Source organism: Pseudomonas lini (assembly GCF_964063345.1).
Lineage (GTDB): Bacteria > Pseudomonadota > Gammaproteobacteria > Pseudomonadales > Pseudomonadaceae > Aquipseudomonas > Aquipseudomonas lini_B.
In genome coordinates this window covers 1,831,658-1,888,624 of record NZ_OZ061318.1, presented here as the reverse complement: position 1 = coordinate 1,888,624, position 56,967 = coordinate 1,831,658, and the positions used below count along the sequence as shown (strand labels likewise).

At 59.9% G+C, this 56,967-nt stretch carries 49 protein-coding genes and 1 pseudogene (1 of these 50 running past the window's edge); 26 read left to right on the top strand and 24 right to left on the bottom strand.

Translation table 11 applies throughout. The features are described 5' to 3' along the window. Positions 1-60: 60 nt before the first annotated feature. Positions 61-2,112, bottom strand: a complete 2,052-nt coding sequence (gene metG, locus AB3226_RS08470) for a methionine--tRNA ligase (protein ID WP_367372749.1) — start codon at positions 2,110-2,112, stop codon at positions 61-63. A 367-nt stretch (positions 2,113-2,479) separates the two neighbouring features. On the opposite strand from metG, the gene apbC reads away from it, so the two are divergent. Next, positions 2,480-3,574, top strand: coding sequence for an iron-sulfur cluster carrier protein ApbC (gene apbC / locus AB3226_RS08465; RefSeq protein ID WP_019581546.1), 1,095 nt, complete (start codon positions 2,480-2,482; stop codon positions 3,572-3,574). A 191-nt stretch (positions 3,575-3,765) separates the two neighbouring features. On the opposite strand, the gene AB3226_RS08460 is transcribed toward apbC, so the two are convergent. Continuing rightward, positions 3,766-4,524, bottom strand: coding sequence for an SDR family oxidoreductase (locus AB3226_RS08460; RefSeq protein WP_367372748.1), 759 nt, complete (start codon positions 4,522-4,524; stop codon positions 3,766-3,768). A gap of 165 nt (positions 4,525-4,689) precedes the next feature. Here AB3226_RS08460 and AB3226_RS08455 point away from each other — a divergent pair, with 165 nt between their 5' ends. The 4 genes from AB3226_RS08455 (at position 4,690) to groL (ending at position 8,198) form a co-directional block, all read left to right on the top strand. Continuing rightward, on the top strand, positions 4,690-5,421 hold the full coding sequence (locus AB3226_RS08455) for a HugZ family protein (RefSeq protein ID WP_367372747.1): 732 nt from the start codon (positions 4,690-4,692) through the stop codon (positions 5,419-5,421). A 66-nt stretch (positions 5,422-5,487) separates the two neighbouring features. Next, a complete protein-coding gene (locus tag AB3226_RS08450; protein WP_367372746.1) occupies positions 5,488-5,964 on the top strand; it encodes an FxsA family protein in 477 nt (158 codons plus the stop codon). A 247-nt stretch (positions 5,965-6,211) separates the two neighbouring features. Continuing rightward, positions 6,212-6,505, top strand: a complete 294-nt coding sequence (locus AB3226_RS08445; protein ID WP_007898444.1) for a co-chaperone GroES — start codon at positions 6,212-6,214, stop codon at positions 6,503-6,505. 49 nt (positions 6,506-6,554) lie between these two features. Beyond that, positions 6,555-8,198 carry a chaperonin GroEL gene (gene groL / locus AB3226_RS08440; RefSeq protein WP_367372745.1) on the top strand — a complete coding sequence of 548 codons (1,644 nt, stop codon included), beginning with the start codon at positions 6,555-6,557 and terminating at the stop codon, positions 8,196-8,198. Between the two features lie 173 nt (positions 8,199-8,371). On the opposite strand, the gene AB3226_RS08435 is transcribed toward groL, so the two are convergent. Beyond that, positions 8,372-9,115: a phosphatase PAP2 family protein gene (locus AB3226_RS08435; RefSeq protein WP_367372744.1), complete on the bottom strand. Its 744-nt coding sequence runs from the start codon at positions 9,113-9,115 to the stop codon at positions 8,372-8,374. A 214-nt stretch (positions 9,116-9,329) separates the two neighbouring features. Between AB3226_RS08435 and colR the strand changes: the two genes are divergently transcribed. From colR to AB3226_RS08420, 3 genes are all read left to right on the top strand, one after another. Next, positions 9,330-10,013, top strand: coding sequence for a two-component system response regulator ColR (colR, locus tag AB3226_RS08430; RefSeq protein ID WP_123358022.1), 684 nt, complete (start codon positions 9,330-9,332; stop codon positions 10,011-10,013). Continuing rightward, on the top strand, positions 10,003-11,283 hold the full coding sequence (locus AB3226_RS08425) for a sensor histidine kinase (protein WP_367372743.1): 1,281 nt from the start codon (positions 10,003-10,005) through the stop codon (positions 11,281-11,283). Before colR ends, AB3226_RS08425 begins: the two co-directional genes overlap by 11 nt. 365 nt (positions 11,284-11,648) lie before the next feature. Beyond that, positions 11,649-11,876, top strand: a complete 228-nt coding sequence (locus AB3226_RS08420; protein ID WP_367372742.1) for a hypothetical protein — start codon at positions 11,649-11,651, stop codon at positions 11,874-11,876. Between the two features lie 205 nt (positions 11,877-12,081). On the opposite strand, the gene AB3226_RS08415 is transcribed toward AB3226_RS08420, so the two are convergent. The 7 genes from AB3226_RS08415 to AB3226_RS08385 all read right to left on the bottom strand — a co-directional run bounded on the left by AB3226_RS08415 (position 12,082) and on the right by AB3226_RS08385 (position 24,027). Continuing rightward, positions 12,082-15,108 (bottom strand): multidrug efflux RND transporter permease subunit, encoded by a 3,027-nt coding sequence (locus AB3226_RS08415; RefSeq protein ID WP_367372741.1) that lies wholly within the window; start codon positions 15,106-15,108, stop codon positions 12,082-12,084. Positions 15,109-15,121: 13 nt separating this feature from the next. After that, complete coding sequence (locus tag AB3226_RS08410) at positions 15,122-16,270, bottom strand: efflux RND transporter periplasmic adaptor subunit (RefSeq protein WP_367372740.1); 1,149 nt, start codon at positions 16,268-16,270, stop codon at positions 15,122-15,124. A 238-nt stretch (positions 16,271-16,508) separates the two neighbouring features. Next, complete coding sequence (locus tag AB3226_RS08405; RefSeq protein ID WP_367372739.1) at positions 16,509-17,606, bottom strand: DUF1513 domain-containing protein; 1,098 nt, start codon at positions 17,604-17,606, stop codon at positions 16,509-16,511. Between the two features lie 14 nt (positions 17,607-17,620). Continuing rightward, positions 17,621-18,685 carry an imelysin family protein gene (locus tag AB3226_RS08400; RefSeq protein WP_367372738.1) on the bottom strand — a complete coding sequence of 355 codons (1,065 nt, stop codon included), beginning with the start codon at positions 18,683-18,685 and terminating at the stop codon, positions 17,621-17,623. 27 nt (positions 18,686-18,712) lie between these two features. Next, positions 18,713-20,140, bottom strand: coding sequence for a di-heme oxidoredictase family protein (locus AB3226_RS08395; RefSeq protein WP_367372737.1), 1,428 nt, complete (start codon positions 20,138-20,140; stop codon positions 18,713-18,715). Positions 20,141-20,324: 184 nt separating this feature from the next. Next, the gene (locus tag AB3226_RS08390) at positions 20,325-21,668 is read right to left on the bottom strand and encodes an imelysin family protein (RefSeq protein WP_367372736.1); all 1,344 of its coding nucleotides are present in this window, start codon (positions 21,666-21,668) and stop codon (positions 20,325-20,327) included. 310 nt (positions 21,669-21,978) lie between these two features. After that, positions 21,979-24,027, bottom strand: coding sequence for a putative bifunctional diguanylate cyclase/phosphodiesterase (locus AB3226_RS08385; protein ID WP_367372735.1), 2,049 nt, complete (start codon positions 24,025-24,027; stop codon positions 21,979-21,981). A gap of 625 nt (positions 24,028-24,652) precedes the next feature. Between AB3226_RS08385 and AB3226_RS08380 the strand changes: the two genes are divergently transcribed. Beyond that, positions 24,653-25,021, top strand: coding sequence for a DUF6124 family protein (locus tag AB3226_RS08380; RefSeq protein ID WP_367372734.1), 369 nt, complete (start codon positions 24,653-24,655; stop codon positions 25,019-25,021). A 272-nt stretch (positions 25,022-25,293) separates the two neighbouring features. Here the strand turns inward: AB3226_RS08380 and AB3226_RS08375 are convergent, their stop codons facing one another. The 3 genes from AB3226_RS08375 to AB3226_RS08365 all read right to left on the bottom strand — a co-directional run bounded on the left by AB3226_RS08375 (position 25,294) and on the right by AB3226_RS08365 (position 27,076). Next, a complete protein-coding gene (locus AB3226_RS08375) occupies positions 25,294-25,890 on the bottom strand; it encodes a superoxide dismutase (protein ID WP_007898423.1) in 597 nt (198 codons plus the stop codon). Positions 25,891-26,069: 179 nt separating this feature from the next. Continuing rightward, complete coding sequence (locus AB3226_RS08370) at positions 26,070-26,669, bottom strand: LysE/ArgO family amino acid transporter (RefSeq protein ID WP_367372733.1); 600 nt, start codon at positions 26,667-26,669, stop codon at positions 26,070-26,072. 5 nt (positions 26,670-26,674) lie between these two features. Next, the gene (locus AB3226_RS08365) at positions 26,675-27,076 is read right to left on the bottom strand and encodes an ACT domain-containing protein (RefSeq protein ID WP_367372732.1); all 402 of its coding nucleotides are present in this window, start codon (positions 27,074-27,076) and stop codon (positions 26,675-26,677) included. A gap of 96 nt (positions 27,077-27,172) precedes the next feature. Between AB3226_RS08365 and AB3226_RS08360 the strand changes: the two genes are divergently transcribed. From AB3226_RS08360 to AB3226_RS08345, 4 genes and pseudogenes are all read left to right on the top strand, one after another. Continuing rightward, entirely contained in the window at positions 27,173-28,066 is an 894-nt protein-coding gene (locus AB3226_RS08360) for a LysR family transcriptional regulator ArgP (protein ID WP_305446693.1), read from the top strand. Between the two features lie 61 nt (positions 28,067-28,127). Then, entirely contained in the window at positions 28,128-29,120 is a 993-nt protein-coding gene (locus AB3226_RS08355) for an NAD-dependent epimerase/dehydratase family protein (protein ID WP_367372731.1), read from the top strand. 116 nt (positions 29,121-29,236) lie between these two features. Further along, positions 29,237-30,103 (top strand): ATPase, encoded by an 867-nt coding sequence (locus AB3226_RS08350; RefSeq protein WP_367372730.1) that lies wholly within the window; start codon positions 29,237-29,239, stop codon positions 30,101-30,103. 294 nt (positions 30,104-30,397) lie between these two features. Beyond that, positions 30,398-31,246: pseudogene (locus tag AB3226_RS08345) on the top strand (cache domain-containing protein). Positions 31,247-31,374: 128 nt separating this feature from the next. Here the strand turns inward: AB3226_RS08345 and AB3226_RS08340 are convergent. Both AB3226_RS08340 and pobA read right to left on the bottom strand, forming a co-directional pair. Further along, positions 31,375-32,892 (bottom strand): MDR family MFS transporter, encoded by a 1,518-nt coding sequence (locus AB3226_RS08340; protein ID WP_367372729.1) that lies wholly within the window; start codon positions 32,890-32,892, stop codon positions 31,375-31,377. Positions 32,893-32,970: 78 nt separating this feature from the next. Further along, the gene (pobA, locus tag AB3226_RS08335; protein WP_367375771.1) at positions 32,971-34,155 is read right to left on the bottom strand and encodes a 4-hydroxybenzoate 3-monooxygenase; all 1,185 of its coding nucleotides are present in this window, start codon (positions 34,153-34,155) and stop codon (positions 32,971-32,973) included. A gap of 188 nt (positions 34,156-34,343) precedes the next feature. Between pobA and AB3226_RS08330 the strand changes: the two genes are divergently transcribed. After that, entirely contained in the window at positions 34,344-35,255 is a 912-nt protein-coding gene (locus AB3226_RS08330) for a helix-turn-helix domain-containing protein (RefSeq protein WP_367372728.1), read from the top strand. A 165-nt stretch (positions 35,256-35,420) separates the two neighbouring features. Here AB3226_RS08330 and AB3226_RS08325 read toward each other — a convergent pair whose 3' ends face one another. Together AB3226_RS08325 and AB3226_RS08320 are read right to left on the bottom strand one after the other, a co-directional pair. Further along, positions 35,421-35,597: a hypothetical protein gene (locus tag AB3226_RS08325; protein WP_367372727.1), complete on the bottom strand. Its 177-nt coding sequence runs from the start codon at positions 35,595-35,597 to the stop codon at positions 35,421-35,423. Between the two features lie 232 nt (positions 35,598-35,829). Continuing rightward, positions 35,830-36,735 carry a LysR family transcriptional regulator gene (locus AB3226_RS08320; RefSeq protein ID WP_367372726.1) on the bottom strand — a complete coding sequence of 302 codons (906 nt, stop codon included), beginning with the start codon at positions 36,733-36,735 and terminating at the stop codon, positions 35,830-35,832. Positions 36,736-36,849: 114 nt separating this feature from the next. Between AB3226_RS08320 and AB3226_RS08315 the strand changes: the two genes are divergently transcribed. After that, positions 36,850-37,731, top strand: coding sequence for an MBL fold metallo-hydrolase (locus AB3226_RS08315; protein ID WP_367372725.1), 882 nt, complete (start codon positions 36,850-36,852; stop codon positions 37,729-37,731). 223 nt (positions 37,732-37,954) lie between these two features. Then, the gene (locus tag AB3226_RS08310) at positions 37,955-38,569 is read left to right on the top strand and encodes an NAD(P)-dependent oxidoreductase (RefSeq protein WP_367372724.1); all 615 of its coding nucleotides are present in this window, start codon (positions 37,955-37,957) and stop codon (positions 38,567-38,569) included. Between the two features lie 242 nt (positions 38,570-38,811). On the opposite strand, the gene AB3226_RS08305 is transcribed toward AB3226_RS08310, so the two are convergent. Further along, positions 38,812-39,693 carry a LysR substrate-binding domain-containing protein gene (locus tag AB3226_RS08305; protein ID WP_367372723.1) on the bottom strand — a complete coding sequence of 294 codons (882 nt, stop codon included), beginning with the start codon at positions 39,691-39,693 and terminating at the stop codon, positions 38,812-38,814. A 159-nt stretch (positions 39,694-39,852) separates the two neighbouring features. Between AB3226_RS08305 and AB3226_RS08300 the strand changes: the two genes are divergently transcribed. The 6 genes from AB3226_RS08300 (at position 39,853) to AB3226_RS08275 (ending at position 47,279) form a co-directional block, all read left to right on the top strand. Then, entirely contained in the window at positions 39,853-41,490 is a 1,638-nt protein-coding gene (locus AB3226_RS08300; protein WP_367372722.1) for a 5-guanidino-2-oxopentanoate decarboxylase, read from the top strand. Continuing rightward, positions 41,487-42,935 (top strand): aldehyde dehydrogenase family protein, encoded by a 1,449-nt coding sequence (locus AB3226_RS08295; protein ID WP_367372721.1) that lies wholly within the window; start codon positions 41,487-41,489, stop codon positions 42,933-42,935. The genes AB3226_RS08300 and AB3226_RS08295 overlap by 4 nt, the downstream gene beginning before the upstream one ends. Positions 42,936-43,153: 218 nt before the next feature. Further along, a complete protein-coding gene (locus tag AB3226_RS08290; RefSeq protein ID WP_367372720.1) occupies positions 43,154-44,257 on the top strand; it encodes an ABC transporter substrate-binding protein in 1,104 nt (367 codons plus the stop codon). A 194-nt stretch (positions 44,258-44,451) separates the two neighbouring features. Further along, on the top strand, positions 44,452-45,360 hold the full coding sequence (locus AB3226_RS08285) for an ABC transporter permease (RefSeq protein ID WP_052967302.1): 909 nt from the start codon (positions 44,452-44,454) through the stop codon (positions 45,358-45,360). After that, the gene (locus tag AB3226_RS08280; RefSeq protein WP_367372719.1) at positions 45,357-46,205 is read left to right on the top strand and encodes an ABC transporter permease; all 849 of its coding nucleotides are present in this window, start codon (positions 45,357-45,359) and stop codon (positions 46,203-46,205) included. Before AB3226_RS08285 ends, AB3226_RS08280 begins: the two co-directional genes overlap by 4 nt. Positions 46,206-46,223: 18 nt before the next feature. Next, positions 46,224-47,279 (top strand): ABC transporter ATP-binding protein, encoded by a 1,056-nt coding sequence (locus AB3226_RS08275; protein WP_052967300.1) that lies wholly within the window; start codon positions 46,224-46,226, stop codon positions 47,277-47,279. A gap of 184 nt (positions 47,280-47,463) precedes the next feature. Here AB3226_RS08275 and AB3226_RS08270 read toward each other — a convergent pair whose 3' ends face one another. Continuing rightward, positions 47,464-48,393, bottom strand: coding sequence for an AraC family transcriptional regulator N-terminal domain-containing protein (locus AB3226_RS08270; protein WP_367372718.1), 930 nt, complete (start codon positions 48,391-48,393; stop codon positions 47,464-47,466). A 424-nt stretch (positions 48,394-48,817) separates the two neighbouring features. Between AB3226_RS08270 and AB3226_RS08265 the strand changes: the two genes are divergently transcribed. Then, the gene (locus AB3226_RS08265) at positions 48,818-49,171 is read left to right on the top strand and encodes a putative quinol monooxygenase (protein WP_367372717.1); all 354 of its coding nucleotides are present in this window, start codon (positions 48,818-48,820) and stop codon (positions 49,169-49,171) included. Positions 49,172-49,212: 41 nt separating this feature from the next. Then, positions 49,213-49,443: a hypothetical protein gene (locus AB3226_RS08260; protein ID WP_123357993.1), complete on the top strand. Its 231-nt coding sequence runs from the start codon at positions 49,213-49,215 to the stop codon at positions 49,441-49,443. On the opposite strand, the gene AB3226_RS08255 is transcribed toward AB3226_RS08260, so the two are convergent. After that, a complete protein-coding gene (locus AB3226_RS08255) occupies positions 49,444-50,073 on the bottom strand; it encodes a flavin reductase family protein (protein ID WP_038981917.1) in 630 nt (209 codons plus the stop codon). It abuts the gene before it with no gap. Between the two features lie 452 nt (positions 50,074-50,525). Here AB3226_RS08255 and AB3226_RS08250 point away from each other — a divergent pair, with 452 nt between their 5' ends. Both AB3226_RS08250 and AB3226_RS08245 read left to right on the top strand, forming a co-directional pair. After that, positions 50,526-50,822, top strand: coding sequence for a transposase (locus AB3226_RS08250; RefSeq protein ID WP_367372298.1), 297 nt, complete (start codon positions 50,526-50,528; stop codon positions 50,820-50,822). Between the two features lie 20 nt (positions 50,823-50,842). Beyond that, the gene (locus tag AB3226_RS08245; RefSeq protein ID WP_367372716.1) at positions 50,843-51,652 is read left to right on the top strand and encodes an IS3 family transposase; all 810 of its coding nucleotides are present in this window, start codon (positions 50,843-50,845) and stop codon (positions 51,650-51,652) included. A gap of 84 nt (positions 51,653-51,736) precedes the next feature. Here the strand turns inward: AB3226_RS08245 and AB3226_RS08240 are convergent, their stop codons facing one another. The 4 genes from AB3226_RS08240 to AB3226_RS08225 form a co-directional block, all read right to left on the bottom strand. Then, complete coding sequence (locus AB3226_RS08240) at positions 51,737-53,056, bottom strand: MFS transporter (RefSeq protein WP_367372715.1); 1,320 nt, start codon at positions 53,054-53,056, stop codon at positions 51,737-51,739. Between the two features lie 318 nt (positions 53,057-53,374). Then, entirely contained in the window at positions 53,375-54,709 is a 1,335-nt protein-coding gene (locus tag AB3226_RS08235; RefSeq protein ID WP_367372714.1) for a sigma-54-dependent transcriptional regulator, read from the bottom strand. Continuing rightward, positions 54,709-56,469 carry an ATP-binding protein gene (locus AB3226_RS08230; RefSeq protein ID WP_367372713.1) on the bottom strand — a complete coding sequence of 587 codons (1,761 nt, stop codon included), beginning with the start codon at positions 56,467-56,469 and terminating at the stop codon, positions 54,709-54,711. Before AB3226_RS08230 ends, AB3226_RS08235 begins: the two co-directional genes overlap by 1 nt. A gap of 94 nt (positions 56,470-56,563) precedes the next feature. Continuing rightward, positions 56,564-56,967, bottom strand: partial view of an RHS repeat-associated core domain-containing protein gene (locus AB3226_RS08225; protein ID WP_367372712.1) — the 3' end only. 2,317 nt of this gene lie beyond the right edge of the window; the window shows 404 of its 2,721 coding nt (coding positions 2,318-2,721); the start codon falls outside the window, past its right edge — the gene reads right to left on this strand; the stop codon is at positions 56,564-56,566.

Sequence of the window (56,967 nt, the reverse complement as noted above, 5' to 3'; positions counted from 1 at the left end):
AGACATGAAAATCCCACAGTCGCGCCGGGCACGACTGTGGGATCGGTTTACCGCAGGGCTTTACTTGATGCGTTGACCCGGCTTGGCGCCGCTGTCGGGGCTCAGCAGGTAGATTTCTTCACCGCCAGGGCCTGCCGCCATCACCATGCCTTCGGAAATCCCGAATTTCATTTTGCGGGGCTTGAGGTTGGCGATCATCATGGTCAGGCGACCGTTGAGCTTGGACGGGTCCGGGTAAGCGCTCTTGATCCCGGAGAACACGTTGCGTTGCTCGTCACCGATGTCCAGGGTCAGGCGCAGCAGCTTGTCGGCACCTTCCACAGCTTCGGCCTTGACGATCAGCGCCACGCGCAGGTCTACAGCGGCGAAGGTGTCGAACTCGATCTCTGGCGACAGCGGATCCTTGGCCAGTTCACCGTTGCCGGCGGTTGCCGCTTGGCCGGTGTCAGTTGCGCTGGCGGTCAGGTCTTCTTTCGAGGCGTCGGTCATGGCTTGTACTTTTACCGGGTCAATGCGGGTCATCAACGGCTTGAACTCGTTCAACTGATGATTGCTGAGCAAGGTGGCGTGGTCGTTCCAGGTCAGCGGTGCGACGTTCAGGAATGCCTCGGCATCGGCGGCCAGCAGCGGCAGTACCGGTTTGAGGAAAATCACCAGTTGGCGGAACAGGTTGATGCCCAAGGCGCAAATGGCCTGGACTTCATCCTGCTTGCCTTCCTGTTTGTTCAGCGACCACGGCGCCTTGTCGGCGATCCAGGCGTTGGCGCGGTCGGCCAGGCCCATGATTTCGCGCATGGCGCGGGCAAAGTCGCGAGCTTCATAGGCTTCGGCAATGCTTGGCGTTGCGGCCAGGAAGGCATCGGTCAGTTCCGGCGCGGCGTTGCCGGCTACCAGTACACCGGCGTTGCCTTTATGGATGAATCCGGCGCAACGGCTGGCGATGTTGACGACTTTGCCGACCAGGTCGGAGTTGACCTTCTGCACGAAGTCTTCGAGGTTCAGGTCCAGGTCGTCGACGCCACGGCTCAGCTTGGCGGCGTAGTAGTAGCGCAGGTATTCCGGCGACAGGTGATCCAGATAAGTCCGCGCCTTGACGAACGTGCCGCGGGACTTGGACATCTTCTGGCCGTTGACGGTCAGGTAGCCGTGTACGTTGATGCCGGTCGGTTTGCGGAACCCGGAGCCTTCAAGCATGGCTGGCCAGAACAGGGCGTGGAAGTTGACGATGTCCTTGCCGATGAAATGGTACAGCTCGGCGGTGGAATCCTTGCCCCAGAACGCGTCGAAGTCCAGTTCCGGACGGCGGGCGCAGAGGTTCTTGAAGCTGGCCATGTAGCCGATTGGTGCGTCCAGCCACACGTAGAAATATTTGCCTGGCTCGTCGGGAATCTCGAAGCCGAAGTACGGCGCATCGCGGGAAATGTCCCACTGTTGCAGGCCGGCGTCCAGCCATTCGGCGATCTTGTTGGCCACGGCTTCTTGCAACGTGCCGCTGCGGGTCCAGGCTTGCAGCATTTCCTGGAAGTCCGGCAGCTTGAAGAAAAAGTGCTGGGAATCCTTGAGCACCGGGGTGGCGCCGGAGATTGCCGACTTCGGATCTTTGAGGTCGGTCGGCGCGTAGGTCGCACCGCATTTCTCGCAGTTGTCGCCGTACTGGTCTTCGGTGCCGCATTTCGGGCAGGTGCCCTTGATGAAGCGGTCGGCCAGGAACATTTTCTTTTCCGGGTCGAAGTACTGAGTGATCGAGCGCGTGGCGATGTGCCCGGCGTCGCGCAGCTTCAGGTAGATCTGGCTCGACAGCTCACGATTTTCTTCTGAGTGAGTGGAGTGGAAGTTGTCGAAGTCCACCAGGAACTCGGCAAAGTCGGCGCTGTGTTCAGCCTGGACGTTGGCGATCAGTTGTTCCGGGGTGATGCCTTCCTTTTCCGCGCGCAGCATGATGGCCGAACCGTGGGCGTCGTCGGCGCAGACATAAATGCATTGGTTACCGCGATGCTTCTGGAAGCGCACCCACATATCGGTCTGGATGTATTCCAGCATATGGCCGAGGTGGATCGAACCATTGGCATAGGGCAGGGCGCTGGTGACGAGGATCTTGCGTGGCTCGGACATGGGGCTCGGCTACTTGATGAAACGGAGGTCGGCCACTATAAAGCGCTGGCGCATATTTTTCACCCTTCAGGCCTGTTTCCGGATGCATCGACTCTGAAAAAAGTGGTGATGAGTTTGCTGGGTGCAAGAGGGCTTTTGTGGCGAGGGAGCTTGCTCCCGCTGGGTGGCGAAGCCGCCCCAACCTCTGCAACCCGGTTCCGACAGAAAGAACGCATCAACGTGATTGCGGCTGCTGCGCAGCCGAGCGGGAGCAAGCTCCCTCGCCACAGGGATGTGTTTGCCACAAATCATCGTGGGGCATGCCGTCTATGATGTAGAACGGTTAGGATACCCGCCTGATTTTCCAGTCTTGCTATCGGAGTTGCCCATGAGCGCCGTCAATCGCGCAGCGGTGGAAGCCGTCCTTCGCCAATACACCGACCCTTACCTGAACCAAGACCCGGTCAGCGCCGGATGCGTGCGCAGCATCGATATCCAGGGTGATCGCGTCAGCGTCCAGCTGGAGCTGGGTTATGCCGCCGGTTTGTTCAAGAGCGGCTGGGCGCAATTGCTGCAACTGGCCATCGAAGGCCTGGACGGCGTGGTCACCGCGCGCGTCGAGATCACCAGCGTGATCGCCGCGCACAAGGCTCAGGCCCAGATTCCAGGCTTGGCCAACGTCAAGAACGTCGTGGCCGTGGCGTCCGGCAAGGGCGGTGTGGGCAAGTCCACCACGGCTGCCAACCTGGCCCTGGCGCTGGCCCGTGAAGGCGCCAAGGTCGGGATTCTCGACGCGGACATCTATGGCCCGAGTCAGGGCATCATGTTCGGCATCCCTGAAGGCACCCGACCACAGGTCAAGGATCAGAAGTGGTTCATTCCGATTGAGTCCCATGGCGTCGAAGTGATGTCCATGGCCTTCCTGACCGACGACAACACGCCGATGGTCTGGCGCGGGCCGATGGTGTCCGGCGCCCTGTTGCAACTGGTCACGCAAACAGCCTGGGGCGACCTGGATTATCTGGTTATCGACATGCCGCCAGGCACCGGCGATATCCAGTTGACCCTGGCGCAGAAAGTCCCGGTGGCCGGTGCGGTGATCGTGACCACCCCGCAGGATCTGGCATTGCTGGACGCGCGCAAGGGCGTGGAGATGTTCCGCAAGGTCAACATCCCGGTGCTGGGTGTGGTGGAAAACATGGCCGTGCACATCTGCTCCAACTGCGGGCATGCCGAGCATCTGTTCGGTGAGGGCGGCGGTGTGAAGCTGGCCAACCAGTACGGTGTCGAACTGTTGGCTTCATTGCCACTGTCGATGCTGATTCGCGAACAGGCCGATGGCGGCAAGCCAACGGTAATCGCCGAGCCGGACAGCCAGATTGCGATGGTTTACCAAGAGCTGGCCCGACATGTCGGCGCGCGGATTGTGTTGCAGGAAGCGGCAACGCCGGCGATGCCGAACATCACCGTCAGCGACGATTGATTGGGCAAGGGGCAAGCTTCGCTTTTGTGGCGAGGGAGCTTGCTCCCGCTGGGTGGCGAAGCCGCCCTAAAATAGCAACCGTGGTTTATCAGGTGAAACTCGGTTGACGGTTTTTACGACTGCTGCGCAGCCGAGCGGGAGCAAGCTCCCTCGCCACAGAGAACATGCTTGCCACAGGTTCGGTGCCAACCTTAAATCCGCAACCCGCCATCCAGCTCCAGAATCCGACCGGTGTAGTAGTCGTTCTCGAAAATGTAGGCCGCCGACTGGGCGATCTCTTCGGGTTTACCCATGCGCTTGAGCGGAATCCCGGAGGTCATTTTCTCCAGCGCTTCCGGCTTCATGCTCAGGGTCATCTCGGTTTCGATGAAGCCCGGTGCAATACCCGCCACGCGAATGCCGTAACGTGCCAGTTCCTTGGCCCAGGTCACGGTCGCCGCAGCGACACCGGCCTTGGCGGCGGAGTAGTTGGTCTGGCCAACGTTGCCAGCGCGCGAAATCGACGAGATATTGATGATCGCGCCGCTGTTATTCAGCTCCACCATTTTTGCCGCGACTTCACGGGTGCACAGGAACACACCGGTCAGATTGACGTCGATCACCGCCTGCCATTGGGCCAGGCTCATCTTGGTCATTTCGCCGTCCTTGACCTTCAGCAGCAGGCCGTCGCGCAGAATGCCGGCGTTGTTGATCAGGCCATGGATCGCACCGAAATCGTCAGCCACCTGGGCGGCCATGTGGGTCACTTGCTCTTCATCGGCGACGTTGCACAGGTAGGCGCGGGCCTCGACACCCTTGGCTTTGCACGCCGCGACGGTGGCGTCGAGTTTTTCCTGATTCAGGTCCACCAGCGCGAGCTTCGCGCCTTTGCCTGCGAGATACTCGGCCATGGAACGACCTAAACCCTGGCAACCGCCGGTGATAATGATTACTTTGTCAGTGAGTTGCATTCGCATAGCCCTATAGCAGATCGGAGTGGTTTTCCTTCCTAGAGGGCCTCTCGATCTGAGCCTGATATGGCTTGGCTGCACATGAGAACTGCCCCTATGGCGTGCTGAGACTTTATCCAGGCGCCTGTCCGTTTTTTTGACGGATTCTATATAAGGAGTCATAAATTGAGCGTTGTAGTGGCTAAGCATGCCCGAGAATTGCTTCTCAAGGAATACCGTGGAGTACTCTCGACGCACTCCAAAGCGATGCCCGGTTTTCCGTTTGGCTCCGTGGTTCCCTACTGCCTGGATGAGCAGGGCCGGCCGCTGATCCTTATCAGCCGCATCGCTCAGCACACGCATAATCTGCAGAAAGATCCGAAATGCTCGCTGCTGGTGGGTGAACGGGAGGCAGAAGACGTACAAGCCGTTGGTCGGTTGACTTACCTGGCCCAGGCGGAAAAGCTCAAGGACGCCGTAGCCATCGAAGCGGCGGCCGAGCGTTACTATCGTTATTTCCCCGATTCGCAGAACTATCACAAGGCCCATGATTTCGATTTCTGGGTACTCAACGAGGTACGTCACCGCTACATTGGCGGTTTCGGTGCAATCCACTGGATCGATCAGTTGACCCTCGCCAACCCGTTCGCTGGCAAAGCCGAAGTCAGCATGGTCGAGCACATGAACGCCGATCACGCCAAAGCCATCGCCCACTACGTCGAGCTGGCGGGCCTGCCGAAAACCGCCCCGGCTCAATTGACCGGCATCGACTCTGAAGGCATGCATCTGCGCATCGGTCAGGGACTTTATTGGTTACCGTTTCAAACGCCTTGTAATACGCCGACACAAGTCCGGGAAGCCTTGGTTTTCCTGGCTCACGCCGAGCATTGGCCGAAAAATGAAGTGGCCGACGCTTGAATTCACGAAACGGCGACGTCATCTAGGGAAGACTGGCAAGGCATTCTTGCGTTGAGGAACCATTTGATGCGCCCTTTTTTATTGCTCTTTGTACTGTTCCCGGTGTTGGAGCTGTTCGTATTCGTCAAGGTTAGCGGGGCGATCGGGTTTTTCCCGGCCCTGCTGCTGATCATTCTCGGCTCGATGCTCGGCGTGTTCGTGCTGCGTATCGCCGGTCTGGCAACTGCACTGCGCGCCCGTGAAAGCCTGAACCGCGGCGAGCTGCCGGCTCAGACCATGCTCGAAGGCCTGATGCTGGCCCTGGCTGGCGGCCTGTTGATCTTGCCGGGCTTCGTCACCGACGTGCTGGGTCTGATCATGTTGCTGCCGATCTCTCGTCGACTGCTGGCCAACAAAATGCGTCTGCGCGCCGAGGAACAAGCGATGCGTCAGCGTGCGTTCGCCGATGACCTTCAGCCACGGGGCGGTCCTGCTCCGCAGCAGCCACTGGGCCGTGAGCCCAATGTGATCGAAGGCGAGTTCGAACACCGCGATTCCAGGTAACACTTGCATCGACACGGCACCTTCGGGTGCCGTGTTCATTTTCAGGGCATTGAGATAAAAATTTTTCGCGCCCCGCCCTTGAAATAAGCTTGTGCGCCCTTATGTAACGGTCACCGCAAGGTTTCTGGCAATTGCGCCAGACAGACTTCCGCGGTTCGCTCGACGAACCGCACCCGGCGCCGCCGGATTTGTTAAACCCGCCGGGATTACACCGGCCGATGAAAACCACAATTAGGAGAGATCGACAATGAAGCTTCGTCCTCTGCATGACCGCGTCGTCGTCCGTCGCAGCGAAGAAGAAAAGAAAACCGCTGGCGGTATCGTCCTGCCAGGTTCGGCTGCTGAAAAGCCAAACCAGGGTGAAGTCCTCGCTGTAGGCCCAGGCAAAGCACTGGACAACGGTGAAGTGCGTGCGCTGGCCGTGAAAGTGGGTGACAAGGTTGTGTTCGGCCCTTACTCCGGCAGCAACACTGTGAAAGTTGACGGCGAAGACCTGCTGGTCATCGGCGAGAGCGAAATCCTCGCCGTTATCGAAGGCTGATTTCCCGCTCATTTTCCCGCTACTACAAAGTATTTAAGGAATATCGATCATGGCTGCTAAAGAAGTTAAATTCGGCGATTCCGCCCGCAAGAAAATGCTCGCCGGTGTCAACGTCCTGGCTGACGCAGTAAAAGCGACCCTGGGCCCTAAAGGCCGTAACGTGATCATCGAGAAGAGCTTCGGCGCACCGACCATCACCAAGGACGGCGTTTCCGTTGCCAAAGAAATCGAGCTGAAAGATCGCTTCGAAAACATGGGCGCGCAGCTGGTCAAAGACGTTGCCTCCCGTGCCAACGATGACGCAGGCGACGGCACCACCACCGCTACCGTTCTGGCTCAATCGATCGTCAACGAAGGCCTGAAAGCCGTCGCTGCCGGCATGAACCCGATGGACCTGAAGCGCGGTATCGACAAAGCGACCATCGCGATCGTCAAAGAGCTGAAAGCCCTGTCCAAGCCTTGCGCTGACACCAAGGCCATCGCTCAGGTCGGCACCATCTCGGCCAACTCCGACAGCTCCATCGGCGACATCATTGCCGAAGCCATGGAAAAAGTCGGTAAAGAAGGCGTGATCACCGTTGAAGAAGGCTCGGGCCTGGAAAACGAACTGTCGGTTGTTGAAGGCATGCAGTTCGACCGTGGCTACCTGTCCCCGTACTTCGTCAACAAGCCAGAGACCATGACTGCCGAGCTGGACGGTCCGCTGATCCTGCTGGTCGACAAAAAAATCTCGAACATCCGCGAAATGCTGCCAGTACTGGAAGCCGTTGCCAAAGCCGGCCGTCCACTGCTGATCGTTGCCGAAGACGTTGAAGGCGAAGCCCTGGCGACTCTGGTTGTGAACAACATGCGTGGCATCGTTAAAGTCGCAGCCGTCAAGGCTCCAGGCTTCGGCGACCGTCGCAAGGCCATGCTGCAGGACATCGCTGTTCTGACTGGCGGTACCGTTATCTCCGAAGAGATCGGTCTGAGCCTGGAAAGCACTACCCTGGAACACCTGGGTAATGCCAAGCGCGTGATCCTGTCCAAAGAAAACACCACCGTGATCGACGGTGCCGGCGTTGAGGCTGACATCCAGGCTCGCGTTCTGCAGATCCGTCAGCAAGTGGCTGATACTTCGTCCGACTACGACCGTGAAAAACTGCAAGAGCGTCTGGCCAAACTGTCCGGCGGCGTTGCAGTGATCAAGGTTGGCGCGGGTTCCGAAGTTGAAATGAAAGAGAAGAAAGCCCGCGTTGAAGACGCCCTGCACGCTACCCGTGCAGCCGTTGAAGAAGGCGTGGTACCTGGCGGCGGCGTGGCACTGGTTCGCGCTCTGCAGGCGATCTCCGAGCTGAAAGGCGACAACGATGACCAGAACGTTGGCATCCAGTTGCTGCGTCGCGCTGTTGAAGCGCCACTGCGTCAGATCGTTGCCAACTCCGGCGACGAGCCAAGCGTAGTCGTCGACAAGGTCAAGCAGGGTTCGGGTAACTACGGTTACAACGCTGCTACCGGCGAATACGGCGACATGATCGAAATGGGTATCCTGGACCCGGCTAAAGTGACTCGTTCGGCTCTGCAAGCGGCTTCGTCGATTGCCAGCCTGATGATCACCACCGAAGCCATGATCGCCGAGATCAAGGAAGACGGCCCAGCTGGCGGCAGCATGCCAGACATGGGCGGTATGGGCGGCATGGGCGGCATGATGTAAGCCAGCCTTACCCCGTACATAAAAACCCCGCCTGCGTTGAGCAGGCGGGGTTTTTTATTGCCTTCATTTTGGTAGGTCTGGAGACCGAGTCGCGCCCATCGCGGGCAAGCCACGCTCCCACAGTGGATTGCATTAAACCTGTAGGAGCGAGGCTTGCCCGCGAAGGTGTCCGCTCAGACGCTGACAGGTTCCGCGCTGGCTACTGGCTCAGCCTTGGACGCCGGTCGATAGAGGATGAAGTAATACGCCCCCAGACAAATCAGCCAGCAGAAAATCGCCGTCCATACGTTGTGTGAAAAGAAGTGCGCCCCCTGCATCATCCGGCTGATGGAGAACACCGAACCCAACGCGAAGGCGAAGACAAACGCCTTGCGCGCCAGACGCGGACGACGGTCGCGCAATACGAAGAACAGCGCAAACAAGGTGAAGCCAGTCGCTGCATGACCACCCGGCCAGCAGCGGCCCGGCTTGTCGGTGTGCGGGCGAGGGCTGAGCAGTTCGCTGTAGGTTTCGTGCCCGCCGAATTGCTCCAGGCTCCATGGGCATTGCACTGCGGTCACGGCTTTGACCGGAGTGACGAACGACGTTGCCAGCGCCAGAGACAACACCAGGCAACCCAGTTCACGCTTGAACGGTTTGAGCCGGTCCATGAAAAAGGAGCCAATGAAGCCCAGGATGGCGAACACCGAAAAGGCGATGACCACTTGCTTGGCCCGGTCATGCAGGATGTCTTCCAGGAAATAACTGTGCCGTCCGATGAACGCCCCGGCGACCGGGTCGTAGAACAGTCTGGCAAGGTCAATGTCCAGGGACGTCAGTTCGAGCAACAGCAGGGTGATCGCCGCAATGGCGGGTACTCCCAGGCATAGCCATACATTCAGTGGCCTGGAAGCGGGGCGGGCAGCGGTCGAAACCATGGCAAATCCTTGGTGAGTGAAATGTTCTGAAGAGCACAACCGCGGGAGTCTGAACACACTTCTGTCGTCAGCCCGTGAATCGATGGTGAAAAAGTTGTTAAGGCTGTCTCGGGCTTTTCTTCTCAAACTTACCCCTGCACGCCACCCTATCCCTGAGCCACACTTGGCCTTAAGCTGCGCGCCAAGACAGCCGTTGTGTACGAAGGAGGTGCCGATGCGAATTCTATTGGTTGAAGATAACCGCGATATCCTGGCCAATCTGGCCGATTATCTGGGGCTCAAGGGTTACACCGTGGATTGCGCGCAGGACGGTTTGTCGGGCCTGCACCTGGCTGCCACCGAGCATTACGACTTGATCGTGCTCGACATCATGCTGCCCGGCATCGACGGCTACACCCTGTGCAAACGCCTGCGCGAAGACGCCCGCCGCGACACACCAGTGATCATGCTCACCGCCCGCGATCAACTGGACGACCGTTTGCAAGGCTTCAAATCCGGTGCTGATGACTACCTGATCAAACCCTTTGCCCTCTCCGAACTGGCAGCGCGTATCGAAGCAGTCATGCGCCGAACCCAAGGGGGCGGTCGCCGGTCCTTGCAGGTCGGCGATCTGAGCTACGACCTCGATACGCTGGAAGTGACGCGCGAAGGCCGTCTGCTGAAACTCAACCCTGTGGGCCTGAAGTTGCTGGCCGTGTTGATGCAGAAAAGCCCCCATGTGTTACGCCGTGAGGTGCTCGAAGAGGCCTTGTGGGGGGATGACTGCCCGGACAGCGACAGCCTGCGCAGCCACGTCCATCAACTGCGCCAGGTGATCGACAAACCGTTTGCCAAGCCCTTGCTGCATACGGTGCATGGTGTCGGTTATCGCTTGGCCGAGGGCCGTGATGGAGTTTAAGCAGAGCCTTGCTCAACGGATCATCATCGCCTTTGCGTTGATGAGCGCACTGGTGGCGGGGGCCTTCGCCATCGGCATTATAGCGACCGTGCACCTGGTGGAAGAGAAACTGATCTCGGCAGGCCTGGGCGGCGATTTGCAACGTCTGTTGTTGATGGACAGTGTCGCGGACTGGAGCCACCGCCCCGAGCCGGATCAATTGTTCTATTTCAGCGGCGGGCCGGGCGACTTTGACTTGCCCAAGGATTTGCGGCATCTGGACTCGGGCTTTCATGAAGTCTTTCGCGAGCAGCTGTCGTATCACGCGATGGTCGAAATCGTTGACGGTCGGCGTTACGTGCTGCTGCAAGACCAGAGCGATTTCGAAGAGCGTGAGCGGGTGCTGTTTGCCGTGGTGCTGGTGGGCTTCGTGCTGAGTCTGGCACTGGCGGTGTTTCTCGGCTGGGTGCTGGCGCGCAAGGTGATGGCGCCGGTGGTGCGTCTGGCCCGTCAGGTGCGTCATCGGGATCAATTGCTGGGCCTGGCACCGCCACTGGCGCCGGACTATGCCGCCGATGAAGTGGGCGAACTGGCCGTAGCCTTCGACGCCACTCTCGGGCGCTTGCGTCAGGCGCTGACCCGCGAGCGATTGTTCACCAGTGACGTCAGCCATGAGCTGCGCACGCCGTTGATGGTGTTGGCCAGTTCCTGTGAGCTATTGCTGGAAAACCCTGGTATCGATCAGCGCGGTCGTGCCCAGGTCGAGCGAATTGCCCGTGCATGTGCCGAGATGCGCGAGCTGGTGCAAACCTTTCTGATGCTGGCGCGTGCTCAACATGAAGACGCCAGCATGGCTCCCCAGCAGACCCTGAGCCAGGTAGCCGACGGGCTGCTCAGCCAATGGCGCGAGCCAATCGAAGCCAAAGGCCTGACGCTGAACTTTGAGCCGGGCAATCCGCCGGACACTCGCTATAACGCGACCCTTCTGCATGCGGTAATGGGCAACCTGTTGCGTAATGCGCTGCATTACACCGAGCGTGGATTTATCCGTTTGGCCCTGACGGATACGGGGTTCATGGTCGAGGACAGTGGTGTGGGCATTCCCGAGGAAAAACGCGAGGCGATGTTCGAGCCTTTCGTGCGTGGCAACGAAAAACGCGGCGAAGGGCTGGGGCTGGGGCTGTCGCTGGTGCAGCGGATCTGCGAGAACCAGGGCTGGAGCGTCAGCCTGACGAACATGGAGCCCAACGGCTGCCGCTTTCAGGTGGTGTTGAGTCCGTCCCCGATTTGATCTGAGCTGATCGAAAAACCGAAAAGATCGCAGCCTTCGGCGCTGCCCACAGTCACGAAGGCGGCGATCCTGAATCAGGCCGTGTAAAACCCTGAAATAACTCTGGGTTTTACACGACAACTTTTTCACAAACGCACGACCTGATACTGACACCGCACTCTCTAAGATGGTGGTCATCAGAAGTTCAGGAGGCAGTGATGGCTGGTCCGATCCAAGCTCGATTATTTCGACTCCTTCTGGAACCTGAGCGATAAATGGTTAAAAAACGACGTGCCTCGCCACTCGTCGTTCAGCGATACAGACTGGGGAAAACTCGTCTATTTTTATCAAACGGCGTTTGGCAGCGCTATCAAAGGCTTATATTAATGAAACTCGAAATTGCACGAGGTTTGTTTTTAGCCGGAGCCTTGGCAGTTGCTTCATTGGCGGTGGCGGCCTGGGAGCAGCCTCGCACACAAGTCCTCAGCTCCGTTCACGGTGACGCGCATTGTCCGTTGCCCCGGGTTGCCAAGGCACCCGTGGCCAATCAACCCGATCATGACTTGTTACTGTTCATGTTCGGACTTTCTCAGGGACTGAGGCCACAGAGTTGAACAGATTGAAGCCCAAATAAAAGGCCTCGCAGATGCGAGGCCTTTTGCTTTTTGACGTCGATCGTTCCCACGCTCTGCGTGGGAATGCCTCTACGGACGCTCCGCGTTCGGCTTTGGATGGGACGCGGAGCGTCCCGGGCTGCATTCCCACGCAGAGCGTGGGAACGATCGTGTAGGAACTGCCGAAGGCTGCGATCTTTTGACGTCAAGGCTTGTCAGGCTTGGCCAGCAACGTGTAGATGCACGGCAACACGAACAACGTAAACAGCGTCCCGATCGACATCCCCGTCGCGATCACCGTGCCAATGTCGAACCGACTGACGGCACCCGCGCCCGTGGCAATGATCAACGGCACCATGCCGAACACCATCGCCGCCGTGGTCATCAATACTGGACGCAGGCGAATGGCCGCTGCTTCCTCCACCGCTTCACGAGGCGACAGGCCCTTCTCCTTGCGTAACTGGTTGGCGAATTCGACGATTAGAATCCCGTGCTTGCTGATCAACCCGATCAACGTCACCAACCCCACCTGGGTGTAGATGTTCATGCTCGACCAGCCGAGGAACAACGGTATCAATGCACCACAGATCGACAGCGGCACGGTCACCAGAATCACCAGCGGATCGCGGAAACTTTCGAACTGGGCCGCCAGCACCAGGAAGATGATCGCCAACGCCAGGGCAAAGGTGACCCACAGCGCGCTGCCTTCCTGAACGTATTGCCGTGACGCACCGGCATAGTCGACGGCGAATCCCGCCGGCGCTTCTTCCCGGGCGATCTGGCGCACGGTGTCGATGGCTTCACCCATGCTGACCAGCGGGACCCCGGAAAGAATGGCCGAATTGAGTTGCTGGAACTGGTTCAACTGGCGCGGCCGCGCCCGGTCGGTCACGGTGATCAGGGTCGACAGGGGCAACAACTCGCCCTTGGTGTTCTTGACGTAATAATGGTTCAGCCAGTCGGGATTATCCCGGAAGGGGCGTTCCACCTGCGCAATGACTTTGTAGCTGCGACCTTCGATGGTGAAGCGGTTGATCTCGGCCTCACCCAGCAACGTCGCGAGGGTGCCACCCAGGTCCTGCATCGACACACCCATCTGTGCAGCCTTGGCGCGATCGATATCCACCACGACTTCGGGTTTGTCGAAGGCCAGGTCGACGTCGACAAAGGCAAACTTGCCGGACTCCATCGCTCTTTTTTTCACCCGGTCCGTCACTTCCAGCAATGACTCATAGCTGTTGGCCGAGTTGATCACGAATTGAAACGGCAAACCTTCACCCGTGCCCGGCAGGGAAGGCAGGTTGAAGCCGAAAATTTGCAGGCCCGGAATGCTTGCCAGTTTGCCCTGGACCTCGGGCAGGATCTGCATCTGGGTCCGCTCGCGTTCGTTCCAGGGTTTGAGCAGGAAGCCGCCGATCCCCGATTGGACGCCATTGAAACCGTTGATCTGGAACGAGGAGTAGTACTCGGGGAACTCCTTGAAAATCGCGAGGAACTCGTCGGTGTAGGCGTTCAGGTAGTCGAGGTTGGCCGGTTGAGGGGCATTGGCCATCATGAAGATAACGCCCTGGTCTTCGTCCGGCGCCAGTTCCGACTGGGTGAATTTGAGCAGCACCGGAATCAGGCAGAGTACGATCACCGCGAACACCAGCACCACCGGCCGGGTGTTGAGGGTGCCATGAAGCACACTCTGGTAACGGCGCTTGAGGCCTTCGAAGATCACGTCCAGGCGATGGGCCAGGCCGGTAGGGTTTTCATCATGGCGCAGCAGCAGGGCACACATCATCGGCGACAGCGTTAGGGCAACAACGCCGGAAATCACCACCGCCCCGGCCAGGGTCAGGGCGAACTCCTTGAATAGCGCTCCCGTCAGGCCGGTCAGGAATCCGATCGGCGCATAGACCGCCGCCAGGGTAATGGTCATCGACACCACCGGCATGGCGATTTCCGCCGCGCCTTCAAGCGCGGCATCCAGCGGCGTCTTGCCTTCTTCGATGTGCCGGTGAATGTTTTCCACCACCACGATGGCGTCGTCCACCACCAGCCCGATGGCCAATACCATCGCCAGCAAGGTCAGCAGATTGATCGAGTAGCCCATCATCTGCATGAAGAACATCACGCCGATCATCGACAGCGGAATGGTGACCACCGGGATCACCACCGAGCGCAGGGCGCCGAGGAACAGGAACACCACCACAATCACGATCAGCACCGCTTCGAACAGGGTTTTCACCACTTCGTCGATGGAGGCCTGAATGAACAGGGTGGCGTCGTAGGCGATTTCACCTTTCAGGTTCGGCGGCAGCTGGGCTTCCAGCTCCGGCATGATCTTGCGCACTTCCCTGATCACGTCCAGCGGGTTGGCGCCGGGCGTGGCCTTGATGCCGATGTACACCGAAGGCGTGCCGCCGAAGGAGCTGACAGAATTGTAGTTCTCCGCGCCCATCTCGACCCGCGCCACGTCCCGCAGCAGTACGCGACTGTCGCCCTCGACCTTGAGCGGAATCGTCCCAAAGGCTTCGGCGGATTTGAGTTCGGTGTTGGCGTTGATGCTGGTGACCACGTACTCGCCTTTCACTTCGCCGGCGGCGGAGAGGAAGTTGTACTGGCGCACGGCGTTGGTCACGTCGCTGGCGCTCAGGCCGAAACCGGCGAGTTTCACCGGGTCCAGCCACAGGCGCATGGCGAACACCTGATTGCCGAGAATCTCGGCTTCGGCCATGCCCGGCAAGGTCGCCAGTTTCGGCTGGATCACCCGTGACAGGTAATCGGTGATCTGCGGATTGCTCAGCTCCTTGCTGAAGAAGCTGATGTACATCAGCGCCGAGGCGTCGGCGGCTTCCTTGCTCAGCACCGGGTCTTCGGCGTCCTGGGGCAGCTGGTTCTTGACCTCGTTGGCCTTGGCCAGCAGCTCGGTGAACAGGCGGTCGCTGTTGGAACCGATGCGCGCGTAGATCGAGATCACCGAGAAGTTCTGGCGACTGACCGAGGTCATGTAGTCGATGCCCTCGGCACTGGCCAGGCTCTGCTGCATCGGTTGGGTAATGTAACCCTGGATGGTTTCGGCGTTGGCCCCGGGGTAAGCGGTGGTCACCGTGATCAGCGCGTTTTCCATTTGCGGGTACTGGCGTAGCGGCAACTTGCTCCAGGCCTGGAAGCCCAGCAGCACAATCAACAGGCTGACCACAGTGGCGAGCACCGGGCGGCGGATGAACGGGTCGGTAAAAGCCATGGGGATTCCTTGATCAGTCAGCGCGCGGCTGACTGCTCTTCTCGGCTAGGGTCTTGTCGTCGCTGATGGCAATGTGCGCGCCGTGGTCCAGTTTGATCTGGCCCCCCGTGACCACTTTTTCGCCGTTCTGCACGCCTTTGGTGATCATGACCATTCCATCGCGACGCTCGCCGGTTTCGATAAAGCGCCGCTCGGCGATCAGAATCGGCTCGCCCTTGTCATCTTTTTCGAGGCTGCCGTCTTCGGCCTTTTTCTGCGCGACGACGTACAGCGAATTGCCATAAAGGGTGTAGGTGATCGCGCTTTCCGGCACGACGATGCGTGGCTGCGGATCAGGCAACATTACCTGCAGGCTGGCGAACATCCCCGGCAGCAGTTTGTCATCGGGGTTGGCCAGGGTTGCGCGCACCAGCACGTTGCGGGTGCTGCTCTCGACCTTCGGGTTGATTGCACTGATGGTGCCGGGGAAACTCTCTGTCGGATAGGCCGAGACAATGATTTGTACCGGTTGGCCGAGGGCGATTTTCGGCACCGATTGTTCGGGCACGAAGAAGTCGACGTAGAGGCTGCTGATGTCTTGCAGGGTGGCGATCATCGTGCCGCTGGCCACGTAGTCGCCGACGTCTACCTGACGAATGCCGATGGTCCCGCTGAACGGGGCGAGGATGCGCCTTCTCTCCAGGGCCGCCTTGAGCTGATTGACCGTGGCCCGGCTCTTTTGCAACACCGCCGAGAGTCGGTCGAACTCGCCTTTGGAAATGGCCTGGCTGCCCACCAATTGGCTGCCGCGACCATAATCCAGTTGCGCCAGTCCCAGGTCTGCTTGAGCAGTTGCCAGCAGGGCAGTTTCAACGGAGGTCTCGAGTTGCAGGATCGGTTGGCCGGCCTTGACCTTCTGTCCCGACTCGAACTGCACTTCCTTGACGGTGCCGGCGATCTCCAGGCTCAGGTCGACCCCTTGCAGCGCCGTGAGGGTGCCAACCGTAGGCAAACGGCTTTGCCACGGACGTTCGGTGGCGGTGGCCACCGCGACACTTATCGGCGGTTTCGGCGCGGAGAAACCCTGCATCATCGTATAGATGGAGAAGGCTTTGTAACCGGCCAGGACCAGCACGATTAGCAGAACAACACCCAACATGATCAGCATGCGGCGACGCAGCATATTTCCAGTTCCTTGGAGAAAATCAGGTGGTACAGGCGGGAACATTACTCCGAGTGTGAGGGGGATTCCAACTGCCACTTTTTACAGACGAGAATGCAGTGCGGCGAACACAAAAGCTGTGGCGAGGGAGCTTGCTCCCGCTGGACTGCGTAGCAGTCCCATTTTTTAGGGCCGCTGCGCAGCCCAGCGGGAGCAAGCTCCCTCGCCACAAGGTAAACCCAACACTGGGGAGGTGGCCTCAGATGAGATGCAGATGGTTGTCCCAGAGCCCGGCAGGCAGCTCCAGAGGTTTTGCAACAAGGGTTGTCTGACGGCAATCGTAGTACCGGCATCGTCCTTGACCGGAGGTCACGACAAAACCATCGGCCACGGCCCCGACGCCAGCGCAGTCGGGAAGTGGCGCATCCAGGCATACTTCACCGCTGTCCAGGTCCCAGATAAAAAAGCGGTTGCCCCGCGGCGCGGTCAGGGCGACCAGACGCAGTTCGCTGTGTACGGCGACGCTGGCGGTGTAATGCCCCATGGCTTGCAACTGATGCTCGGGCACCGGGAACGCCACGAACGGTTGGCCGGGACGCTTGATCGCCAGCAGCTCCGATGACTCGTGGGCAGCGCCCATGAACTGCTGGCCGGCGACGATGGTACCGTCGCTGGCGACGCCCAGATGCCGCACGCTGTTCATCTGCTGGGCCAGTGTTTCCTTGCTCAACAAAGTGCCATCGCGCTGCATCAACACCAGGCTCGGTTCCATCGCGTTGAGGTTCATCTCGACCCGGCTTTCGGCTTCGGTGCGAATGCCGCCGTTGGCCACAATCAGCGTCTCGCCATCGGGCATCCACGACACCTGATGCGGGCCGACACCGTGGGTGGAAAGCTCGCCGCTGTGCACCAGCCGCTCACCTTCGAACTTATACACACCGAGCAGGCCACGGCCCGGATCGGAGGTGTCGTTCTCGGTGGCATACAACCAGTCGCCACTCTGGTGAATCACTGCGTGACCGTAGAAGTGCCGGTTCGGCTGCGAGACCACGGTTTGCAGCAACGTGCCGTCGCGCAGGTCGATCAGGTAACTCTCGGTCCCCGGACGCCGAGCGACGAATAGCGCTATCGGCAGCGTCGGATGGTTGATGATGTCGTGGCAACGCTGGCCGACCTGGGTGGCAAACACCCGGGTGCCGTCCAGCCGATAACCGACGGCGTAGTGCTTGCCGTCACCATCGTCGCGCGCCGAGAGCAGCAGCGGGCTTTGGTCTTTTTGCTTGAACAGCGTCCAGCCGCCCAGTGTCACCGCACCCAGCAGCAAACTCCCTAACGTCAGAGCCTGGCGTCGCAGCATGGCACTTGCCCTCATCAGTCACCGTCGTTGGCGTTGAAGCCCAGTTGGATGCCCAGCGCCTTGGCCAACTCGCCTTCGTGCAGACGATGGACAACGTTGAGGCTGTCGTAGATCGCGTTGAGCTGCTGGCGCCCGGCATCGTCAGTGAGCATGTCGGTCAGCGAGCGCTGATTGCTGGCGAGCAGTTTCAGGGACGCTGCGTAGGCCGCGTCGATCTTGTCAGCCAAGGTTTTCTGCTCGCTCGGCAACAGACCGCGCAGGCCTTTGTTGTCGACACCGACCCAGACGGTTTGCGCCGCGCTCAGGCTCGCTTCCAGGCTTTTCAGCGACGATTGGCTACGCCACGCATCGGCCTGGAACGGCTGTGGCGTGCCTTTGCTCTGACGGCCCATCGGCGTGCCGAGTTTTTTCTTCAGGGTGTCCAGCGCCGTCACTTGCACGCGCAGCAGATCGGCGATGGCTTCGTGGGAATCGGCGTAGCGCTGGTTCGGGAATTTGCTCATCTGCGCGAGCATGCCGTCGTTGGTATTCCAGCGCGACAGGATCTCTTCGGCCAGTTGCTTCTGGCGTTCGCCAATGGCGGTCAGCAGCGGGCAGTATTTGGCTTTCTGCGCGCTGTCGGCCATGTCGACTTTGCTGTCGAACAGGATGTATTCATAGGCCGAGAGCCCCTGAACCACAACGCTGGACTTGGCCAGGGCGGCGGCATCGATCTGCGGTTGCGCGGTGACCAGTTGCTCGACCTGACGGCCCACGAGGTTTTTCTTGTCCGGCCAGAACTGCACCTGCCACGAACGGTTGCCTTCGGCCAACGGCCCGATCAGCAGCGGTTGCAACTCGGCCCAGGCTTTCTGCGCGTGCAGGAAGTCGGCGCGGGCGGTTTCGAGGTTTTCCTTGCCTTGGCAGAAGGCCAGGGCGCTGACCGCCAGTTGCCGGTCGGCTTCGACCCAGCGGCTGTAGGTCGGCAGGATGACTTGCTTGGCGATGGCCGCCGATGTGACCGCTTGCGGATCCTGGGGCGAACAGGCACCCAGGGCGAGGGCGGCAAGGCTGGTGAACAACAATTTGGGACGGAACATGTCGGGCTCCCGCTGAAGGAAAACGTATTAAAGGGAATTCAAAAACGCCAGCAACGCCGCGCGCTGCTCGGCATTGAAAGACAAAACCTGTTGCTGCGCCGCTTTTGCCTCGCCGCCATGCCAGAGCACGGCTTCGAGCACGTTACGGGCGCGGCCGTCATGCAAAAACTGGGTGTGGCCGCTGACCGCCTGCGTCAGGCCGATGCCCCACAACGGCGGGGTGCGCCAGTCGCGGCCGCTGGCCTGGAATTCGCTGCGGTTGTCGGCCAGGCCGTCGCCCATGTCATGCAGCAGCAGGTCGCTGTAAGGGCGAATCACTTGATTGGCCAATTCAGGTTCCGCGGCGTTGGCGGCGGTGGTGTATTTCGGGGTATGGCAGGACTGGCATCCCGCCTGGAAAAACAGATTCTTGCCGGCCAGCACTTGCGGCGCGCCGACATCGCGACGGGCCGGCACCGCGAGATTACGGCTGTAGAACAGCACCAGCCGCAGAATGTTGTCACTGACTTCCGGCTCGCCATCCGGGCCATTGCCGTTGGGTGCCTGCTTGCAAGCAGTTTGCGCGTCGGTGCAGTCATCAACGGTTCTCAGGCTGGTCGTGAGGCCCATATCACCAGAGAACGCGTGAACGTTTTGTTGATTGAGGTTCGGTTGCCCGGCCTTCCAGCCAAATCGCCCGAGGACGGTTTTCTGCTGCGCGTCGTCCCAGACCCGGTTCGGTCGTCCGGCGATGCCGTTCTTCTCTCGCGCCTGAGCCTCGGCGTTAGCCAGAATGGCCTCGTCGGGGATCGCTTCAAGCAAGCCCAGGCCAATCATCGGCGGTGCGATGCGCGCCGAGAAACGCGTATCGGGGTGCATCGGGCCATAGCCGAGTTGAGTGATCTGCAGGGTCGGCTTGCGCAACTCGACTTCGCTGCCGTCCTTGAAACGCACCGGGACCGGCGTGTAATCGACGCGCACCTTGCCTTCCGGGACGACGCCGGGCACCGACATGTCCTGGAACTGCCCGCCGTAGACCGGCTCCGGCACCACGCCCAATTGTTCGATGACTTTGGCGTAGGCCGGCGCATCAGGGATCGACAGACGCACCAGCATCGACACCGCGTTCGGCGCATCGGGTGCGGGCGGGTGACCGCGCCCGTCTTTGATGTGGCAGTTCTGGCAGGCATTGGTATTGAACAACGGGCCAAGGCCATCGCGGGCGGTGGTGGTCGATGGGGCAATCACCCAAGGGCTGCGAAAGAAACTGTTGCCGACGCTGAAATCGACGCGCCGTGACGGCGGCAGATTGGCGGACGGCAGGGAGAATGCGTTCTGATCGGTCTTGCGCACCGTCGCACTGCCGCCGGAGCGGGCTTCACCGGGTTCGGCCTGGGTAAAACGCGGGGCGTCATCGCAGGCACTCAGGCCCAGGGCCAGCAACAGTGCGGACAAGCGAAGAGGCAGCGAGGGCATCGGACATCCTGCAAGACGAGCAAAACAAGGGCGCAAAGTCTAACAGGGCAGGGGAGTTTGAATAAGAGGAATTATCGTTTGGTTGATCTGAGGCAGGGTTTGACTTGAGGCCGTCAGCATCCACCCAAAAACAGGCATGAAAAAGGCGACCCGAAAGTCGCCTTTTTCACTCAGCCAGCGTTGATCAGAACTCGTGATCAGCGTTGTCCGGGTTCAGGTCGCTGATGCCCAGTTTGCCGGCGGCCGCTTCGATCGAACCGGTCTGCTTGACCAGCGAGGCGATGGCGTCGCGCACGATCTGGTTGCCAGCGGTGTTGCCGGCAGCGATCAGTTGGTCGTAGTGCTCACCCTTGTTGGCGTGATCGACCATGATCTGAAGCTTGGCTTCGGTCGCAGCCAGGTCGGCTTTCAGCGCGGTATCGGCTGCCGGGTCGGCTTTGGCGACCAGCGACGACAGGCTGGCGCCGGTCATTTTGCTGCCATCGACGCGGGTGTATTCGCCCAGGTACACGTTACGCACGCCTTTGGCATCGTAGAAGTGCGAGTTGTGGGTGTTGTCGCTGAAGCAATCCTGTTCGTCTTCCGGGGAGTTGGCTTCCAGGGAAACCTTCATGCGCTCGCCCGCCAGTTCGCCCAAGGACAGGCTGCCCATGCCGAACAGCATTTTGCGCAGGCCGGTTTCAGCGGGTTCCGCTTCCAGGGTGGCGCGGTAGTTGTCGGCCACGTTCGGCTTCCAGTTACCGACCATTTCTTGCAGGTCGTTGACCAGCAGTTGGGTCACGGACTTCAGGTAAGCGCGACGACGATCGTTGTGACCGCCGGTAGCGCCTTTGCCTTCCAGGTAATCGGTAGCCGGGCGGTTGCCGGCGCCAGGGCCGGTGCCGTTCAGGTCCTGGCCCCAGAGCAGGAATTCGATGGCGTGGTAGCCGGTGGCGACGTTGGCCTCGGAACCACCCAGCTCGTTCAGGCTGGCGAGTTTTTCCGGGGTGATGTCTTTCACGTCGACCTTGTCTTCGCCGACCTGAACTTTAGTGTTGGCGATGATGTTGGCGGTGGCGCCCGGGTTACCCAGTGCGTGTTCGTAGGATTTGTCGACGTAGTCGATCAGGCCTTCGTCCAGTGGCCAGGCGTTCACCTGACCTTCCCAGTCGTCGATGATGGTGTTGCCGAAGCGGAACACTTCGCTCTGCAGGTAAGGCACGCGGGCCGCGACCCAGGCAGCCTTGGCGGCTTTCAGGGTGTCGGCGTTCGGCTTGGCGAGGAATGCGTCGACGGCGGTTTGCAGGGTTTTCGCGGTGGATTCGGCATCGCTATAAACGGCGAAGACGATGTCGGCGTAGTGCGCGACCACAGCCTTGGCGGCGGCTTCATCGACTTTACCGGTAGCAGCAGGCGCAGCCGGGGCAGCGGTGCTGGCGGCCGGGGTCGGCGCTTGTGGAGCGGCAGCCTTGTCTTTGCCTTCGCCGCAACCGGCGAGGGAAATAGCGATGGCCAGCAGACTGGCGGTGGCCAGAGGCATACGAATCATGGCGAACATCCTGCTTCGGTGATTGATGGACGCGCGAGGGGCGCGCAAAACTGCGACATAATGCAAATCTTTCGCATTATGTGTAAAGGGTTGTGCTTGTAAATATTTCTTATTCGCGCGGCTGAGTGCCAGGAACATGATCTATAGCAGCTGGCGCGGCCCTGTGGCGAGGGAGCTTGCTCCCGCTGGACGGCGAAGCTGTCCCAAATTCTGCAACCCGGTTCTGCCAGAAGTATCGCGTCAACCTGATTGCGACTGCTGCGCAGCCGAGCGGGAGCAAGCTCCCTCGCCACAGGGTTTTTCCACTGTTTCAGAGAATGACTGCATTACTGCGTTGGGCTTGCTTGAGATAGGCGCTCAACTCCCGTGCCGGCAGCGGTTTGCTGTAGTGATAGCCCTGACCTTCATGGCAGCCTTCGGAGATGATGTAGGCCTCTTGCTCGGCGGTTTCCACGCCTTCGGCGATCACCTGCATGCCCAGGCTCTTGCCCAGCTGGATGATGGCGCGAACGATGGTCGCGTCGTCGTCGTCATCGAGCAGGTCCTGAACGAAGCTCTTGTCGATCTTGATTTTGTCCAGCGGCAGGCTTTTCAAATAGCTCAGTGATGAATAACCGGTGCCGAAGTCGTCGATGGCGATCAGCGCGCCGGAGCGACGCAGGCTCAACAAGTGCTGGGCGGCGGTGCTGATGTCTTCCATCAGGCCGGTTTCGGTGACTTCCAGCTCCAGGCTGCGCGGTGGCAGGCGGTACATCTGCAGCAGGTTGTTGACCACTCGCGGCAACTCGGCGTGGTGCAATTGCACGGTGGACAGGTTCACCGCCATGCGCAGGTCGAAACCCTGATCGTGCCATTCGCGCAATTGTTTGCAGGCCTGATCCAGCACCCATTCGCCGATGGCGATGATGGTGCCGTTCTGCTCGGCCAGCGGGATAAACAGGTCCGGCGGCACCAGCCCGTGTTCGGGATGCTGCCAGCGAATCAACGCCTCGACACCCACCACGCTATGATCGCGGTAGCTGATCTGCGGTTGATAAACGAGGTAGAACTGGTCGCGGATCAAGGCATCGCGCAGGTCTTTTTCCAGCTCGCGGCGCCGACGCATTTCCGTGTCGACGCTGGCGATATAGAACTGATAACGGTTGCGCGAGCGAGTCTTGGCCAGGGTCATGGTCTGCTCGGCTTTTTGCAGCAACTTCTCGGTGCTGTCACCGTCCTCGGGGAACAGGGTGATGCCGATGGTGGCGCGCAGGCGGATTTCCTGATGATCGAGGGCGAACGCCGCTTCCAGATCATCAAGAATGCTTTGGGCCAGTTCGGCTGCTTCATAGGGTTGTTCGATGTCGGCCTGGACCAGTGCAAACTGGTCGCCACCCAAACGGGCGAGCGCGCCGAGGCGGCCGCTGTGGGCTCGCAGGCGATCGGCCAGGGCCAGCAGCAATTGGTCGCCGGCCTGATAGCTGAACTGTTCGTTGATGCCCTTGAAATCATCGAGCCCGACACACAGCACCGCGACCCGGCGCTGCAATTTGCCGGCGTCGACGAGGATTTTGTCCAGTTGTTGCTGCAATTGCTGGCGATTCGGCAAACCGGTGAGGAAGTCGTACTGGGCCATGCGCAGCAGGCTGTTTTCCGCTTCGTGGCGCAGGTGAGTGTTGCGCTCGATGGATTCGAGCAACTGGTTGGCGGTGTTGATCCAGATGCCCAACTCGTTTCTCTCATGACCCTTGAGCTGCGGAATCTTGTGGGCGCTGGGCCGGTCCGGGTTGATTTCGGTCAGGTGCTCGATAATCCGCGACAGCGGTTTGGTCAGCAACCAGTGATAGACCAGATACAGCACCAGGGCCATGGCCATGGCGCGCAATACACCAGAGATGAAGATGATCACCGAGCTGACAATGAAGCCCTTGCCGTAGGTGGCTGTGTCGAGGGTAATGCTCAGGTCGCCGTAGTACTCGCTGTAGGGCCCGCGGCCCACCAGTTGGGTGGTGAAGGTGCGTTCGTTGCCGAGGATCAGGTCAGTCAGCCAGCGGCTGTTGGAGTGCTGCAGTTCACGGGTTTTTTGCGCAAGCATGGCTTCGTTAGGATGGCCGATGGAGGCCATGCGCACGGCGTCGTCCTGAAACAGGCCTTCGATCACCTGCATGCCCATTTCCCGGTCCAGGCTGTAGACGGCCTGGGTCGAGGGGTCGCGGAACATGTCGAGGATGCGCTGGGCATCGCTGGCTACGGCCTGACGTGTTTTATAGGCATCGAAAACGATCTGCGCGCAGCTCAAGACCACGCCGACGATCAATGCCGACAGGAGCACGACCCGGAGCAACTTCACCGACAAGCTGTTCTTGAGTTCCAGCTTCAAAGGGTTATTCCTTGTTCCGTGCGGGTAGCGTCAAGTTGCCATGAGTATTGGCAATCCCGTGATGTCAGTCAAAGGGACATTCCAACCCAGGGGATTTTGCCGGTAGCTTGGCCGATATGCTGTTTGGAGTATTTGCCCTATTAGTACTGTGTCGGTTGTTGAGGCCCTCAACTTGAGGGGAACGGGACAATTTTTCCTTGTGGTTGATGTTAGACGGCTGTGAGGTGGGGACAAGAGGGCGAATGCCACTCGCGTTGTGGGAATGTTCCCTCCTACAGAGACCGGCCGTCTGGCATGGGTTGTTTAACCGACTTGTCAGAACGCAGATCTTTCCCACGCATTTTTCAGGTTGCCGGGTGGGAAGCGGATTCCCTAACCTTTGGCTGTCGCTGAAAACTCAGCGATCGGGTGTGAGAGCCCGGCAACTTATGGTCATCCAGTGTCTGTACACGCATAATCGCCGCCAGCTTATTAGCTGCCAGCAAATGCGTTATGGCGGCTGTGTGCGGGCGGACTTCGGTCCGGCCGGGTGTCCATAACCGGTCTTCTCACCTCGCACATAGCTGCCACCTCTTCCCGTGTGAGAAGCGGCAAGTGGAGGCTCCAACGCTGGAGAAATTTCTCAATGGACAAATTAATTCCCGATCCACCTTTCAACACCACCACCCCCAACGCCGAAGCTTTGCGCACCGAAGAATTACTCAAAGACCGCGAAGCCATAAAACGCGCCCTCGACTACTACCTCGATCCCCCGGCGCAATACACCGAAAAAAGCCGTCGCCCCAGCACCCTGTTCATGGTCGCCCCGGGTGCCGACACCGAGAGCCTGCTGGCCCACGCCTGTGAATCGTTGGCCTCAGCGAGTGTTCTGGCCAGCGATTTCGCCAACAATCTGATCGGCCCGCAGCGCCACACGGCGTTGGCGATCCAGCAGGTCATCATGTTGGCGGAGTTGGCGGTGAACCGGGCGCTGGATAACGTCGATCCGGCTTAGCTCTCAGATACACCGCAATACTGTGGGAGCGGGCTTGCCCGCGATGACGGGGGCACATCCAACATCCCTGCGCCTGACACACCGCTATCGCGGGCAAGCCCGCTCCCACAGGATTTGTGTCGTACACAGGTTTTTGTATATGACCTCTCCCCCTGTAGGAGCGAGCGGTGCGGCGATCCGACTTGCCCGCGAAGGCGGCTGTAGGAATGTACCCATTTCCCCAGCCCATAAAAAAACCCGGCAAAAGCCGGGTTTCTTGACTGGCGCGAAGCTTAAGCGGTGAAGGTTTTGCCTTCGAACTGCTCAGCCACGAATTTCCAGTTGACCAGGTTCCAGAACGCTTCGACGTACTTCGGACGAAGGTTGCGGTAGTCGATGTAGTAAGCGTGTTCCCAGACGTCGCAGGTCAGCAGCGGGGTGTCGCCGCTGGTCAGCGGGTTGCCGGCGCCGATGGTGCTGGCCAGGGCCAGGGAACCGTCAGCCTTTTTCACCAGCCAGCCCCAACCGGAACCGAAGGTGCCGATGGAGGTTTTGCTGAACTCTTCCTTGAACTTGTCGAACGAACCGAACGCTGCGTTGATGGCATCAGCCAGCGCGCCGGTTGGTTGACCGCCGGCGTTTGGCGCCAGGCAGTTCCAGTAGAAAGTGTGGTTCCAGACCTGAGCGGCGTTGTTGAAGATACCGCCCGAGGAAGTCTTGACGATTTCTTCCAGGGTCTTGCCTTCGAACTCGGTGCCTGGCACCAGGTTGTTCAGGTTCACGACATAGGTGTTGTGGTGCTTGTCGTGGTGATACTGCAGAGTTTCCTCTGAAATGTGCGGCTGCAGGGCATCGTGTGCGTAAGGCAGCGGCGGCAATTCGAAAGCCATGATGATTCTCCTAATCAGGTCAGTTGCGGTGAGCGCAAGGCCGATCACGGGCGGCCAGACATGCGCCGGGGAGTTTGTACTCTTTGCGGCGCAGGGATCGGATCATAGCACCGGGGGTGCGGCATAACCACGCAACAACTGTGTGGAATAGAGGTTCCAGAGCCTTTTGGAATAAATCATCAAGCGATGATTAACTGGAACGCTACGGTGAACATCATGACGGCGACCAACAGGTCGAGGATTCGCCAGGTGCTTGGCCGTGCCAGCCACGGTGCCAGCCATGCCGCGCCAAGGGCCAAAGTGAAAAACCACAGCAATGACGCACTGGCCGCGCCCACCACATAAGCACCAGGTTCTGTTTGTTGTGCGCCGAGAGAACCGATCAGCAACACGGTGTCCAGATAAACGTGCGGGTTGAGCAGCGTCACCGCCAATGCACTGAGCAGCACCGCCCGTAGCGAGCGCACGGTCTGGTTCTCGCCTTGTTGCAGGCTCTGTTTCGAGCACGCCCGACGTAGCGCCAGGCTGCCATACCACAGCAGAAACGCGGCGCCACCCCAACGAGCGATGGCCAACAGAGTCGGGTTTTGCGCCAACACCGTCGCCAGGCCGAATACCCCGGCAGCCACCAGCAACGCATCGCAGGTGACGCAGAGCGCGGCCACCGGCAGGTGATGTTCACGCCGAAGGCTCTGCGCCAACACAAACGCATTCTGGGTGCCGATCGCCATGATCAGCCCGGCGGCCACCAACAGGCCGTTCACATAGCTTTGCCACATACGTTTTACTCCGCGTTGGTCGCCAGATCCCGCAGTACCTGCAGGGCGCGTTCGGCATCGGCCTGGCCGACGAACAAATGGTCGTGGTAATACCCGGCGATCACGTTACAACTGATGCCAGCCTTGCCCAGTGCCGTGGCGAACGCGGCGGTCAGGCCGACGGCTTCGAGGGCTGAGTGCACGTTCAAGGTGATCCACGCGGCGACGTAATCGAAGCTGAAACCGGCCTTCTCAGCGTGGGAACGTTCCAGAATCACCGTCAGGCCTTCCCGTTCACGAAAGCTGCCGACAATTTCAAGGCCAGCGGGCAGCTTGCCGTCGCGTAACGTGCAGAACACGTATTCGCCGTCGTTGAGTTGCGGGCTCATGCTGCGCAGCAGGGTTGCCAATGACGTTTCGCCAGCCATGTCGGTGATCCTTCTTCAAGAGTTCTTGCTGGCCATTCTCCGGTTGAAGGCTGTATAAGAAAAACCAATAGTGCTGATCGCCCATTAGGAAAACTGATGTTCGACTACAAATTACTTTCCGCGCTCGCCGCGGTAATCGAACAGGCCGGATTCGAACGCGCCGCGCAGGTGCTGGGTTTGTCCCAATCGGCCATTTCCCAGCGGATCAAACTGCTGGAAGCACGGGTCGGCCAACCGGTGCTGGTGCGGGTCACACCCCCGGCGCCGACGGAGATTGGCCGGCGATTGCTCAACCATGTGCAGCAGGTGCGATTGCTTGAGCGCGATCTACAAACGTTGGTCCCGGCGCTGGACGAAGAAGGCTTGCCGGAACGCCTGCGCATCGCGCTGAATGCCGACAGTCTTGCCACTTGGTGGGCCGAGGCGGTGGGCGACTTTTGCGCGGAACAACATCTGTTGCTCGACTTGGTGGTAGAAGACCAGACCGTCGGCCTCAAACGCATGCGCGCAGGCGAAGTGGCGGGGTGTGTCTGCGCCAGTGAGCGGCCGGTGGCCGGTGCGCGCAGCGTTCTGTTGGGGGCAATGCGCTACCGTGCGATGGCGAGCCCGGCGTTCATTGCCCGGCATTTTCCTGAAGGTGTGCGCGCCGATCAGTTAGCCAAAACCCCGGCTCTGGTGTTTGGCCCGGATGATTTCCTACAGCATCGCTACCTCGCATCCCTCGGTGTGGATGGCGGTTTCGAACACCATTTATGCCCATCGTCCGAAGGGTTTCTTCGTCTCACGGAGGCAGGGCTTGGCTGGGGCCTGGTGCCTGAATTGCAGGTGCGCGAGCAACTGGAACGCGGCCAATTGCAGGAGCTTTTGCCAGATAAGCCGATCGATGTGCCGCTGTACTGGCATCATTGGCGCAATGGCGGTCAGCTTTTAGGGTTACTCACCGATCAATTGGTGCGCTCGTCGAAGCAATGGCTGGTGCCGTTGGACTGACGGGCAGCGTCAAGACCTCACGTCCTACGCAATACGCAAAACGAAATATTCGGAGCAATTCATGAAGATTCTGGTCACCGGCGCAAGCGGCTTCATTGGCGGACGCTTTGCGCGTTTTGCCCTGGAGCAGGGCCTGGACGTGCGGGTCAATGGTCGCCGGGCCGAAAGCGTCGAGCATCTGGTGCGCCGTGGCGCCGAGTTCATTCAGGGCGACTTGAGCGACCCGCAACTGGCGCGCGACCTGTGTTCAGACGTCGAAGCCGTGGTCCATTGCGCCGGTGCAGTGGGTTTGTGGGGGCGGTATCAGGACTTTCATCAAGGCAATGTCGAAGTCACCGAGAACGTGGTCGAAGCCTGTCTGAAACAGCGGGTTCGGCGCCTGGTGCACTTGTCATCGCCGTCGATCTACTTCGATGGCCGTGATCATCTGGGGTTGACCGAAGAGCAGGTGCCCAAGCGCTTCAAACATCCCTACGCCGCGACCAAATACCTGGCTGAACAAAAAGTCTTCGGTGCGCAAGAGTTTGGCCTCGAAACCCTGGCCCTGCGCCCGCGTTTCGTGACGGGCGCCGGCGACATGAGCATTTTCCCCAGGCTGCTGAAGATGCAGCGCAAGGGGCGGTTGGCGATTATTGGCAATGGCCTGAACAAGGTCGATTTCACCAGCGTACAAAACCTCAATGAAGCGTTGCTCAGTAGCTTGCTGGCCAGCGGTTCGGCCTTGGGCAAGGCCTACAACATCAGCAATGGAGCGCCGGTTCCGTTGTGGGATGTGGTCAATTACGTGATGCGCCAAATGGATGTCCCACAGGTTACCCGTTACCGTTCCTACGGTTTGGCCTACAGCCTTGCCACGCTCAACGAGGGTGTGTGCAAGCTGTGGCCAGGACGTCCCGAGCCGACGCTGTCGCGGCTGGGCATGCAGGTCATGAACAAAAACTTCACCCTGGATATCAGTCGCGCGCGGCATTATCTGGACTACGATCCGAAAGTCAGCCTCTGGACTGCTCTTGATGAATTCTGCGGCTGGTGGAAGGCTCAGGACATTCGCTGACACACAAGGGGGGCCCTGACTGAACCGAGTTCGGGGTTCAGGGTCAACCGGTGCGGCAGCGGGGGTTATACTTCGCCGCATCAAGCCATCACCGCGTTCCACAAAGGTTGACCCTAATGCCCATGCGTAACGATGCCAACGACGACTTCGACGATGTCCCGAGCCTGCGCGCCGACAGCCTCGATGACGATGATTTTCCGACCACCGCTCGCACTTCCGTGCATTCGCGCACCACGCCGGTGGTGAAGGTCAAAGGCCCGAGCACTGGCCCTCTGTGGGCATTGGTCGGCGCCTTGTTCTTTGCCTTCGCCGGCCTTGCCTGGTGGAGTTTTCAGCAGATCTCGCTGATGGAACAGCAACTGGTGGCGACCCAGGAAAGTTTCGCGCGCATCAGTGAGGAAGCGGCGGGGCGCTTGCAGGACATTTCCGGCAAGGTCGTGGCCAGCCAGTCCAACGTCAACACCGGCAGTGAAGCGTTGAAGCTGCAAATCAAACAGCTTGAAGGCAAACTCCAGGACCAGAGCAAACAGCTGGAAAGCAAGCTTCAGGACCAGAGCAAACAGCAGCAAGGCGTACTCGGCCAGACCTCCGATCTGGACAAGCGCCTGGCGCAAATGACCGCGCAAGCCACCGAACAACAAACCGCCAATGCTCAGTTACAGGCCCAGGTCAAAGCCTTGAGCGGCGAACTGGTCGCGTTGAAGAACGCGTCGGACGATACCGGCAAGTTCGACGCCCAACTCAAAAGCCTGGGCGCTGACATCGTCGCGCTGAAGAAACAAAACAACCCGAGCGCCGCCATCGAGCGCCTGGAGCAAGACATGATCGTGCTCAAAAGCCAGCAGGACAACCGCCCGGCCGCCGCACAAGGTGGCACCAACATTGCTGAGTTCGACGCCTTCCGCGGCCAGGTCACCCGCAACATCAACACCCTGCAGGCGCAGATTCAGAATCTGCAGCAACAGCTGCGTGCCCGGCCTTGATTGACTGATGTCGTGATGGGGCCTGTCGAGTAGAGCTTTTGTGGCGAGGGAGCTTGCTCCCGCTCGGCTGCGCAGCAGTCGCAAATCAGGCACCGCGGATTACCTGAAGAATTGTGGTGAATGGGTTTGGGGCGGCTGCGCCACCCAGCGGGAGCAAGCTCCCTCGCCACAGAAAAGCGCCTCGCTATATATGCCCTTCAAAACACAGACCTCCCCCCACCGTTTCCTGAATATTCATACATAGCCCCAAGCCGTCTACGCTCTTGAAACACTAATAAGAACGGGGAATGCGCAATGGGGGTTCTTCACAAGCTAGCCTGGCTGGGCGGATTGCTTTTGCTGTGCCTGGGGCCGATTCACGCCGCCACGACGGAAAAGGATGACAGCCAGGCCGCTAAAGCCTTGCTGGAAAAAGCGCTGGCCTATTACCACGAGCAGGGTGACAAGGCTTTCGCGGCCTTCAGCCGTCAGGGCGACTTTGTCGACAAGGATCGTTATGTCTTCGTAGTCGATACCAAGGGTGTGATGCTCGCCAGCGGCGGGCCATCTTCGGCGTTGATCGGCCGTGATGTGTCCGAGGTGCTTGGGCCTGATGTGCAGAAAGCCTTCAAGGACGCCTTGAAAGTGCCGGAGGGCAATGGCATTCAGCAGGCCGAATACCGCTGGCAGAACTGGGCCGACGGTAAGGTTGAACGCAAGCATGTGTTCTATCAGCGCATCGGCCAGCGGATTCTGGCGGTCGGTTATTACCTGCCACGGGCCTCGCCGTAACAGGCGCAAGCGTTGCTCGATAAAGCAGCGGTCGATCTGGCCAAAAACGAAAAGGGCACGCTCACAGCGATCAACTCCCTCAAGGGCGGTTACTTGCAGGATGACCTGTACGTGTTTGTCGTCGACCTGGACACCCAGCGTTATGTGGCCCATGGCACCAATCTGCGACTGATTAACACCGATTTCAGCAAGATCAAAGACCCGGAAGGCAAACCGGTGGGCGAGCCGATCCTGGCGCTGATGGCCAAACAGGATGACGGTGAATACGAGTACCGCTGGAAAAACCCGGTAACCGGCAAGGTCGAAGACAAGCATGCCTACCTGAAAAAGGTCGGGCATGTTCTGGTGGCGGTAGGGTATTACAGCCCTTGAAGGGTAGACATTGATCGTTCCCACGCTCTGCGTGGGAACGCCTCAAGGGACGCTCCGCGTTCCAATGGGACGCAGAGCGTCCCGGGCTGCATTCCCACGCAGAGCGTGGGAACGATCGGTCGGAGGGCTTAGCGAACCGTGTCCTCCCGCCCCCGCAGCACTCTGTTCGGCATGGCAATCGCCGCCGCCAGCCCCAGCAGCGACACCGCCGCGCTGACCATCAGCAAATGCCGGAAGGTCAGCAACAGCTCAGCGCGCAAGGCGTTCTGCGCTTCACCCGGTGCGGCGTTCAAACCATCGAGCAAGACATTCCCCGAACTCCCTTCGGCCATTAACGACGAGCCGGCCAAGTGAGCGAAACTTGAATCCTGCAACAACGCCAGCAGCAGCGCCGACATCAACGCCACACCCATTGCACCACCCAAGGAACGGAACAGATTGGTGGTGCTGGTGGCGACGCCGATGTCCCGTTGCTCCACCGAGTTTTGCGTACCCACCAACGATGTCGGGAACTGCATGCCGCTGGCGATGCCACTGAGCAACATGAACAGGCTGCTCAGCACAAACGCCTGAGGCGCACTGAGCGCCATGCCCAGGATCGAGAACGGCATGAGCAGGGCGCCGGTGAGAATCATCGGTTTGTAACGACCGGTCACCGAGGTCTGGCGTCCGGCGAAGTACGCGCCGATCGGCAAGCCCATGGCCAGCGGCAACAGATGCAGCGCAGCGCTGTCGGCCCCGGCGCCAGTGACGCTCTGGAAGCGCAACGGCATCAGCACAATCAAGGAAATCGCCTGGAAACTGGTGAAGAAAATCGTGCACCAGCAAAGAATCGCATTGCGATTGGCGAACAAATGCATCGGCAGCAACGGTTCCCGCGCCCGCCGTTCATGCCAGACGAACACGGCCAGCACCACCACCGCACAACCGAGCAAACCCGACACTTCGGTGCTGTGCCACGAATAGCCCTGGCCAACCTGAGTAATGCCCAGCAGTAACGCCGTCAGGCCGATGATCATCAACAAGGTGCCGAAGTAGTCGATGATCGGCTTGCGCTGTGGCACCGGCAGCCCCACCAGCGTGCGGTGGGCCACCAACCAGGCACCCAGGCCCAATGGCAGGTTGATCAGAAACACCCAGCGCCAGGACAAGTATTCGGTCATGTAGCCACCGAGAACCGGGCCGGCCACGCTGGCCACTGCGTACATGCTGCTGAAGTAACCCTGATAGCGACCGCGTTCGCGAGGTGGAACGATGTCGCCGATGATTGCCTGGCTCACCGAAATCATCCCGCCGGCGCCGATGCCCTGAAGGATCCGCGCCAGCACCAGTTGCTCCATGCTTTGCGCCATGCCGCAGAACAACGACGCAAGGGTGAACACCCCCATGCCGAACAGCATCAACTTGCGGCGGCCATACAGATCGCCGAGTTTGCCGTAGATCGGCACCGCTACGGTCATCGCCACCATGTACCCGGAAATCACCCAGGCCAGCAGGCTGACGTCCTTGAATTGCGCGGAAATGGCCGGCATCGACACGGCGACGATGGTCTGGTCCAGCGCGCCCAGAAAGATCGCCAGCATCAGGGCGATCAATACGCTGCGAATGGCCGGTTTGGGCGTTTCAGGCTGGTTGAGATTGGTCACGGGTAAAACCTGCGGGCAGTGATGGACCCGCAGTGGCAAGGCGAGCCGGAATGCTCGCCAGTGTAAGTCGATAGGAGGCTATTCGATAGCCTCATATGGAAGACCGACATAGTTTTCTGCAATGGTTTTTCGACCCGCCTCGGAGTCCACGAAATAGGCCAGCTCCGATTCGCTGATGCGCTGGCTGAACGCGTCGTGCTCGTCGAAGCGATGCAACATCGAGGTCATCCACCAGGAAAACCGCTCGGCTTTCCACACCCGACGCAAGCAGACCTCGGAATACTTCTCCAGCAAATCCACACGGCCTTCGCGGTAAACCTTCAGCAGAATATTGAACAACGTACTGACGTCGCTGGCCGCCAGGTTCAACCCCTTGGCGCCGGTGGGCGGAACAATGTGCGCGGCGTCGCCGACCAGGAACATCCGCCCGTACTGCATTGGCTCGACCACGAAACTGCGCAGTGGCGCGATGCTTTTTTCAATCGACGGACCGGTCACCAGAGAGGCGGCGAGGGCGGTCGGCAGACGGGATTTGAGCTCATCCCAGAAGCGCTGATCGGACCAGTCTTCGACTTTGTCCTGAGCCGGAACCTGGAGGTAGTAACGGGTACGTGTCGGCGAACGCATGCTGCACAGCGCAAAACCCCGTTCATGCCGCGCGTAGACCAACTCTTCGTGGACCGGTGGCGTGTCAGCGAGAATCCCCAGCCAGCCGAACGGATAAACCCGCTCGAACACTTTCAGGCAGTCAGTAGGAATCGACTGCCGCGCCACGCCATGGAAACCGTCGCAACCGGCGATGTAGTCACAATCGAGTCGATACGTTTCGCCGTCCTTGTCGAAGGTGACAAAGGGTTCGGCGGTTTTCATGCCGTGGGGGACGACATTACCGGCTTGATAAATTGTCTGCGCACCGGCGTCCCGACGGGCGGCCATCAGGTCGCGGGTGACCTCGGTCTGGCCATAGATCGTTACGGTTTTGCCGCCAGTCAGCGCCTGCAAATCGATGTGTACCCGGCGCCCGTCGAGGGCCAGTTCGAAGCCTGCATGGACCAGCCCTTCGGCGTCCATGCGCTGACCCACCCCGGCCTGACGCAACAGCTCTACCATGCCTTGTTCGAGGACACCGGCGCGAATGCGTCCGAGCACATAGTCCGGGGTCTGGCGTTCGAGGATCAGGGTGTCGATGCCGGCGTTATGCAGCAATTGGCCGAGTAGCAAGCCAGAGGGGCCGGCACCGATGATGGCGACTTGGGTTTTCAGTGTTTTCATTGTTTTTATGACTCGCAAGCTCCACGCGACCAAGGCCGGTGAATGATTTTTATGGATCGAGTACTTGCATTTTTCACTTGCGAGTCTGTCAATTGAAGGGGAAAACTGAGCCGATACCTGTACATTCTGCCAATCGGTGCGATTATCGCCCCGTTACCCTCGAGGCCTGGATTGAAGTGATGAACAAGCCTGACCTGCCATCGATTCCGGTGTTCAAACTCTACGGTGAAAGCCTGGACTGGCCGACCCCTGACTTATTGCACTGTGAAACCATTTCCAAACGCAGCCGCGAACATCAATGGGAAATCAAACCCCACCGCCACGCCGATTTGTGTCAGTTGCTCTTGGTCTTCAAAGGTCAGGCAGAGCTTGAAATCGAAGGCAAACGCTCACAATTGACCGAGCCGGCCATCCTGATTCTGCCGCCGTTATCGGTGCATGGTTATCGGTTTTCCGAGGACGTCGAAGGGTTCGTCGTCACGCTGTCCGCGCCGCTGATTGCCCACTTGCAAGCACAACTGGGCAATTCGGTGAACGCTCTGGCACAGGCCGAAAGCTACCCGGCGGGCAAGGACAGCGAGTACCTCAACAGCCTGTTTTCAGCGCTGCAAAGCGAATACACCGGCCATCAACCGGCGCGCGAAATGCTCATGCATTCGCTGGTCAGCGTGATCATGGTGTGGATCAGCCGTCAGGTGATTCAGCGCCAAACCGCCACTCAGCGTCCGCAGCGGGCTCGGGAATATCTCAACGGCTTTATTCAGCTGGTGGAAGAAACCTATCGTCAGCACGTCAAGGTCGAGGATCTGGCTCATCGCTTGGGGATTTCCGTGTCCCACCTCAACGGCACATGCCGTGAGCTGGCGGGGCAACCGGCGTTGCAGATCATGCATGAGCGTCAATTGCTGGAGGCCAAGCGCTTGCTGACCTACACCAGCATGACCATTTATGAAATGTCCGACGTGTTGGGGTTTTCCGATCCGACCAACTTCACGCGCCTGTTCAGGCGTCGCGTGGGGATCTCGCCCAAGGCTTTTCGCGACCGCTTGAAGGCTGATCAGGACCAGGCCGATCAGGACAACGAGGCCTGAACCCTGTGGCGAGGGGGCCTGTGGCGAGGGGGCTTGCCCCCGTTGGGTCGCGAAGCGGCCCCAACATTTCAATGAGAACACCGCATTCACCGAATTACGACTGCTGCGCAGCCGAACGGGGGCAAGCCCCCTTGCCACAAAAGCCCCCTCGCCACAGGGCGATCGTCATCGGAGGGCGTTGAGACTCGCGTTGTGGGGAATGCAGCGCTCGAAGTAGCAGCTTGCATGGTCATGGGGCACTTGTCGCAACTGCTCGACACGCCAGGCGGCTGTGCCATACAGCGCCAGCGTCGCCGCGCAAGTGATGAAAATGGCGAGGTATCTTTTTGTTTTGATGTTCATGGCGTTGACCTCTGAACGAATACCTTTCGGTACTGTTTTGAGCATAGGTCAGCGGGGGTGAGTTTGCAGCAAAGCCGCTTTCGCGGTTGGCGCGATATTCAGAACACTGATATCCCCTGTGGGAGCTGGCTTGCCTGCGATAGCGGGCTGTCAGTCAGCATCATTGTTGGATGTGACGACGCCATCGCAGCGGTGCGGCGATCCGACAAGCCAGCTCCCACAGGGGAGGTGTTTACAGACCGGCATCCCACGCAGGTTCTTCCGGAAATCTGAGCACCAGAAAATCCAGCATGCTGCGCAACGCCGCCGGCATGTGCTTGCGTGACGCATACACGGCATAGATGTTCATCTGCCTGGGCTCGGCCTGGGGCAGCAGGCGGATCAGTTCGCCGCTGTGGATATGCACACCGGCCAGGTAGCTGGGCAGCATCACCACGCCGGCGCCGGCCATTGCCGCGCGTACCAGCGTGCTGGCTTCGTTGGCGCTGATGTTGCCCTGCACCGGCACCGAGACGGGCTCGCCGTCCTGTTCGAAATGCCAGAGGCTCTTGCCGAAGTAGGAATGGGTCAGGCAGTTGTGCAGGCTCAGGTCCTCGACGCGGTTCGGTGTCGGGTGCTCGCGCAGGTAAGCGGGGGAGGCGCAGATCACTGAGCGGCAGACCGTCAGCCGCCGGGCGATCAGGTTTGGGTCCAGATCATTGCTGGTGCGAATGGCCAGGTCGATGCGTTCATCCACCAGGTTCACCGTGCGGTCGAGCATTTGCATATCGATACTGACGCCGGGGTAACGTTTGACATAAGCCGCCATGGCGTCCGCCAGTTGCGCCTGGCCGAACGAGGTGCTGACGCTGATCCGCAGCAGGCCTCGCGGTGCGTCGTCCGGTTCGCTGACTGCGGCCTGCATGTCGGTGGACAAATCGAGCATCTGCCGACAGCGAGGCAGAATTTCAGTACCGGCGGCGGTCAGGCTCAATTTGCGCGTGGTACGGTGCATCAGGCGCGCGCCGACCCAATCTTCCAGCTCCGCCAGATAGCGTGAAACCACCGGCCGTGACAGGTCCAGGTGATCGGCGGCGGCCGATTGGCTGCCCAGGTCCACCACCGTGACGAACACCCGCATTGCTTGTAGACGATCCATGATTTGCCCGCTTTCAGAAACAAACTATGTTCAAGCATCGCATTTTTTGTATTGAACCAGGCAACTAAGCTCTGTCACATCGCCAAGCATGGCATTCGGACAACGGAGCAACAGATGATCGGCTTCACTTCAATCAAACGTATTCTTCTGGCAACCGCCACGCTCGGCTTCGCGGCCCATGCCGCTGCGGCGTCCACCCTGACGCTGGACGTCTACAACCCTGGCACCAACGCGATCTTCCCGGTGACCTCGGTGCTGGTCAGCGGCGAGAAAGAAGCGATTCTGGTGGACGCGCAATTCGGCAAAGCCCAAGCCGAACAAGTGGTGGAAAAAATCCGCGCCAGCGGCAAGCAACTGACCACCATCTACATCAGCCACGGTGACCCGGATTACTACTTCGGCCTCGACACCGTGACCAAAGCGTTCCCGAATGCCAAAGTGCTGGCCTCGCAACCGACTGTTGATCACATCAAAAAAACCGTCGACGGCAAACTGGCATTTTGGGGCCCGAAAATGGGCGCCGACGTGCCGAACAAAACCATCGTGCCGCAGGTGCTCAAGGGCGACAGCCTGATGCTGGAAGGGCAGAAATTGCAGGTGATCGGCCTGGACGGCAAGCAGCCGGATCGCAGCTTTGTGTGGATCCCGTCGATCAAGGCTGTGGTCGGTGGCGTGGTGGTCGCGGAAAACATTCACGTGTGGATGGCCGACACCCAGACCGCGCAATCCCATGCCGATTGGCTGAAGACGTTGCACGCGATCGAAGCGCTGAAACCGACCACCATCGTGCCGGGTCACTACCTTGGTGAGAGCGCGCGTTCTCTGGCGGCGGTGAAGTTCACTGCCGATTACATCAAGGCTTTCGACGAAGAAACCGCCAAGGCGAAAGACGCTGCCGAACTGATCGCCGCGATGAAAAAACGCTACCCGAGCCTGGGCGAAGAAAGCTCGCTGGAGCTGAGCGCCAAAGTCGCCAAGGGCGAGATGAAGTGGTGATCCGCTGAGCAATCTCACTAACCAATGAAAATATCTGAAGAGTGAAATCTTGTGGCGAGGGAGCTTGCTCCCGCTCGGCTGCGAAGCAGTCGTAAAACCTGTAAATGCGGTGTGCCTGATGGAGTGCAGGGGAGCGCTTCGCACTCCAGCGGAAGCAAGCTCCCTCGCCACAGTGAGCATTGCCAAACCACTACAACTACATCACCACAACTGGAGAAACGTCATGAGCAACATCGCAATCATCGGTGCCACCGGTCGTGCCGGTAGTCAACTGTTGGAAGAAGCCCTGCGTCGCGGTCACAGCGTCACTGCCATCGCCCGCGACACCTCGAAAATCGCCCCGCGTGCCGGTGTCTTGAGCAAAAGCGTGGACGTGCTCGACGCTGCTGCATTGCAAGCCGCCGTGGCCGGGCATGATGCGGTGATCAGCGCTGCGCACTTCTCCACCATCCCTGCCAGCGCGATCATCGAACCGGTGAAGAAGGCCGGGGTCAAGCGTCTGCTGGTGGTCGGCGGTGCCGGTTCGCTGTTGCTGCCGGACGGCTCGCGGGTGATCGACAGCGAAGGTTTCCCGGAAGAATACAAGGCCGAGGCCAGCGCCGGTGCTGCTTTCCTGAGTACCTTGCGTCAGGAAAATGACCTGGACTGGACGTTCTTGTCGCCGTCGGCAGAGTTTGTCGAAGGTGAGCGCACCAGCACGTTTCGGGTCGGCAAGGATGACTTGCTGGTGAGTGCGCAGGGCCGTAGCTGGATTACCTTTGCTGACTTCGCCATTGCGCTGCTGGATGAAGTGGAAACGCCAAAGTATTCCCGCCAGCGGTTTACTGTCGGGTATTGATCCCCGCCACACCGCACGCCAGCGTTGATCGTTCCCACGCGCAGCAAAGGAATGCCTCAACGGACGCTCCGCGTTCGGCTTTGGAAGGGACGCGGAGCGTCCCGGGCTGCATTCCTTTGCTGCGCGTGGGAACGATCAGTGACATTGATGTCGACTGTACGGCCTCTATCGCGGGCAAGCCCGCTCCCACAGGACAGTGGATATCCTGTGGGAGCGGGCTTGCCCGCGATGCTTTTTGGGTTTCAGCGACTCTGCGCCTGCTCCACCAACCATCCCATCAATTCGCGCAACTTCGGCGAAGGCTCCGGTTTTTCGGGGAACACCAGGTAATACGCCAACCCGGTTTTCACCTTCAAATCAAAAGGCATGACCAGCCGCCCGGCACTCAGGTCATCGCCGATCAACGACCAATCGCCAATCGCTACACCTGTCCCCTGAGACGCCATCGACATCGCCAGGTCCAGGGTTTCGAAATGCTGACCTTTGCCGACATTGCTCAGCCGAATATCCGCAGCCTTCAGCCAGGCGTTCCAGTCCCGTTCATCGCGGGTGGGGTGCAGCAACAAGTGCTGTTGCAGATCGGCCGGTGTTTGCAAAGCCATCGGCCCTTCAAGCATCGGTCGGGAGCACACGGGCGTCAGTTGCTCATCGAACAGATGCTGGGAGGCCAGTGAACTGTCCGGCGGCGCGCCATACATCACCGCCGCATCGAACTGCTCGCGATGAAAGTCCACGCCGTGTTTCACCGTGGTGGTCAATTCCACCGGTACATCCGGGCGTTCCTTTTGCCACTGCAACAGGCGCGGCAACAGCCAGCGCATCACGCAGGTCGGGGCTTTCAGTTGCAGGGTTTCGCGCTTCTCGCCGATCTGCTCCACGGCCTCGTCGATCAGGCCGAAAATCTGCTGCACCCGTGGCAGCCATTCCCGTCCTTCGGCGGTCAGGCTCAAGCCTCGCGCCTGGCGAATGAACAGCTCATAACCCAGATGATCTTCCAGCCCGGCGATCTGCCGGCTCACCGCGCCTTGGGTGATGTGCAGTTGTTCGGCGGCCCGGGTGAAGTTGCAGCACTGCGCGGTGATCAGAAAAGTGTGCAGCGCCGGCAGGGGAGGCAATCGTTTCATGGGGACCCAAGGTATGACGTGAAGACATGGCTAGTATGACTTTTTATCCATTGTTGCGGCTACGTGTCGCCCGTTCCAATGAGGCCATCCCTGGACCTGCCAACCCATCATAAACACTGCGCAGGCCCGGCGTCTCAAACGAACAAAAAGGGCAAAGACATGGCGACGTGCGGCGAAGTATTGGTCAAGTTACTCGAAGATTACGGGGTCGAGCAGGTGTTCGGCATTCCCGGGGTTCACACCGTGGAGCTGTATCGCGGGCTGGCCCGTTCGAGCATCAACCACGTCACTCCGCGTCACGAACAGGGCGCCGGTTTCATGGCCGACGGTTATGCGCGCACCAGCGGCAAACCGGGTGTGTGCTTCATCATCACCGGCCCTGGCATGACCAACATCACCACCGCCATGGGCCAGGCTTACGCCGACTCGATCCCGATGCTGGTGATCTCCAGCGTGCAATCGCGCAGCCAATTGGGCGGCGGTCGCGGCAAGTTGCATGAGTTGCCAAACCAAGGTGCACTGGTCGGTGGCGTCGCAGCGTTCTCCCACACCTTGATGTCGGCAGCTGAATTGCCGGGCGTATTGGCCCGCGCCTTCGCGCTGTTCCAGGCTGGCCGTCCGCGTCCGGTGCACATCGAAATTCCATTGGACGTGTTGGTCGAAGAAGCTGATGACTTGCTCGCCAGCGTGCCGGTGAACATTGATCGCGCCGGTGCTTCGCCAAGCGCGATCAGCCGCATGACCGACTTGTTGGCCGGGGCCAAGCGCCCGTTGATTCTCGCCGGTGGCGGCGCCATCGACGCCGCGGCCGAGTTGACTGAACTGGCGGAACTGCTGGATGCGCCGGTGGCCCTGACCATCAATGCCAAAGGCATGCTCGAATCCAGCCATCCGCTGCTGATCGGTTCGACCCAAAGCCTGGTAGCCACTCGTGCGCTGGTCGCCGAGGCCGACGTGGTGCTGGCCATCGGCACCGAACTGGCCGAAACCGATTACGACGTCACCTTCGCCGGTGGCTTCGACATTCCCGGCGTGTTGCTGCGCGTGGACATCGACCCCGACCAGACCGTGCGTAATTACCCGCCGAAAGTCGCGTTGGTGGCCGACTCGCGCAACGCCGCTCAGGCCTTGCTGAGTGCGCTGTCCCACCAGTCGCTGGCCGAGCGTCGCAACGATTGGGGCCAGGTGCGTGCCGCGCGTTTACGCGATGAACTGGCCGCAACCTGGGACGCCCCGACGCTGGCTCAGACCCGTTTCCTGGAAACCGTTTTGCACGAATTGCCGAACGCGGTGTTCGTCGGCGATTCGACCCAACCGGTGTACACCGGCAACCTCACGTTCAACCCGGAACGCCCGCGCCGCTGGTTCAACTCGTCCACCGGTTACGGCACCCTCGGTTACGCCTTGCCGGCAGCGATTGGCGCCTGGCTCGGTGGCCGCGTCGAAGGCGGTGCACGCCCTCCGGTGCTGTGCCTGATCGGCGACGGCGGTCTGCAATTCACCCTGCCGGAACTGGCCAGTGCGGTGGAAGCACGCACCCCGGTGATCGTCCTGCTGTGGAATAACCAGGGCTACGAAGAGATCAAGAAATACATGGTCAACCGCGACATCGAGCCGGTGGGCGTGGACATCTACACCCCGGACTTCATCGGTGTGGCCAAGGCGCTGGGCTGCGCCGCCGAGGCGGTCAGCGGTGTCGAAGAACTGCGCAGTGCATTGCGCCTCGCCACCGATCGCCAGGGCCCGACCCTGATTGAAATCGATCAGGCCCAATGGATGAAGGCGGTGTCGAAATGAGTTTTCCAACTACTTTGGACGGCCTGTTCATCGATGGTCAATGGTCCGCCGGTAACGAACATCTGCGCGTGATCAACCCAGCTACAGAAGCCCTGTTGACCACCGTAAACGGCGGCGATGAACACGCTGTCGATCAGGCTGTTACAGCGGCGACCAACGCTTTCAAAGAGTGGTCGAAAACCACCGGCGCCGAGCGCGGAGCGATCCTGCGCAGAATCGCCGCAGGCGTACACGCCGGTCGCGAGCAGTTGATGAAATTGCAGTCGAGCAACAACGGCAAACCACTGTTCGAAGCGGCCATCGATGTCGACGATGTAATCGCCACGTTCGAGTATTACGCCGATCTGGCCGAAGGCCTGGACGCGAAACAGGACAGCGTCGTGGCATTGTCGAGCGACGATTTCAGCGCCCGTTTGCGCCGCGAGCCATGCGGTGTGGTGGGGCTGATCGTGCCGTGGAATTTCCCGATGGTCACCACTGCCTGGAAACTCGCCCCGGCCCTGGCTGCCGGTTGCTGCGTGGTGCTTAAACCGTCGGAAGTGACACCGCTGCCGGAGCTGGAACTGGCGACGATCATTGCCGAAGCCGGTCTGCCAAACGGTGTGTTCAATCTGGTCTGCGGCACTGGCCTGGCCGTCGGCGCGCCGCTGTCGGCTGATCCGCGCATCGCCAAGATTTCCTTCACCGGCAGCAACGCGGTCGGTGTCCAGGTCATGCAGCGCGCAGCAGAAACCGTGAAGGGTGTGAGCCTGGAATTGGGCGGCAAATCTTCGCTGCTGGTACTCGCCGATGCCGACATCGAGCTGGCCGTGGAAGTGGCCTGTGGCGGCGGTTTCTTCAACGCCGGGCAGATGTGTTCCGCGACCAGTCGCGTGCTGGTCGCCGATGAGTTGGCGGAAAAATTTGTAGCGCGATTGAAGGCGCGTGCCGAAGCCATTCGCGTGGCTGACCCGTTCGACCCGACCGTGGAAATGGGCGCACTGGTCAATCAGGCGCAATACCAACGCGTGCTGGGCCACATCGATCGCGGTTTGAGCGAAGGCGCGAAGTTGATCTGCGGCGGTAATCGTCCGGCAGACCTGCCACGCGGCTATTTTTTGCAGCCGACTATTTTCATCGACGCGCCCCTCGACAGTGCGTTGTGGTGCGAAGAGATTTTCGGCCCGGTGATCTGCGTGCGCAGTTTCACCTCTGAAGCCGAGGCGATTGCCCTGGCCAACGACAGTCAGTTCGGCCTGGTGGCCAGTGTGGTTACGCGCGACGCCGAAGCGGCCGATCGGGTCGCCAACGCTTTGCAGGCGGGGCTTGTGTGGATCAACGCGCCGCAAGTGATCTTCCCGCAGACCGCTTGGGGTGGCTACAAACAGAGCAGCATCGGCCGCGAATTGGGGCCGTGGGGCTTGCAGGCTTTCCAGGAAATAAAACACGTGATTCGGGCCGTCTGAAGGCACGAAAAAGGTGAGCGCATGCCTCGCGATGAGGCATGCATCAGCGTCATGGCTTCAATGAGTTTTTATCGATAGTCAGGTGTTTTGCACGACCTCAGGATGAACCCGCTGGCATCGCCAAGGCCCATTGAAACCGGGAGCTTGAAGCTGATCTGGCCGCGCGGATGCAACGGTTGCGACCAACCTCATACTTAAAAAAACAAAGGGAGTCCTTCATGGGCGAGCACGATCTGAACAGACGTCAATTCATCAAAACCGTGGGCGTGGCGTCCGTGGCTGCGGCGGCCATGAGCATGCCGTTCATCAAGGCCAATGCCAGCGACACACGCTTCCAGGGCAAGACCCTGCGCTTGCTGACCTGGTCCGATGACACCGGCCTTGCAGCATTGCGCAATATCGCGGCAACCTTCGAAGCCAAGTACGGCTGCAAGGTCATCGCTGACCGCACCGGCAGCACCTCGGAAATGGTCGCCAAACTCAAGGCCGGCGGTGATCGTCCGCAGTACGACATCATCACTCTGGCCGGCGTCGGCGCCGAAGGTCTGGCCGCCGCCAACCTGCTGGAAAAACCCGATCTCAACCGCATCCCTAACCTGATCGACGTGCCGGAAAAATACCGCACCGGCGCCAACGGTCACGGCATCGGTTACCTGCTGTGGTGCAACAGCCTGGTCTATAGCACCCGCACCATCAAAGAAGCGCCAGACAGCTATGCCGCCCTGTGGGATGCGGAGCTGTCGCCGAACATCTTCCTGCCGCCGCCGAACTGGACCGAGGCCATGGACCTGATCATCATCGCCGCCAAACTGGCCGGTGGTGACGAACACAACATCGAGCCAGGCTTCAAGAAACTCGCCGAGCTGAAAGATCGCGTCGTGACCCTGGGCGAAAACCCGAACCAGATCGCCGAGCTGTTCCGCACCGGTTCGCTGGACATGGGCGGCTTGTACGCGCCGGCGTTTTTCCCGAAACAGATTCGCGACCCGGCCTACGGCCTGGGCGCCACGTTTGGCATGAAGGAAGGCTTCTACACCGACCTGATGCTGTCGGTGATGCCGAAGAATCGTCCGGGCGATACCGACCTGGCCTATGCCTTTATCAACCACTCTCTGGACCCGCTGGTGCAGGGCAAGATGGCCGAAGACATCTACAACGGCCCGGTCAACGCCAAGGCGATCATCTCCGCCGAAGCGCGCAAGAGCCCGTACATCCTCACGCCGGAGCAGATTGCCGAGAAGGCGATCATGCACGACAACGCCTTCCTGGCCACCGTGCATGACCAATGGATTCGTCGTTACACGGAAATCTTTTCTTCCTGATCGAGTGGCGAATACAGGATCTTCAAACCACTGAAGATCCCTGTGGGAGCGGGCTTGCCCGCGATGACGGCCTCCCTGTCGACAACGATGTGACTGACAGATTGCTATCGCGGGCAAGCCCGCTCCCACAGGGATCTTCAGTGGTTTCAAGTCTTGTGTTTGTCAGCTGCTTTCCATTGACGAGACCCTTTGCTATGGAACACCAACCTCTGACCCATCCGGTAAGCGCCGCACCCGTGCGCATCAATCGGGGTGTCTCACCGACGGCGCGTGCCTGGTTTTTTCTCTCGCCGTCGATGCTGTTTCTCGGCGTGCTGATTGCCGCAAGCCTGCTGGTGCTGCGCATGAGCGTCGGCACCAAAGGCGCGGAGTGGACCGGGTTCAGCCTGGCCAGTTACGCCCAATTGCTGGAACCCTATTACCTCAAATCGTTGCTGCTGACGTTGCGCCTGGCGCTGATCAGCGCGGTGATTGCGGTGCTGTTGGCGATCCCGGTGGCCTACACCATGTCGCGGCTGACCTCACCGTTCGTGCGGCGGATCTTCCTCGCGGCGGTGCTGCTGCCCTTACTGGTCAACCTGCTGCTGCAAAGCTATGGCTGGCTGGTGATTCTCGGCCCCGGCGGGATGCTCAATCAGGCGCTGATGGGCCTGGGCCTGATCAAGCGCCCGATCATGCTGCTGTACAACCAGAACGGCGTGTTGATGGGCCTGGTGCAAACCGCGTTCCCCTTGGCCGTGCTGCCAATTGCCAGCGCCATGCGCGGCGTCGCTCGCACTTATGAAGAAGCCGCTGCCACCCTAGGCGCCAGTCGCTTGCAGGTGTTTCGCCAAGTGGTATTGCCGATGAGTCTGCCGGGGATCATCACCGGCGCGACGCTGGTGTTCGCCTACAACGCCAGCAGTTTTGTGGTGCCGCTGCTGCTCGGTGGTCGGCGCGTGCCGATGCTGGCGGTGATGGTGCATGACCAGATCGCTCCGTTGATGAACTGGCCCGCCGCCTCTGCTGCCGGTGTGGTGCTGATCGTTACCACCCTGGCGATCATGACCTTGTCCGAATACATCACCGGCCGTCGTCGGCGCATGCTGGAGGCTTCCCAATGAGCACCCTGATCAAGAAGCGTCACTCGCTGCTGCCGGGCGATACCGGCAAGTTCGCCGGCATCCTGTCGGGTTTCATTTTGCTGCTGGCGGTGCTGCCGATCTTGACCATGATCGTCATGTCGTTCAGCGGCGCGTCGAACCTCGACTTCCCGCCCAGCAGCTATAGCCTGCAATGGTACAAAGCCGCCTGGAACACCTTTGTGTCACCAGACTCCAGCGACGTGCTGAGCCTCGGCAAAGCCATGTCCACCAGTTTGATGGTGGCCTGCCTGACCATGATTTTCGCCACGATTATCGCGGTGCCGGCAGCCTATGCCCTGACCCGTTGCGAGTTTCGCGGCAAGGCCGTGGCGTTGCAATTGATGTCGCTGCCACTGGTGTTCCCGATGGTGGTGTTGGGCCTGGCCTTGCTGCTGGTGTTCGACAGCCTGCCGTTCCACATCACCACCTCGCGACTGGTGATTGCCCACGTGATTCTGGCGCTGCCGTTCGTGGTGAAAAATTGCACCGCGGCGATGCTCTCCATCGGCAGCGAAGTCGAAGAGGCTGCGCAAATGCTCGGCGCTTCACCGACTCGGGCGATTGTCGATGTGGTGGTGCCGTTGATGAAATCAGGGATTCTGGCGGGCATGCTGCTGGCGTTCATCGTCTCGTTCAACGAATTCACCGTGACCTATTTCCTCTACACCATCGACGTCATGACCGTGCCGATCTGGATGTACAGCCGCACCGTGTCTTCGCTCGACCCTACCGTTTTCTCGTTTGCCGTGCTGATCGTGCTGATCGACTTCGTGCTCATTTGGGCGCTGGAAAAGTTGGTTGGCGAAGGCGGCGTTTCGTTCTGATTTCTTGAGGTGATTCAAATGACTGGTCTGATTCTGGAAAACGTCGAGAAACATTACGGCTCGGCCTGTGCGGTAAAGGATGTGAACCTGCATTTGCCCGAGGGCAAACTGGTGTGTTTTCTCGGCCCTTCGGGCTGCGGTAAAACCACCTTGCTGCGGATGATTGCCGGGCTCGAAACCCTGACCGGTGGCGAGATTCGCCTGGACGGTGAAGACATCGGCCATACGCCGGCGCACCAGCGTAATTTCGGCATGGTGTTTCAATCGCTGGCGCTGTTTCCGCACATGACGGTGGGGGAGAACATCGCCTATCCGCTGAAGCTGCGCGGGGTCAGCAAGGCTGATCAACAGGCGCGGGTGGTGGAGTTGCTGGAGCTGATTCAGCTGCAGGAAATGATTGATCGCCCGGTGGCAAAACTCTCCGGCGGGCAACGTCAGCGCGTGGCGATTGCCCGAGCGATTGCCTCGCGGCCGAAAATCCTCCTGCTCGACGAACCGTTGTCGGCGCTGGACGCCAAGTTGCGTGAGTCGATGCAGGTGGAAATCCGTCAGTTGCAACAGCGTTTGAACATCACCACCATCATGGTCACCCACGACCAGCGCGAAGCCATGACCATGGCCGACATCGTGGTGGTGCTGGGTGAGCATCGGGTGCAGCAGGTGGGTACGCCGATTGAAATCTATCGGCATCCGGCCAATGAATTCGTCGCGGACTTTATTGGTTCGGGGAATATTTTCCCGGCCACGGCGCTGGGCAACGGCAAGGTCAGCTTGCCCGGTGGCGACGCGCTGCAAGTGCCGATCTGCAGCAGCATTGTGGTGGGGGAGAAGGTGAAGATGCTGATTCGCCCGGAAGACCTGCAACTGTCGCAACCTCAGGCCACGGCGGGGAATCGCTTGCTCGGGAAGGTGACATTTGTGCGGGATATCGGGGCGACGATTGAAACGACTGTCGAGTGTTCCGGGGTGTCGTTTACCGCGTTGAGCACGCCGTGTCAGGGGGTTGGGTTAAGCATTGGCAATCCGGTGTCGGTGACATTGCCGGCTGAGGCTTGCCGAGTACTGAGCGCCTGATCCAGATTTGATGTTGGCCTTCCTGGCCTCATCGCGGGCAAGCCCGCTCCCACAGTGGACCGGTGTACACCAATCCTGATCTGACCCCAAAATTAGGATTGGTGTCCAACTTTTGGGGGGCAGATCATCCTGTGGGAGCGGGCTTGCCCGCGATGAGGCCATCAGCCACACAACAAATTTTGGATCAAACCGACAACCGCAATCGCGCCAAATCCCGGAGCGGCGGCGCGCCAAACAATCGGCTGTACTCCCGGCTGAATTGCGAAGGGCTTTCATACCCCACCCGATAACCCGCCGCCGAAGCTTCCAGCCCTTCGGCCAGCATCAACCTCCGCGCCTCTTGCAGACGCAACTGCTTTTGATACTGCAGCGGACTCATCGCCGTCATCGCCTTGAACCGGTGATGCAATGTCGACACGCTCAGGTTCACTTCCCGCGCCAGATCATCGATGCGCAGCGGTTGCTCATAATTGCCGTTGAGCCATTTGATCGCCTGGCTGATGCGATGGCTCTGACTGTTGGCAATGGCAATCTCATACAGCCGATGACCCTGCTGGCTGCGCAACAGCCGATACAGAATCTCCCGACGAATCAGCGGCGCCAGCATCGCGATGTCTTTCGGTGTGTCCAGCAAACGCGCCAGACGCAGCACGGCATCGAGCATTGCCGTGTCGATCTGCTCCACATACAGGCCGCGGCCAGTGGGCCGTGTGGGGACGCCGATGGGGCCGGCGTCGGCAATCAGCGCACTGATTTCCGCCGGGTCGATGTCCAGCCGTACGGCGAGGATCGGTTCCTCGGGCGAGACATTCACCACCCGACCGCTCAACGGCATCGAGACCGACACCACCAGGTAATTCAGCGGGTCGTAATTGAAGTATTCATCCGCCAGCCGTACTTCCTTGCGTCCCTGGGCCATGATGCACAGGGCCGGTTGCGCCAGCACTGGAGCGAAGTCATGGTTTTGACTGTGGCGCGACATGAACAGCGAACCGACGGCGGTGGCATAAGTGCCATCCTCCATCGTGTTACGACGGATGAGGGCGGCCAGTTCCGCGCGCTGTTTTTCCATGTCGGCATCCAGCGGGGCTTGAAGGTGATCGAGTGAAGGCATGCACGGCTTCCTCAGAGGAGGTGGAATGGTGCAGAGCATAAATTTGTGCAAGCCGAGGCGGTAGACACATTCTGCGAAATGCTTGCCTGATTCTGCATGGGGTGGATCTGCGCTCCAACGTTTGCCGGGCGCGGCTTTGCTTGTGTAGGAGCTGTCGAAGGCTGCGATCTTTTGACTTGGTCTTTCAAAATCAAAAGATTGCAGCCTTCGGCAGCTCCTGCATGAGTTCAGCACACTTGCCCGAATCTCATATGACAGTGCCATGACCGTGGTTTACAGCTTGTGCAGGTGGCGATGACGGCCGCGCAGGATTGTGCAACAACCCGGCAGGAATCGACTAACGACGACCAGGGCGCACCGCCTAATCTTGGATCCTGTCGCAGCCCGTCCCCGGCTGCCACTGGATGACCTGGGAGGGTTGAACATGTCTACGCAAATCCCCGTCAGTCATATGGCCTTTGTCCGCGCCCGCGCCGGGCGTTCGGCAGAACTCGGTGCGCGCCTGAGCGCCCTGATCGAGCCGTCGCGCAACGCACCGGGTTGCCTGAGCTTTGCCCTGCAGCACTCGCAATGCGATCCGGAGTTGTGGCTGGTGTCCGGTTTCTGGACCCACCAACAGGCCATGACCGCTTACTTCGGCAGCCCGGCGATGCAGATTTTTGCCGAGCTGGTGCAGGAGATGGTGGTCAATAGCCTGGATTTCCATACCTTCAAGGATGTCTCGGCGGCCCAGGCCCTTGGCCAGTCCCAGGCAGCGGTACACAAACTCGCCGGTTGAGGGTTTAATGGCGCAACTCTCCATTAGCCAGGATCCGCGACATGGCACGCAAAGCCTTTGAACACTTCGAAGCCGTTTCAGCAGTAGTACCGGGCGAGGGCGGTTACCACGCCGCGATTGCCGTCAAAGCCCTGGGTGGTTCCGGTGCCCCGCGTTTTCACAAAGTGCTGGAAGACCAGACCTTCAAGACCGCTCATGAAGCCGACGAGGCCGCGGCCAAAGAGCTGACCCGCCTCAAAGACGTTAAAGAAGACGCCGACCTGCTCTGGTAATTACTTGACCGCCCCCGGGCGGAACATCTTGAACAATGCCTCTGGCCCCAGCTGAAAGTAATCCGCCGGCCCGCCGCCGCGCAGAATCGGTTCTGCCGCGGCGGTGTCGTACACCCCATCCTTCAACAGCCATTTGGCGATGTGCACGGCGACCACTTCGCCGAGAATCAGCCAGCTAGGCACTACTTCCTTGTTTGCGCGCTGCAACTGAATGATCTGCGTGACCTTGCACTCAAAGGACACCGGGCTTTCGGCGACTCGTGGCACCTGAATGACTTTCGAGGCGACGGTGGTCAGCCCGGAGAGTTCGAACTCGTCGACTTCAGGCCCGACCATGGCGCAGCTCTGGTTCATCTGCTCGGCCAGTGGGCGGGTCGCCAGGTTCCAGGCGAACTCGCCGGTCTGCTCGATGTTGTTCAGGCTGTCTTTACGCCCGACGCTGGAAAACCCAATGATCGGCGGAATGTAGTTGAAGGCGTTGAAGAAGCTGTAGGGCGCCAGGTTCAAGCGACCGTTGGCGTCCTGGGAGGAAATCCAGCCAATAGGGCGCGGGCCGACGATGGCGTTGAACGGGTCATGCGGCAGGCCGTGGCCGTTGGCGGGTTCGTAGAAGTGGATGTCGTCGGGCATGAGTGAATTCCTGCGTTCTATCGGAAGGCCGCCATGGTGCAAGGGCCAGCGGCATATTTCCAGTCCATCCTCGATCACTGTGGGAGCGGCGGTGCGGCGATCCGACTTGCCCGCGATAGCGGTTTGACAGTCAACACAGATGTTGAATGTTATGGCCTCATCGCGGGCAAGCCCGCTCCCACAGGGTTTTGTGTGCTTCCCAGAAACGACTAAGCCCGGCGAAGGCCGGGCTGTGGTGTTGCGTTCAGGGATCAGTTGGTGCGGGCCGCGTCGCTGCGGTCGTAACCGTCGGCGGCGAAGGTATTAGCGGCGGGGATGATTGCGAGACCGAGTCGTGGCTTTCGCGGGCAAGCCTCGCTCCTACAGGGATTGCGATGCCCTTGTAGGAGCGAGGCTATTGTGGCTCACTGTTTTTGGACCATGATGTAGGAGTCTCGACCTAAGGAAGCATCATGGGATATCGGGTTGTTAAGGCCGAGGAAAAAGCGGAAGCCATTCGCTTGGTTGTGGAAATGAATTACTCCATCCCTAAAGCCTGTGAGCTAACCAAGGTTGGACCCACAGCCCTACGTCGTTGGGTTCTGAGTTGGCGCCGGGAGCAGGCGGGAATGTTGCAGCCAACTCGGCCACAAGATCAGGAAATGATCGAGTCGTTGCAGGCGAAACTGGCGTTGCTCGAGGCCGAGAACCAAGTGCTAAAAAAGCAATTGCCCTCTCATCTAAAGGTTCTGTTCGGTCGAACCAAGTGATTGATGGCGCTAGAGGGGGAATGTCGGTTCGACGCATTTGCTCGGTGCTCGGTTTTGCCCGCAGTAGCTATTACGTTAAGCGCAAACCTGAGCAGCGCCGCCTAGCCCAGCGCCCCTTGGAGCTTCAAATTCGTGCGCTACATAAAGAGCATCGTGAGGCGCTCGGCGCTCGTGGGCTATCCAAAGAGTTAAGAAAGTCGGGCATTTTCATCGGGCGCTATCGAATGGGCACTTTGATCAAGACCCTCGGTCTGCCAAGGCGCCGGCCACGTTATGCCCACTATCGCCGTGCTACCAAGCCTGCGGTGACTGCGCCGAACATACTTGATCGTCGCTTTAATCCAATCCAGCCAAATACGCTCTGGGCAGGCGATATCACCTACATCAAAGTGAAAGACAGTTGGTTGTATCTGGCGGTGGTGATGGATCTGTTTTCACGCAGGATCGTCGGGTGGGCGTGCTCAAGGACCGCAGACACCGAGCTGTCTATCAAGGCGCTAAGGCTGGCGGTAGCGCTGCGTCGACCGATGCCTGAGCTGCTATTTCACTCAGACCAGGGCTGTCAGTACACCGCTGACCGTTTTGTTGCATGCTTGGCAGAAAGCAGGATCGTCCAGAGCATGAGCCGCCGTGGCAACTGCTGGGACAATGCGGTGGTAGAGCGTTATTTCAGAACGCTGAAACACGATTGGATGCCGCAGGGCGGCTACCAGAATCATTTCGAGGCGGAGAAGGATGTGATGGATTTTATCTCGCACTACAACCATCGCCGTTGCCACACTGCCTCGAACGACCTGCCGCCAGCGCTCTTTGAGCAGCTGGCGGCCTAATACTTCTACAGATTGGTCTAAAAAAACTGGACCGCTACAGGCTTGCCCGCGAAGAGGCCATAACAGCCTCGATCAATGTGACTATTAGTCCGTCTCGATCCGCGAATGCTTGCGGGTATCTTTCATGGTCACGTACACCAGCAACGACACCGCGATGCACGCCGTGACATACCAGTAGTAACCGGTTTCCATGCCGATGCTCTTGAACCACAGCGCGATGTATTCAGCGGTACCGCCGAAGATCGACACGGTCAGTGCGTATGGCAAACCAACACCCAGCGCACGAATCTCGGTCGGAAACAGCTCGGCTTTGACCACCGCGTTGATCGAGGTGTAGCCGCTGACGATGATCAGTGCCGCCATGATCAGGAAGAACGCGCCCCACCAGGTCTGGACGGTGTGCAGGGTGGTCAGGATCGGCACGGTGAACAGCGTACCCAGAACGCCGAAGGCGATCAGGATCGGACGACGACCGACTTTGTCCGACAGCCCGCCGATGATCGGTTGCAGGCACATGAACAGGAACAGCGTGGCCGCGGAAATCGTCGTGGAGTCGGAGATGCTCATGCCGACGGTGTTCACCAGGTATTTCTGCATGTACGTGGTGTAGGTGTAGAACGCCAGCGTGCCGCCCATGGTCAGGCCGACCACGGTCATCAGTTCCTTGGGATGACGCAGCAAGGTGCGCATCGCGCTTTCCTTGGCTTTCTCTTTCTTGGTGAACGACTCGGTTTCTTCCATGCCACGACGCAGGTACAGCGCGACCACGGCACACAGCGCACCGATGGCGAACGGAATGCGCCAGCCCCAGGCGTACAGCTCTTCAGTGGTCAAGGTCTGTTGCAGCACGATCAACACCGCCAGGGCGATGAGCTGGCCGGAGATCAGGGTCACGTACTGGAAGCTGGAGTAGAAGCCACGACGTTCCTTGGTCGCCATCTCACTGAGGTAAGTCGCCGAGGTGCCGTACTCACCCCCGACCGACAAACCTTGCAGCAGGCGGGCGAACACCAGCAGGATCGGCGCGCCGATGCCGATGGTTTCATAACCCGGGCTCAGAGCGATCAGCAGCGAGCCGAAGCACATCAGGTAAACCGAAGCCATCAATGCGCGTTTGCGACCGGCCTTGTCGGCGTAGAGACCCATCAGCCAGCCACCGATCGGGCGCATCAGGAAGCCCACGGCGAAGATTGCGGCGGTGTTGAGCAGTTGTGCGGTGGTGTCGCCTTTGGGGAAGAAGGCTTTGGCGAAGTACAGGGAGAAGGCGGCGTAGACGTACCAGTCGTACCACTCGACCATGTTGCCGACAGAGCCGCTGAAGATCGATTTGATCCGGCTAGCGGTGGTTCTTTCTTTCGCCGGCGCGGCAGCCGACCCAAGAGGCAAGGCGTTGGAGTTATCCATTGAAGGATCCTTCGTTTAATTGTTTTTGTGGAGCGCGTTAAAACGCAGCCTGCTGGAGCTATAGCAGGAGCTGTGCCAAGGGGAGGAGGGCCGGTTTAGAGGGGGGAGCGGGTTTGATTGAGCGGAAATCCGCTTATTCAGGATTGGGCGCGAGCGGAAATCCGCTTATTCTGGGCTTGGATTTGCTGTGCCTGTGCTGACCTCATCGCGGGCAAACCCGCTCCCACAGGATCTGTGTCATGCACAAAATCTGTGTTCGACTCGGTCATTGTGGGAGCGGGTTTGCCCGCGATGAGGCCCATACAGACACCCCAAAAATCAGCTGTCCTGCAAAAACATCTCGCGGCTCAACCCATGCCGCTGCATCTTTTCATTAAAGGTCCGGCGCGGCAGTTGCAGCTCTTCAAGCACCGCTTTCACATCACCTTTATGCCGGGTCAAAGCCGCCCGCAGGCAATGTGCTTCGAAGGCTTCTTGCTGCGCCGCCAGCGACTGACCGGGGTCGATCCCCGCCGGTTCCGGCTCGCCGAGACCCAGCACTTGTCGCTCGGCGACGTTCGCCAGTTCACGCACATTGCCCGGCCAGTCGTGGCTCAGCAGATGGCTCAGTTGCGGCCCGCTCAAGGGCGTAAAGGTGCGGCCCAAACGCTCGGCGGCACTCTGCGCGAAGAACTCGAACAGCAAGGGAATGTCTTCACGCCGATCACGCAACGGCGGCAGACGTAACTCGGCGACGTTCAATCGATAGGCCAAGTCTTCGCGAAAACGCCCGGCCCGGGCTTCATCCAGCAAGTCAGGTTTGGTCGCGGCGATGATCCGCAAATCCACGTGGATGCTCTGGTTGGAACCCAATCGCTCAAGCTTCTGTTCCTGCAGCACCCGCAGCAGTTTCACCTGCTGGGCCAGCGGCATGCTTTCGATTTCATCGAGAAACAGCGTGCCGCCGTCGGCGTATTCGAGCTTGCCGATGCGTTTGCCCTGGGCGCCGGTGAACGCGCCGCTCTCATGGCCGAACAGTTCGGCCTCGAACAACTGCTCGGGAATCGCCGCGCAGTTCAGCGCCACAAAAGGCTTGTCTGCGCGAGGGCCGAAGTCGTGCAGGCAACGGGCAACCAACTCCTTGCCGCTGCCGGTTTCGCCCCGGATCAGCACATTGACCGGCAGCGTTGCCAGGTCCAGTACCTGCCGACGCAGCGTCTGCAAGCCACGGGACACCCCCAGCAGGGTGGCATCGAGTTTGGCGCGATTGTCCGCCTGCTCGTGCAGGGCACGGTTTTCCAGCACCAGCCTTCGCTTGTCCAGCGCGCGGCGCAGGCTGCTCAGCAGGGTTTCCGGGCTGAAGGGTTTTTCGAGGAAATCATAAGCGCCGTCGCGCATCGCCTCGACGGCCATCGGCACATCACCGTGACCAGTCAGCAGGATCACCGGCAAGTCGGCATCGCGACGCTGGACTTCGGCCAGCAGCTCCAGCCCCGTCATGCCGGGCATGCGCACGTCGCTGAGAATCACTCCGGGGAAATGTTTCGGCAGTTGCGCCAGACACTCATCGGCGCGACTGAATAGCTGCACCTCGAACCCTGACAGGCTCAGCCACTGTTCGACGGCGCTGCGGATGCTGCTTTCGTCATCGACCACCATCACCGAATTGAGCATCAAGCAGGCACCTCCAGATCAATGGGCAACGTCAGGGTGAACACCGCGCCGCTTTCACCATTATCGGCACTCAAGCGTCCGCCTGCCTCGTGTGCGATAGCGAACGAGACGGCCAGCCCGAGGCCCAGGCCATCGCCCACCGGTTTGGTGGTGAAGAACGGGTCGAACACTTTACCCAGGTTCTCTTCGGCAATGCCGCCGCCGTTATCGGCGACGGTCAGGCGCCACAATTGTTCATCAGCTTCGAGGCGGATTTCCAGACGCTTGCAGGGTTTGTCGTGCATTGCATCCAGGGCATTGCGCAGCAAGTTAATCAGCACCTGTTCCAGGCGAATTGCATCGCCACGCACCCAGGCCGGACGAGTCAGATGCAGCACGGTGCTGATGTGCTCGTCACGCAGGCGCGCATCCAGCAACTGCAAGGATTGATCGACCACCGCCGCCAGGTCCAGCCGTTCGCGCAGACCGCTGGGGCTTTTGCGGGCGAAGGTTTTCAGGTGGCCGGTGAGAGCGGCCATGCGCGTGAGCATGTCGTCCACCGGTTTGAGCGCCTTGTAGGCGTCCTCGACCCGGCCGTGATCGAGCAGCAGCCTCAGAGTAGCAAGCTGCATGCGCTGGGCGGTCAGCGGCTGGTTGATTTCATGGGCCAGCGCCGCAGACATCTGGCCGAGGGCCGCGAGTTTCGCCGATTGCACCAGCCCGTCCTGGGCGGTGCGCAAATCTCGGGTGCGTTCTTCAACCAGTCGTTCCAGTTCTTCGCGACTACGCTGGCGCAGTTTGGCCAGGCGCCAGCGCTGGTTGAGAAACAGCAACAGAAACACCAGCGTTAGCCAGGCACCAGCGGCGGCGAGCCCGGCGTTGCGGCGGTCTTCGAACGCGACTTGCGGGCGGCGCAACAAGTGCAGCGTCCAGCCTTCGGCGGCCAGCGGCAGCGATTCCCAGAGGTAATCCGCCGTCCCGTCGGGGCCAACGACGCGAGTCAGCGCACTGTTGTCGTCGAAGCGTCGCACCGATTGATAGTCAAGCGGGGTCAGTGGCTGTTTGTCGTATTGGCGGGTGGCTTTGAGCTCGGCGCGATCGCTGTCGCTCAGCGGTTTCAATTGGCGATAGCGCCAGCCAGGCTGATTGGCGATGAAGATAATTCCGCGTGCGTCGCTGACCAGCAACGTGTCACTGCCCTGACGCCATTCGCGCTCAAGTTCCGGGAATTCGAGCTTGACCACCATGGCGCCGAGGAACTCGTCACTGTCGCTGGTTACCGCGCTGGACAGGAAGTAGCCGGGGATGCCGCTGGTCACGCCCACCGCATAAAAGCGCCCGGTGCCTTGGGTGCGGGTCTGGCTGAAGTAGGGGCGAAAGCCATAGTTGTGGCCGACGTAACTGCTGGGCAAACGCCAGTTGCTGGCGGCCACGGCCAGGCCGGTGCGGTCGAGCAACTCCAGGGTCGAGGACTGCGCGGCGCCGTTGATTTTCTCCAGTTTGCGATTCAACGCAAGCTGCTCTTCGGGGCTCACTTCACCGTTTAGCGCGGCGCGCAATTCCGGGTCCAGCGCCAACACGGCGGGCAGGGCGCGGTAGCGGTCGATCAGGGTGTGCAGGGAATTGGCGTAGAGCGCCAGTTGCTGATTGGCGCGGGCGGCGTCTTCGACCAGCGCCTGGCGTTCGGCATGGCGGATGGCCAGGGTCGCGGCGAGGGCGGCACCGGCGATGATCAGCAGGGTGTACAACGACAGGCGCAGGGTACGGGAAGTCGGCAGCATGTTAGTGCAAACAGGTAGAAAGTCGGGCGGGCACCATAGCATGGTGCCCGCCCGAAGAGACAAAGGCGTCAGATGTTCTGGCGACCTTGAGGCATCAGCGAAGAATGTTGGTCTTACGCACCGGAGTGCGGCTTGTCTCTCTTCTGCTAAAAGCTCTGTCACCGGTACTTTGAGAGGAAATGGATCCTCGACGCGACGATGCATTACTTTCGCTGTTTTTTCCTGGTCTCAAATTGTCAATTTTCTCGAGCATCCCCATTGTTTGCCAGGTGATGCCTATCAATTCCTCGACTTCCAACACTTGTTCACGCAGCGAGGTCTGTGCCTTCACTGACACCTCATCCACCAGGCGTTGCTCGGCGATCAGACTGTCGATTTTGTCCATCCACTTGCCCGCTTGGGCTTTTTTGTCCGCTTTGACCTTAGTGCCTCTGAGCTCGTCGACATAGCCGCCGACGAGTAGGGCCAGTGGAGCCCCGACCGCCGCAGCGACAAGGT

What these genes read in the sequence shown, in the direction of transcription:
- AB3226_RS08260 (WP_123357993.1), top strand. Translation starts at nt 49,213, where the DNA reads ATGGCACGCAAAGCCTTTGAACACTTCGAAGCCGTTTCAGCAGTAGTA.
- AB3226_RS08285 (WP_052967302.1), top strand. Translation starts at nt 44,452, where the DNA reads ATGGAACACCAACCTCTGACCCATCCGGTAAGCGCCGCACCCGTGCGC.
- AB3226_RS08365 (WP_367372732.1), bottom strand. Translation starts at nt 27,076, where the DNA reads ATGGCTGGCGAAACGTCATTGGCAACCCTGCTGCGCAGCATGAGCCCG.
- AB3226_RS08370 (WP_367372733.1), bottom strand. Translation starts at nt 26,669, where the DNA reads ATGTGGCAAAGCTATGTGAACGGCCTGTTGGTGGCCGCCGGGCTGATC.
- AB3226_RS08230 (WP_367372713.1), bottom strand. Translation starts at nt 56,469, where the DNA reads ATGCTGCCGACTTCCCGTACCCTGCGCCTGTCGTTGTACACCCTGCTG.
- AB3226_RS08295 (WP_367372721.1), top strand. Translation starts at nt 41,487, where the DNA reads ATGAGTTTTCCAACTACTTTGGACGGCCTGTTCATCGATGGTCAATGG.
- AB3226_RS08405 (WP_367372739.1), bottom strand. Translation starts at nt 17,606, where the DNA reads ATGCTGCGACGCCAGGCTCTGACGTTAGGGAGTTTGCTGCTGGGTGCG.
- colR (WP_123358022.1), top strand. Translation starts at nt 9,330, where the DNA reads ATGCGAATTCTATTGGTTGAAGATAACCGCGATATCCTGGCCAATCTG.
- AB3226_RS08450 (WP_367372746.1), top strand. Translation starts at nt 5,488, where the DNA reads ATGCGCCCTTTTTTATTGCTCTTTGTACTGTTCCCGGTGTTGGAGCTG.
- AB3226_RS08315 (WP_367372725.1), top strand. Translation starts at nt 36,850, where the DNA reads ATGATCGGCTTCACTTCAATCAAACGTATTCTTCTGGCAACCGCCACG.
- AB3226_RS08320 (WP_367372726.1), bottom strand. Translation starts at nt 36,735, where the DNA reads ATGGATCGTCTACAAGCAATGCGGGTGTTCGTCACGGTGGTGGACCTG.
- AB3226_RS08240 (WP_367372715.1), bottom strand. Translation starts at nt 53,056, where the DNA reads ATGGATAACTCCAACGCCTTGCCTCTTGGGTCGGCTGCCGCGCCGGCG.
- AB3226_RS08265 (WP_367372717.1), top strand. Translation starts at nt 48,818, where the DNA reads ATGTCTACGCAAATCCCCGTCAGTCATATGGCCTTTGTCCGCGCCCGC.
- AB3226_RS08435 (WP_367372744.1), bottom strand. Translation starts at nt 9,115, where the DNA reads ATGGTTTCGACCGCTGCCCGCCCCGCTTCCAGGCCACTGAATGTATGG.
- AB3226_RS08250 (WP_367372298.1), top strand. Translation starts at nt 50,526, where the DNA reads ATGGGATATCGGGTTGTTAAGGCCGAGGAAAAAGCGGAAGCCATTCGC.
- AB3226_RS08235 (WP_367372714.1), bottom strand. Translation starts at nt 54,709, where the DNA reads ATGCTCAATTCGGTGATGGTGGTCGATGACGAAAGCAGCATCCGCAGC.
- AB3226_RS08425 (WP_367372743.1), top strand. Translation starts at nt 10,003, where the DNA reads ATGGAGTTTAAGCAGAGCCTTGCTCAACGGATCATCATCGCCTTTGCG.
- AB3226_RS08460 (WP_367372748.1), bottom strand. Translation starts at nt 4,524, where the DNA reads ATGCAACTCACTGACAAAGTAATCATTATCACCGGCGGTTGCCAGGGT.
- apbC (WP_019581546.1), top strand. Translation starts at nt 2,480, where the DNA reads ATGAGCGCCGTCAATCGCGCAGCGGTGGAAGCCGTCCTTCGCCAATAC.
- AB3226_RS08445 (WP_007898444.1), top strand. Translation starts at nt 6,212, where the DNA reads ATGAAGCTTCGTCCTCTGCATGACCGCGTCGTCGTCCGTCGCAGCGAA.
- AB3226_RS08390 (WP_367372736.1), bottom strand. Translation starts at nt 21,668, where the DNA reads ATGATTCGTATGCCTCTGGCCACCGCCAGTCTGCTGGCCATCGCTATT.
- AB3226_RS08410 (WP_367372740.1), bottom strand. Translation starts at nt 16,270, where the DNA reads ATGCTGCGTCGCCGCATGCTGATCATGTTGGGTGTTGTTCTGCTAATC.
- AB3226_RS08350 (WP_367372730.1), top strand. Translation starts at nt 29,237, where the DNA reads ATGCCCATGCGTAACGATGCCAACGACGACTTCGACGATGTCCCGAGC.
- AB3226_RS08310 (WP_367372724.1), top strand. Translation starts at nt 37,955, where the DNA reads ATGAGCAACATCGCAATCATCGGTGCCACCGGTCGTGCCGGTAGTCAA.
- AB3226_RS08270 (WP_367372718.1), bottom strand. Translation starts at nt 48,393, where the DNA reads ATGCCTTCACTCGATCACCTTCAAGCCCCGCTGGATGCCGACATGGAA.
- AB3226_RS08375 (WP_007898423.1), bottom strand. Translation starts at nt 25,890, where the DNA reads ATGGCTTTCGAATTGCCGCCGCTGCCTTACGCACACGATGCCCTGCAG.
- AB3226_RS08415 (WP_367372741.1), bottom strand. Translation starts at nt 15,108, where the DNA reads ATGGCTTTTACCGACCCGTTCATCCGCCGCCCGGTGCTCGCCACTGTG.
- AB3226_RS08245 (WP_367372716.1), top strand. Translation starts at nt 50,843, where the DNA reads ATGTCGGTTCGACGCATTTGCTCGGTGCTCGGTTTTGCCCGCAGTAGC.
- AB3226_RS08400 (WP_367372738.1), bottom strand. Translation starts at nt 18,685, where the DNA reads ATGTTCCGTCCCAAATTGTTGTTCACCAGCCTTGCCGCCCTCGCCCTG.
- AB3226_RS08360 (WP_305446693.1), top strand. Translation starts at nt 27,173, where the DNA reads ATGTTCGACTACAAATTACTTTCCGCGCTCGCCGCGGTAATCGAACAG.
- metG (WP_367372749.1), bottom strand. Translation starts at nt 2,112, where the DNA reads ATGTCCGAGCCACGCAAGATCCTCGTCACCAGCGCCCTGCCCTATGCC.
- AB3226_RS08255 (WP_038981917.1), bottom strand. Translation starts at nt 50,073, where the DNA reads ATGCCCGACGACATCCACTTCTACGAACCCGCCAACGGCCACGGCCTG.
- AB3226_RS08275 (WP_052967300.1), top strand. Translation starts at nt 46,224, where the DNA reads ATGACTGGTCTGATTCTGGAAAACGTCGAGAAACATTACGGCTCGGCC.
- AB3226_RS08300 (WP_367372722.1), top strand. Translation starts at nt 39,853, where the DNA reads ATGGCGACGTGCGGCGAAGTATTGGTCAAGTTACTCGAAGATTACGGG.
- AB3226_RS08305 (WP_367372723.1), bottom strand. Translation starts at nt 39,693, where the DNA reads ATGAAACGATTGCCTCCCCTGCCGGCGCTGCACACTTTTCTGATCACC.
- AB3226_RS08395 (WP_367372737.1), bottom strand. Translation starts at nt 20,140, where the DNA reads ATGCCCTCGCTGCCTCTTCGCTTGTCCGCACTGTTGCTGGCCCTGGGC.
- AB3226_RS08355 (WP_367372731.1), top strand. Translation starts at nt 28,128, where the DNA reads ATGAAGATTCTGGTCACCGGCGCAAGCGGCTTCATTGGCGGACGCTTT.
- AB3226_RS08280 (WP_367372719.1), top strand. Translation starts at nt 45,357, where the DNA reads ATGAGCACCCTGATCAAGAAGCGTCACTCGCTGCTGCCGGGCGATACC.
- AB3226_RS08330 (WP_367372728.1), top strand. Translation starts at nt 34,344, where the DNA reads ATGAACAAGCCTGACCTGCCATCGATTCCGGTGTTCAAACTCTACGGT.
- AB3226_RS08420 (WP_367372742.1), top strand. Translation starts at nt 11,649, where the DNA reads ATGAAACTCGAAATTGCACGAGGTTTGTTTTTAGCCGGAGCCTTGGCA.
- AB3226_RS08325 (WP_367372727.1), bottom strand. Translation starts at nt 35,597, where the DNA reads ATGAACATCAAAACAAAAAGATACCTCGCCATTTTCATCACTTGCGCG.
- AB3226_RS08290 (WP_367372720.1), top strand. Translation starts at nt 43,154, where the DNA reads ATGGGCGAGCACGATCTGAACAGACGTCAATTCATCAAAACCGTGGGC.
- AB3226_RS08380 (WP_367372734.1), top strand. Translation starts at nt 24,653, where the DNA reads ATGGACAAATTAATTCCCGATCCACCTTTCAACACCACCACCCCCAAC.
- groL (WP_367372745.1), top strand. Translation starts at nt 6,555, where the DNA reads ATGGCTGCTAAAGAAGTTAAATTCGGCGATTCCGCCCGCAAGAAAATG.